The 52588-nt window shown below is 36.8% G+C and carries 39 protein-coding genes and 1 tRNA gene (1 of these 40 running past the window's edge); 20 read left to right on the forward strand and 20 right to left on the reverse strand.

Going from position 1 to position 52588, the window contains the following annotated elements:
- The 13 genes from ACM03V_RS21745 to ACM03V_RS21805 all read left to right on the forward strand — a co-directional run.
- Window positions 1-1301, forward strand: the 3' portion of a protein-coding gene (locus ACM03V_RS21745) for an HAD family hydrolase (protein ID WP_414622884.1). The gene continues 718 nt to the left of window position 1, outside the view; the window shows 1301 of its 2019 coding nt (coding positions 719-2019); its start codon lies off the left edge, out of view; the stop codon is at window positions 1299-1301.
- Window positions 1302-1395: 94 nt separating this feature from the next.
- Window positions 1396-2799 (forward strand): hypothetical protein, encoded by a 1404-nt coding sequence (locus ACM03V_RS21750; protein ID WP_414622885.1) that lies wholly within the window; start codon window positions 1396-1398, stop codon window positions 2797-2799.
- A 262-nt stretch (window positions 2800-3061) separates the two neighbouring features.
- Window positions 3062-4189 (forward strand): UDP-galactopyranose mutase, encoded by a 1128-nt coding sequence (gene glf / locus ACM03V_RS21755; protein ID WP_414622886.1) that lies wholly within the window; start codon window positions 3062-3064, stop codon window positions 4187-4189.
- Window positions 4190-4270: 81 nt separating this feature from the next.
- Window positions 4271-5281, forward strand: a complete 1011-nt coding sequence (locus tag ACM03V_RS21760; RefSeq protein ID WP_414622887.1) for a hypothetical protein — start codon at window positions 4271-4273, stop codon at window positions 5279-5281.
- A 72-nt stretch (window positions 5282-5353) separates the two neighbouring features.
- Window positions 5354-6451, forward strand: a complete 1098-nt coding sequence (locus tag ACM03V_RS21765; RefSeq protein ID WP_414622888.1) for a glycosyltransferase family 2 protein — start codon at window positions 5354-5356, stop codon at window positions 6449-6451.
- Window positions 6452-6525: 74 nt separating this feature from the next.
- Window positions 6526-7665, forward strand: coding sequence for a glycosyltransferase family 2 protein (locus tag ACM03V_RS21770; RefSeq protein WP_414622889.1), 1140 nt, complete (start codon window positions 6526-6528; stop codon window positions 7663-7665).
- Between the two features lie 15 nt (window positions 7666-7680).
- Window positions 7681-8859, forward strand: a complete 1179-nt coding sequence (locus ACM03V_RS21775) for a glycosyltransferase (protein ID WP_414622890.1) — start codon at window positions 7681-7683, stop codon at window positions 8857-8859.
- A gap of 53 nt (window positions 8860-8912) precedes the next feature.
- Window positions 8913-10022 (forward strand): glycosyltransferase family 4 protein, encoded by a 1110-nt coding sequence (locus tag ACM03V_RS21780; RefSeq protein WP_414622891.1) that lies wholly within the window; start codon window positions 8913-8915, stop codon window positions 10020-10022.
- 79 nt (window positions 10023-10101) lie between these two features.
- Complete coding sequence (locus tag ACM03V_RS21785) at window positions 10102-11349, forward strand: glycosyltransferase family 4 protein (protein ID WP_414622892.1); 1248 nt, start codon at window positions 10102-10104, stop codon at window positions 11347-11349.
- A 44-nt stretch (window positions 11350-11393) separates the two neighbouring features.
- Window positions 11394-12521 (forward strand): glycosyltransferase family 4 protein, encoded by a 1128-nt coding sequence (locus tag ACM03V_RS21790; protein ID WP_414622893.1) that lies wholly within the window; start codon window positions 11394-11396, stop codon window positions 12519-12521.
- A gap of 226 nt (window positions 12522-12747) precedes the next feature.
- Window positions 12748-14076, forward strand: a complete 1329-nt coding sequence (locus ACM03V_RS21795) for an IS4 family transposase (RefSeq protein WP_414622894.1) — start codon at window positions 12748-12750, stop codon at window positions 14074-14076.
- A gap of 174 nt (window positions 14077-14250) precedes the next feature.
- Window positions 14251-15651, forward strand: a complete 1401-nt coding sequence (locus tag ACM03V_RS21800) for a hypothetical protein (protein WP_414622895.1) — start codon at window positions 14251-14253, stop codon at window positions 15649-15651.
- Window positions 15652-16170: 519 nt separating this feature from the next.
- Window positions 16171-16731 carry a hypothetical protein gene (locus tag ACM03V_RS21805; protein WP_414622896.1) on the forward strand — a complete coding sequence of 187 codons (561 nt, stop codon included), beginning with the start codon at window positions 16171-16173 and terminating at the stop codon, window positions 16729-16731.
- A gap of 490 nt (window positions 16732-17221) precedes the next feature.
- Here the strand turns inward: ACM03V_RS21805 and ACM03V_RS21810 are convergent, their stop codons facing one another.
- The 13 genes from ACM03V_RS21810 to ACM03V_RS21870 all read right to left on the reverse strand — a co-directional run bounded on the left by ACM03V_RS21810 (window position 17222) and on the right by ACM03V_RS21870 (window position 32034).
- Window positions 17222-18352: a nucleotidyltransferase family protein gene (locus tag ACM03V_RS21810; RefSeq protein ID WP_414622897.1), complete on the reverse strand. Its 1131-nt coding sequence runs from the start codon at window positions 18350-18352 to the stop codon at window positions 17222-17224.
- Between the two features lie 137 nt (window positions 18353-18489).
- Window positions 18490-19368: a hypothetical protein gene (locus tag ACM03V_RS21815; protein ID WP_414622898.1), complete on the reverse strand. Its 879-nt coding sequence runs from the start codon at window positions 19366-19368 to the stop codon at window positions 18490-18492.
- Window positions 19369-19602: 234 nt separating this feature from the next.
- Window positions 19603-19773, reverse strand: coding sequence for a lasso peptide (locus ACM03V_RS21820; RefSeq protein ID WP_414622899.1), 171 nt, complete (start codon window positions 19771-19773; stop codon window positions 19603-19605).
- 132 nt (window positions 19774-19905) lie between these two features.
- Window positions 19906-21939: a lasso peptide isopeptide bond-forming cyclase gene (locus ACM03V_RS21825; protein WP_414622900.1), complete on the reverse strand. Its 2034-nt coding sequence runs from the start codon at window positions 21937-21939 to the stop codon at window positions 19906-19908.
- Complete coding sequence (locus tag ACM03V_RS21830) at window positions 21936-22373, reverse strand: lasso peptide biosynthesis B2 protein (protein WP_414622901.1); 438 nt, start codon at window positions 22371-22373, stop codon at window positions 21936-21938. Before ACM03V_RS21830 ends, ACM03V_RS21825 begins: the two co-directional genes overlap by 4 nt.
- Window positions 22357-22674 carry a PqqD family peptide modification chaperone gene (locus tag ACM03V_RS21835; RefSeq protein WP_414622902.1) on the reverse strand — a complete coding sequence of 106 codons (318 nt, stop codon included), beginning with the start codon at window positions 22672-22674 and terminating at the stop codon, window positions 22357-22359. Before ACM03V_RS21835 ends, ACM03V_RS21830 begins: the two co-directional genes overlap by 17 nt.
- Before the next feature lie 620 nt (window positions 22675-23294).
- Complete coding sequence (locus ACM03V_RS21840) at window positions 23295-25112, reverse strand: ABC transporter ATP-binding protein (protein WP_414622903.1); 1818 nt, start codon at window positions 25110-25112, stop codon at window positions 23295-23297.
- Window positions 25113-25206: 94 nt separating this feature from the next.
- Window positions 25207-26082 carry a hypothetical protein gene (locus tag ACM03V_RS21845; RefSeq protein ID WP_414622904.1) on the reverse strand — a complete coding sequence of 292 codons (876 nt, stop codon included), beginning with the start codon at window positions 26080-26082 and terminating at the stop codon, window positions 25207-25209.
- A 234-nt stretch (window positions 26083-26316) separates the two neighbouring features.
- Window positions 26317-26478, reverse strand: a complete 162-nt coding sequence (locus ACM03V_RS21850) for a lasso peptide (RefSeq protein ID WP_414622905.1) — start codon at window positions 26476-26478, stop codon at window positions 26317-26319.
- Between the two features lie 148 nt (window positions 26479-26626).
- Window positions 26627-28651, reverse strand: coding sequence for a lasso peptide isopeptide bond-forming cyclase (locus ACM03V_RS21855; RefSeq protein ID WP_414622906.1), 2025 nt, complete (start codon window positions 28649-28651; stop codon window positions 26627-26629).
- A 648-nt stretch (window positions 28652-29299) separates the two neighbouring features.
- On the reverse strand, window positions 29300-29602 hold the full coding sequence (locus tag ACM03V_RS21860; protein WP_414622907.1) for a PqqD family peptide modification chaperone: 303 nt from the start codon (window positions 29600-29602) through the stop codon (window positions 29300-29302).
- 752 nt (window positions 29603-30354) lie between these two features.
- Window positions 30355-30642 (reverse strand): hypothetical protein, encoded by a 288-nt coding sequence (locus tag ACM03V_RS21865; protein ID WP_414622924.1) that lies wholly within the window; start codon window positions 30640-30642, stop codon window positions 30355-30357.
- Window positions 30643-30774: 132 nt separating this feature from the next.
- Window positions 30775-32034 carry an RNA-guided endonuclease InsQ/TnpB family protein gene (locus tag ACM03V_RS21870; RefSeq protein WP_414622908.1) on the reverse strand — a complete coding sequence of 420 codons (1260 nt, stop codon included), beginning with the start codon at window positions 32032-32034 and terminating at the stop codon, window positions 30775-30777.
- A gap of 453 nt (window positions 32035-32487) precedes the next feature.
- On the opposite strand from ACM03V_RS21870, the gene ACM03V_RS21875 reads away from it, so the two are divergent.
- Together ACM03V_RS21875 and ACM03V_RS21880 are read left to right on the forward strand one after the other, a co-directional pair.
- Window positions 32488-32559, forward strand: a tRNA-Gln gene (locus ACM03V_RS21875).
- A 1211-nt stretch (window positions 32560-33770) separates the two neighbouring features.
- On the forward strand, window positions 33771-35966 hold the full coding sequence (locus ACM03V_RS21880) for a GumC family protein (RefSeq protein ID WP_414622909.1): 2196 nt from the start codon (window positions 33771-33773) through the stop codon (window positions 35964-35966).
- 78 nt (window positions 35967-36044) lie between these two features.
- Here the strand turns inward: ACM03V_RS21880 and ACM03V_RS21885 are convergent, their stop codons facing one another.
- From ACM03V_RS21885 to hepC, 7 genes are all read right to left on the reverse strand, one after another.
- The gene (locus ACM03V_RS21885; protein ID WP_414622910.1) at window positions 36045-36524 is read right to left on the reverse strand and encodes a hypothetical protein; all 480 of its coding nucleotides are present in this window, start codon (window positions 36522-36524) and stop codon (window positions 36045-36047) included.
- A gap of 330 nt (window positions 36525-36854) precedes the next feature.
- Window positions 36855-37961, reverse strand: coding sequence for a glycosyltransferase (locus ACM03V_RS21890; RefSeq protein ID WP_414622911.1), 1107 nt, complete (start codon window positions 37959-37961; stop codon window positions 36855-36857).
- A gap of 6 nt (window positions 37962-37967) precedes the next feature.
- On the reverse strand, window positions 37968-38861 hold the full coding sequence (locus tag ACM03V_RS21895; RefSeq protein ID WP_414622912.1) for a glycosyltransferase family 2 protein: 894 nt from the start codon (window positions 38859-38861) through the stop codon (window positions 37968-37970).
- Window positions 38862-38954: 93 nt separating this feature from the next.
- A complete protein-coding gene (locus tag ACM03V_RS21900; RefSeq protein WP_414622913.1) occupies window positions 38955-39773 on the reverse strand; it encodes a hypothetical protein in 819 nt (272 codons plus the stop codon).
- Between the two features lie 347 nt (window positions 39774-40120).
- Entirely contained in the window at window positions 40121-41377 is a 1257-nt protein-coding gene (locus ACM03V_RS21905) for a glycosyltransferase family 4 protein (protein ID WP_414622914.1), read from the reverse strand.
- Window positions 41378-41432: 55 nt separating this feature from the next.
- Window positions 41433-42230, reverse strand: a complete 798-nt coding sequence (locus ACM03V_RS21910) for a class I SAM-dependent methyltransferase (RefSeq protein ID WP_414622915.1) — start codon at window positions 42228-42230, stop codon at window positions 41433-41435.
- A gap of 300 nt (window positions 42231-42530) precedes the next feature.
- Complete coding sequence (hepC, locus tag ACM03V_RS21915) at window positions 42531-43340, reverse strand: heterocyst development glycosyltransferase HepC (protein ID WP_414622916.1); 810 nt, start codon at window positions 43338-43340, stop codon at window positions 42531-42533.
- Between the two features lie 1121 nt (window positions 43341-44461).
- Here hepC and ACM03V_RS21920 point away from each other — a divergent pair.
- From ACM03V_RS21920 to ACM03V_RS21940, 5 genes are all read left to right on the forward strand, one after another.
- The gene (locus ACM03V_RS21920) at window positions 44462-45373 is read left to right on the forward strand and encodes a glycosyltransferase (RefSeq protein ID WP_414622917.1); all 912 of its coding nucleotides are present in this window, start codon (window positions 44462-44464) and stop codon (window positions 45371-45373) included.
- 150 nt (window positions 45374-45523) lie between these two features.
- Complete coding sequence (gene hepA, locus ACM03V_RS21925) at window positions 45524-47368, forward strand: heterocyst formation ABC transporter subunit HepA (RefSeq protein ID WP_414622918.1); 1845 nt, start codon at window positions 45524-45526, stop codon at window positions 47366-47368.
- 115 nt (window positions 47369-47483) lie between these two features.
- Complete coding sequence (locus ACM03V_RS21930; RefSeq protein ID WP_414622919.1) at window positions 47484-48548, forward strand: polysaccharide pyruvyl transferase family protein; 1065 nt, start codon at window positions 47484-47486, stop codon at window positions 48546-48548.
- A gap of 354 nt (window positions 48549-48902) precedes the next feature.
- A complete protein-coding gene (locus ACM03V_RS21935; RefSeq protein ID WP_414622920.1) occupies window positions 48903-51119 on the forward strand; it encodes a GumC family protein in 2217 nt (738 codons plus the stop codon).
- Window positions 51120-51325: 206 nt separating this feature from the next.
- Complete coding sequence (locus tag ACM03V_RS21940) at window positions 51326-52492, forward strand: SpoIID/LytB domain-containing protein (RefSeq protein ID WP_414622921.1); 1167 nt, start codon at window positions 51326-51328, stop codon at window positions 52490-52492.
- Window positions 52493-52588 lie beyond the last annotated feature (96 nt).

Below are 52588 nucleotides of genomic sequence, written 5' to 3' on the forward strand. Positions count from 1 at the left end.
AGTCTCAAGAAACAAGTTTTGATAAAAAAGTTATTTGGAACACCACAGCAAGTGCGATCGCTCCCGTGCTATTCGGGTATGTTTATTGGTGTCTAGAAGAAGCTAAGAAAAGAGGAATTAAAAGACTTTATTTTGTTGCTAGAGATGGACAAGTTCTTCATAAAATTGCTCAAGAGATTTGTCAAAATTGGAAATACGAAATTGATTGTCGCTATTTATATGGCTCCCGGCAAGCTTGGCACGCACCTTCACTTATGGAGGTTGGAGAAGCAGAATACTTCTGGATTTTTAATGAGACAACATTTTTATCAGTACATTCAGTTTGCGAACGGGTTAATATAGCACCAGAACAAATTGAAGATATTTTAGAAAAATTTGGCTTTGTTAAATCCCAATGGAATCATAATCTGAGTTCTGACGAACGCAAGCACCTAAAACAAGCTTTTCAAGAACCACAAGTAGTAGAGTTAATTGTCGCAACTGCTACTAGTTACCGGGAAGCAGCAATTGGTTATTTTCGCCAAGAAAAAATGGGTAATGGGTTATTTGCAATTGTTGATATTGGCTGGACTGGAAGGTCGCTCGCTTCTTTAAGCAAAGTACTTAAAAGTGCGGGATTATATCCAGAATCAGGTATGCATGGATTTTACTTTGCTTTGGAAAAACGAGTTAAAGCATTTCCAAACGACAAACTACTTACTTATTTCTATGACGGCGACAACCCTGTAGGCGATCGCGATCTAATTTGCCAATACAGATGTCTATTTGAATTATTTTTCGCCGCAGATCATGGTGGTACAGTTAAATACGAACAATGTGACAATCAATATAATCCTGTTTTGCGCTATCAAAAGAATCAAGTCGCAATTGATTGGGGATTATACGTGCTTCAGAATGCCACTGTTGAGTTTTCTAAACAATTAACAACAAATTTGAGTCAGCAGGAATGTCCCGCCGAATTATTCATCGAAGCAACTAATGTTTTGATGGAAGAGTTTGTGCAAAAGCCTTCTTTTGATGAAGCAAAAGTCTTTGGTTCTTTCTTGATGGCTGAAGATCAAGGTGAAAATATACTTTATGAACTATCACCTGCTTACAATCTGATTGACTGTTTTCAGCTTATAAGTCGCGGTAAGCACCCACATCAGAATGTTTGGTTCCCAGCATCATTTAAAAGAAGCTATCCTATTTTCAGAATATTGATGAATGAAAGAATAGTCAATATGACTCATCCTTTTAGAATGATTGGGGGTTATTTGAAACGTAGCATCTTCAGAAAACGACTAAGTAAAGCTACTTAATTATTTGTACTGATATACCCACTTGTAACTCGAATAGATGAAAGGTCTATCGTAGTTGATTGCGTTAAATGCAAATCTTCATGACGAGAATTTTATGATAACTCACCTAAATCGATACGAAAAACTGATTTTACAAGACTCCCAGCTACCATCCGACTTCCGCAACCTACTTGCTAAAGTCAGTAAAGATACCCGCTTGCAATCAAAAGAAACAAGTTTTGATAAACAAGTTATCTGGGATACAACCGCTAGTGCGATCGCGCCAATTTTATTTGGTTTTGTTCACTGGTGCTTAGTAGAAGCGAAAAAAAAAGGAATTAAAAGACTTTATTTTGTTGCCAGAGATGGACAAATTCTTCATAAAATTGCTCAAGAGATTTGTCAAAATTGGAAATACGAAATTGATTGTCGCTATTTATATGGCTCCCGACAAGCTTGGCACGCTCCTGCATTAATGCAGGTTGGGGAAGCCGAATTAGGTTGGATATTAGACAGCACCACGTTTTTATCAGTGCATTCAGTTTGCGAACGGGTAAATATAACTCCAGAGCAAATTGAAGGTGTGCTAGAAAGGTTTGATTTTGCTAAATCTAACTGGAATCGCAATCTTAGTCGTAACGAGCGCGATCAACTCAAGCAGGTTTTTCAAGAACCAGAAGTAGTAGAATTGATTTTAGCCACCGCTGCTACCTATCGTGAAAAGGCAATTGGCTATTTCCGTCAAGAAAAAGTCGGTGATGATTTACCTTTTGCAATTGTTGATATTGGTTGGGTGGGACGGGGACAACGTTCTTTTAGTCACTTATTAAAAAGTGCTGGATTATATCCAGAATCCGGAGTTTATGGATTTTACTTTGCTTTAGAAAAGCAATTAAAAGCACTTTCTACTGACCATCTGTTGGCATTTTATGCTAACGATAAACCAGAACGCCAGCATATTTCTAAACACAAACATATAGTTGAGCTTTTTGTTTCCGCCGATCATGGTGGCACCATGAGATACGAACAAGTTGGCGAGCAGTATATTCCTGTTCTACGCTATCAGAAAAATCAAACTGTAATTGATTGGGGCTTATACGTCCTTCAAAATGCTGCTGTTGAGTTTGCGCGGCAGTTAACTACTAATTTTAGCGAGTCAGATTGTTCCGTTGAACTATTTCTGAGAGCCACCGATCTTTTAATAGATTCTTTTATTTTTCATCCTTCTTTTGAAGAATCGAAAGTCTTTGGTTCTTTCTTAATCGCTGACGACCAAGGAGAAAAAGTACTTTACGAATTAGCTCCTGCTTACAGTGTGATTAATTGTTTGAAACTAGTGATTTTGGGTAAACAGCCATTTAAGGGTATTTGGGTACCTGCTTCACTTGCTAGAAGTAACAGTCTTTTCCAAATTATTCTTAATCCGAATATACTCCATATTACTCATAATTTGAGAGTTTTATTCGGTAAGTTAAAAAGTAGTATTTTTCTGAAAAAAATTAGCAACCAATCTTCATAGTTTGATAGCTAATTGACACTGAAAATATAAAATGTGAAGCCCTATTGATTATTTATCAATATAATCAATCAAGATATTTTTTTTAATAGCTATCCACTACACTCCGATTTTTATCTGCGTCTATAAAAAAACAATCAGTTATTGTATAGAAAAATCAAAAAAACTGATTGCAAGTAAATATTTTTTATTCTGATTTGAACTATCTGCAACGAAAGAATATTTGCCAGAACTAAACCTATTTGTAATTAAGGAAACGTAAAATATGAAATTTGATTGGTTAATCATCGGTGCTGGATATTCTGCTTGCGTCATAGCCGAAAGAGTTGCGAATGAACTTGGACAGCGAGTACTAATTGTCGAAAAACGCAATCACATCGGTGGTAATGCTTACGACTACTACAACGAACATGGCATTCTAGTTCACAAATACGGTCCCCATATTTTCCACACCAAATCTAAAAAAGTTTGGGATTATCTTTCCCAGTTTACCGAATGGAGACCTTACTATCACCACGTACTAGGAGTTTTAGAAGGTAAAAAAGTTCCTATCCCCTTTAATTTAAATTCCCTCTACGCTCTTTTTCCGCCAAAATACGCGGAGAAGCTAGAGAACTTACTTTTAGAAAACTTTGGTTTTGGTGTCAAAGTACCCATTTTGAAACTACGTGAAAGTGCTAGCGGCGACTTAAAGTTTTTAGCCGAATATATCTATGAAAATGTTTTTCTTCGCTACACTATGAAGCAGTGGGGAGTGAAACCAGAAGAATTAGATAAGGCAGTAACAGGACGTGTTCCAGTATACATCAGCCGGGATAACCGTTATTTTCAAGACCCCTACCAAGCAATGCCCAAGCTTGGCTACACTGAAATGTTCAACAAAATGTTGAATCACCCCAATATTAAGGTGATGTTGAACACAGATTACCGCGAAATTATCAACGACGTTACGTTTAACCGGATACTTTGCACTGGTCCGATTGATACCTTCTTCGATTATATGCATGGTGAATTGCCATATCGTAGCTTGCGTTTTCAGTTTGATACTTTAGACCAAGAACATTATCAAGAAGTCGGTACGGTTAACTATCCTAACGACTACGATATCACCCGTATCACCGAACAGAAATATTTGTCAGGGCAAACCTCACCCAAAACCACCTTAGTGAGGGAATTTCCTCAAGCTTATGTACCGGGGAAAAATGACCCTTATTACCCGATCCTCAACGAGCAGAACCGCCAGCAACTCGATCTTTACCTTAAAGAAATAGAGAAACTCAACGGTTCAGTACTTTTTGCCGGACGACTTGCAGATTACAAGTATTACGACATGGATCACGCAGTGCTACGAGCGCTTGGTGTGTTTGAAAAAGATATAGCAGGCAATTCTTAAGATTCAATAATTACAAGAGATACACGCTATTGAGTGAATTAATAACCTCGTAAAATATTACATGGAGATACGGAAAAGGCAATGACAATAAGTACATCGGCGAAAAAGGCTCCTCAGAAAGATAATCACCGACTTCCGAACTTATCGAGTTTAACTGGGGAAGCTAAGAAAAAATGGATGAGGTGGTTAAACTTTAGCGGCTCTTACAAATTTATCAATAGAAGCAAAGGTAGTCAGCGTCTTCTGATTGTACTTGCTGGCTATAAAGATTTCCTTTGGCCATTGACTTTGGAAAGAATAGCCAAGTTTGTTACACCTGATATTGATGTATGTATTGTCTCATCTGGTTTGTACGTTAATGCTTTAGCAGAATTCGCCCAAACTCACAATTGGTCTTATCTTTACACAAAGACTAATAAAGTAGCGCTGGTGCAAAATTTAGCAATCGCGAACCATCCTAAAGCAAAATGGATTTATAAATTAGATGAAGATATTTTCGTTACTGAAGGATTGTTTGATTCTTTACTAGATGGATACTTGCATATCAAGCAAGAGGGGTTGTATCAACCAGGAATTTGCGCTCCCATTATTAATGTAAATGGTTATTCTTACATACCTTTTTTGAAAATAATCAGTGCTGAGGATGAATACAAAGATAAATTTGGCGAACTAAAACACGCTGCTAGTGATGTTAAAGCTCAATTTGATGGAGAAGCTGCAAAATGGTTGTGGCAAAAAAGCCTTCCATTGGATGAAATTGGGGGTCGTATAAGAGCAAAACCTTTGAGTTATTCACCAGTACCTCATCGGTTTAGTATTGGAGCGATACTTTTTGAACGGGAATTTTGGGAAAAAATAGGTGGTTTACGCACTTCCTTTTCACAAGGGGGTCTTGGTCTCGATGAGGCACATTTATGTAAAGACTGTATGGATCTGTCTAGACCCATACTTGTAATCAATAATACTTTTGTAGGTCACTTCTCATTCGGTCCTCAAGAAGCTGCTATGAAGGAATATTTGAGCGAAATATATCCTCAGCTTTGTTTAAATGCAAGTAAAACAGATGCAAAAGCAAATGTTGGCGTTGCATAAATACCCATACTTGTATTTTGCCATTTCATCAACCTGAAGACTAATTGAGCTTAAGAATATTAGGATTAGTAAATGCAACAACTACAAACCAATCAACTGCAACCAATTGAACTACCTCAGCTTCCCGAAAAACCTTTAGTTTCGGTATTGGTAGCCAATTACAATTATGCCCAATACATCAGTGAAACTCTAGATAGTGTCCTGAGCCAAACTTATCAAAATTTTGAAGTTATTGTTTGCGATGATGGCTCTAAAGATAACTCTTGTGAAATCATTGAAACTTATGTTCAGAAAGATTTTAGAATTAAGTTAATTAGCAAAGAAAATGGTGGAGTAGCTACCGCATTAAATACTACCTATCGTGAAAGCAAAGGTGAAATCATTTGTTTGCTTGATGCAGATGATGTGTGGATGGACACAAAGCTAGAAAAAGTTGTGGAGTTGTTTAAGTCCTATCCTAAAAATGGCTTTGCGATTCACAATGTAATTCAGGTTGATGGTGAGGGGAATTTACTCAAATCGACCTCCATGTTGAAGCGTTTAGCTTCCGGTTGGATGGGAGAATTTGCCTTACAAAATGGTGGATTTGTCTACAATATACCCCCAGCTTCTGCGCTAAGTATTAGACGGGAAGTTGCTGAATATATTTATCCTCTAAATGAAGCATTTGTCCGGAATGCAGATAGTCTTATTTTCCGCTTTGCTCCATTTATCACGGTAATTGGATCTTCACTCGAAGCCTTAAGTAAGTTTCGTTTACATGGATCTAATACTACAAGTCAAGCAACTTTGACACAAGAATTTTTAGAGAAAGAGCAACTTACCTTAGAACGGGTACATCAAGAACAAAAACTTTTTCTGAGCAAAGTTTATGGATCGAAAATTGCCCAAAGCCTAACAGATTTAGATCGTAGTGCCGCAGTTTGTCATGATCGCTATTTGCTTGCTCGCTTCAAAGGGTTACATAGTCAAGAACGACGAGAAATTTATCGACGACTAATTAGTAATCCAGATTTTTACAACTGGTCAGTAGCTCAACAGTGGTTATTTAAATGGGGTGAATATTTACCAAACAAAATTTTTAAAGCGTTGTTCGATCAAATTTATGGTTCAAGCCAGCTTAAGCGTTTATTCAGATGGATCGCCCAAAAAACTTATCAGTTCTCTTAGATTGTTATAAGTTTTTTCAATTTTATTCGCTCGAATCAAGTATTGATTAGTAGTTTATTTTTATGTAGGATTATATGCAACAGCAGCAAACGGATATATTGAAACCAATTCAACTTTCAGCATTACCAGCTAAACCATTAGTATCAGTATTGATTCCCAACTATAACTATGCTGAATATATTGGTCAAACCCTTGAAAGCGTTCTTTGCCAAAGCTATCCTCATTTTGAAATTATAGTCTGTGATGATGGTTCTACTGATAATTCCTGTGAAATCATCGAATCTTATATAGATAAAGATGCAAGAATTAAATTAATCCGTCAGAAAAATCAGAAAGTTGCTGTTGCTTTAAATACAGCTTATTGGAAAAGCAAAGGCGAAATTATTTGTATTTTAGATGCTGATGATATCTGGATTAAACAAAAGTTACAACGAGTTGTGGAAGGGTTTCAGTCCCAAGACCGATGTGGATTTTTTATTCACAATGTGATTGAAGTGGATAGCAAAGGAGCGTCTATCAAAGGTAGACCTATGTTTACAAAAATGGCAGCCGGGTGGATGGGAGTTTATGCTCTGGCAAATGGTGGCTATGTAGATAATATCCCACCTGCTTCCGCACTTTCTTTCAGGCGCGATGTTACTAATTTAATATTCCCACTCAATGAAGTTATGGTGCGAAATACAGATAGTCTTATCTATCGTCTCGCTCCATTAATTACTTCGATCGGCTCTACCACAGAAGTCTTGAGTCAGTTTCGTCTGCACGGTGCCAATACTTCTAGCGTGACTCTTCTGAGTGCTGAATGTATAAAGCGTGGACAGGAAAGCGCTTTCCTTGTACATCAAGAGCAGAAAAAGCTGTTGCAAAAGATATACGGCTCACAAATGGCTCACAAATTGACAGGTCAAGAACTCAATATCATCTGGTGTCACGAGTGCTATTTACTATCTCGTTTGCAATATGCGTCTATGGAAGAATGTCAACGGACACACCAGCAACTTGTTACTCATCCAGAATTTAATCATATGTTCAGTTGGCGTAAACCGCATGGATTTCTAGTTCAATGGCACTTACCAGATGCTTTGTTTTGGTTGTTATTTAACCAGATATATGGTTCAGGTCGCCTCAAACGCTTTGTCAAATCTTTGTTGTTGCCAAAATTCTCCAACTATAGGGGAGCAAGCACAAGTACAATCGCTGGCACTTTCGATTAAGCAGGAAAAAATATTGTGAATCATCCTCCATTACGTATTCTTTTTGTCAGTCACACTTATGTAGTCGGTGTAAATCAAGGAAAGCTTGACGCGATCGCCAAAACTGGCGTGGCTGAAGTTGCTTTATTGGCTCCGAGCAACTGGAAAGCAGTAGAGTGGAATCGTCAGCTTCCTTTGGAGACACCTTACGAAAATATCAAATACTATAGCGCTCCTGTGGTTTCTCCCGGTCGGGGAGGTGCTTATATTTTTGCACCTGGGAAAATCCGAGAAGTAATCAAAGATTTTCAGCCAGATCTGCTGCACGTAGAATTAGAGGTTTTCTCCCTATGTGCCTTTGAGTTTGCAATTTACAGCCGTCTAACTGGTAAGCCTTTAGTTCTTTTCGGGTGGGAAAACCAGGAGCGTCGCTTACCTTTACCGCGTCACTGGATTCGCAAATTCGTTTTAGATACCGCAAAGTTGATTATTGCTGGTAATCAAGACGGTGCGGATTTATTACGTGGCTGGGGTTATACCGGAAAAGTCGAAGTTATGCCTCAATTAGGAGTAGACACGCAGTTATTTAGTGCGGATTTGCGATCGCAACACCAGACAAATGAACTAAAAATCGGCTTTTTAGGACGGTTGGCACATCAAAAGGGTATCGACCTGATATTTGCTGCTGCACGTCAACTCCAAGAACGCGGATTAAAGTTCCGGATTATACTTTGCGGTTCTGGAAATGATCAAGAAGCTCTCAGAGAAGAAGCGCAAAAGCAACAAATTGCCGAATTCGTAACTTGGCAAGGTGCAGTTCCTCATAGTAAAGCCGCCGAAGAAATCAGTAAATTTGATGTCTTGGTTTTACCTTCACGAACTACTGAAACTTGGAAAGAGCAATTCGGTCATGTATTAATCGAAGCAATGGCAATGGGTGTACCTGTGGTGGGTTCGAGTTCTGGTGAAATTCCTAACGTAATTGGGCGATCTGATTTAGTCTTTACCGAAGAAAACGCTGTGGAACTTGCCGTAATTTTAGAAAAAATGATTTGCGAGCCACAGTGGAGAGAAGAAGCTGGAAGCTACGGGATGAATAGAGTTTATCAGTATTACACCCACGAAAAGATTGCCGAACGGCTGATTAATTTGTGGCAAGAGTTAATTGAAACACAAAGTGGAGGTTATATGGTGACAACGGAAAAGCTTACATAGATTAATGCTTTAAAATGCAAATCATGTTTTATTTCAAGAGTTAAAGATTAATAATGCGTATAGCAATTGTGCGAATGATACCTGAATTCAGTATGGATGTCTATACAAACGGCATTATTTCAGGATTTCGAGCGGTGCGTCCAGATTGGGAGATACTGGATTTAAAGCCACAACCTATTGATAGAAAAAGTCGTTCTTTGCTTCTAAGAATTAAGAAGTACTACGAACGTTTCTGGCGTTTTCCACAACAAGTAACACAGCACAAAGCCGATATTTTTCACATTATCGATCCTAGTGAAGCACATATTACCTATTGGTTAAAGAATCAAAACAAAAATGTTGTCGTTACTTGTCACGACTTAGTTAATTTTTACTATAAAGATAATCTCAAAAATTCGGTAGAGCTACCTTTTATCAGTCGTGCGATGTGGTTATATGCCATCAAAGGGATGAAAAAAGCAGATAGTATTGTTGCTGTTTCTTCTATGACAGCGAAAGACACGAATCAAATATTAGATATTGAATCAGCACGCATTTCTGTAATTCCAAATGCTGTCGATCAAATTTTTCAGCCATTACTGAAGGAACAAGCCAAATCATTTCGACAACAACGAGATATTACATCAGATTTATGCTTACTAAATGTAGGTTCTAACCATCCTAGAAAAAATATTACTAACATCTTAAAAGCAATAAATATTCTTAAGCAAAATAAATTATCTTTTCATTTTTTAAAAGTAGGTGCAGATTTTTCTGAGGAACAAAAAGCTTATATTCAGGCTCAAGGATTAGAAAGTTACATTAGTTATTTAGGTAAGCCAGATAAACAAGGTTTGCTGGAAATTTATAATGCTGCCGATATATTAATAGCGCCTTCTTTACATGAAGGATTTGGGATTACGCTTTTAGAAGCAATGGCTTGCGGTATTCCAGTTATCAGTTCCAAAGTCTCAGCAATGCCAGAAGTGGTAGGAGATGCCGGGATTCTAGTTGAACCAACGGACTCTCAAGCAATAGCAGATGCAGTATGTCGTCTGTATAATAATCCAGATTACTATGAGGAATTAGTCAAAAAAGGATTAGTAAGAGCTAAATTGTTTACTTGGGAAGAAACAGCAGAACAAATTGCCCAAATTTATGAAAAGTTGGTAATTAACAATTAGCTGCATCAAGATAGTTCTATAAAAAATTTTTTTCTGAGTTATCTAAAAATGCTCCAAATTATTAAGAGGTGCTATAAATATGAAAATTCTCATATCTGCCTACTCCTGCGAACCAGGTAAGGGTTCTGAGCGAGGTGTAGGTTGGAATGTTGCTCGCGAAGTCGCTAATCATCATGAAGTTTGGGTTTTAACTCGCTTTGAAGAAAGTGGAGAAGTTATTCAAGCTGAATTAGCGCAAAATCCAGTTCCTAATATGCACTTTATATATTTTAATATCCCGATATTAAGTGACCTTTGGCGCTGGGGGTCGAGCGGTGCGATGCAAATTCATTATTATCTATGGCAAATTCAAGCATACTTTGTTGCGCGTCGTCTGCACCGCGAAATTGGTTTTGATGCCATGCATCATGTCACATTTGTAAAATATTCAAATCCTAGCTTTTTATCACTTTTAAATGTTCCATTTGTTTGGGGACCAGTTGGTGGGGGTGAAACAGCCCCAAAAGCTTTTTGGAAAGATTTTAGTTTACGTGCTAAAGCTTATGAAATTGCCAGAAACTTAACTCGTTCTTTAGGGGAACTTGACCCATTCGTACATCTTACTGCTAGAAAAAGCGCTGTAATTGGTGCTACTACTGAAGATACAGCTGAGCGGATTTACAAAATGGGAGTGAGTAACGTACAGGTAATGCCTGCAATTGGATTAACGCAAGCAGAAATAACCGATCTTGGTAAGTACGAAATGCCTCCAGATTCCCCACTACGATTTATTAGCATTGGCAGATTACTACATTGGAAAGGCTTTCATTTGGGAGTCAAAGCCTTTGCTTTAGCAAACTTACCAAATGCCGAATACTGGATTTTAGGAGACGGTTCGGAACGCGATCGCCTACGAATACTGGCTCAAGAATTGGGAATTGCTCAACAAGTTAAATTCTGGGGTGAGATACCTCGTGAAGAGACTTTAGCAAAGTTAGGAGAATCCCATATACTGGTTCATCCCAGCTTACACGACTCTGGTGGATTAGTATGTATGGAAGCAATGGCAGCAGGTCGTCCAGTTATTTGTTTAGATTTGGGAGGACCTGCTTTACTAATAACTGAAGAAACTGGTTTTAAGGTGCGTGCAATCGATCCAGAACAAGCAGTTAGTGACTTATCTAAGATAATGGTGACTCTTGCTCATAATTCCGAATTGCGACAGCAAATGGGGAAAGCCGGACAGAAGTTAACCAAAGAAGCTTTTACTTGGGAATACAGAGGTGAACGCTTGGCTTTGATCTATGAAGATATTGTCCGAAAAGAGAAAAATTTAGTAACGCTTTAAAATAGCGATCGCTTTTGTACAATTAATTTTATAGTTGATCGGTTATGCATATTTTAATTGCCGCTTTACACAGACCAACTAAACCTACTGGAGTTTGTAGACACGCTGCAAATCTTGCTAAATGTCTTGCAGACAATGAAAAGATTAGTCAAATTACTTTGGTAATAGGAGCATGGCAAAAAGATTACTTTGAAAAAACTTTTTCTTTAACTTCAGAAAAAATTAAAATAGTCACCATTGATATTAAAAATAGCTCAATTGCGAGAAATATTTGGTTTTTATTTGGTTTGCCAAAACTTGCTAAACAAATTAATTGCGATCGCGTACATCTTTCGTTCCCACTTCCCTTTATTCGCCTGCTTTTTTCTTACCCCGTTGTAGCCACCATTCATGACTTATATCCTTATGAATATCCAGAAAATTTTGGCTATCCTAACGTTATATTTAATCAGTTATTCCTGCAACAATGCATTAATAATAGTAATGGACTTACTTGCGTTTCAAATAAAACTTTAGAATGTCTAGAATATTATTTTCCTGATCTTAAAAATAGTAAAAAAATCACCAATGTAGTTTATAACTATGTAGATTTCTCTGATGTGACTCCAAAAGTTCCCAAGAATGCTAATAATAATATTGAAGCGCCGTTCTTGCTATCTGTTGCTCAACATCGCAAAAATAAAAATCTAGATATATTAATCAAAGCATATTCTCTACTGAGCGATCAACATCAATTAAAAGATTCAACTAAACTAATTATCGTTGGTAGTTATGGACCTGAAACAGAAAATATTAAATCTTTAATTCAAACGCTTAATCTCCATCAACAGGTGATTTTGCTTTCCTCAATTGAAGATGAAGAACTATGCTGGCTATACAAAAACTGCGAACTTTTTGTTATCCCCTCATCTACTGAAGGATTTTGTTTTCCTTTGGTAGAAGCATTATCCCTCTCGTGTAAGGTAGTTTGTTCAGATATTCCCATCCTTCGAGAAGTGGGTTCTTCAACCTGTCACTACTTTGATTTAAAGCACGATCCAATCAAAAATCTTTCAGATAGCATAGCTTCTATACTTTCTCAACCACCTACCAAAACATCATTTGTGGATTCACGATTTTTCAAATCAAATATAGCCCAGCAGTATTTAGAGTTTTATAATTTAGTCAGATGATTTATAGCGTTTTTCAGTCTATTGAGGTATATATCAAAACCTCACCCCCAACCCCTCTCCTTACCAAGGCTACGGTGTACACACAAGTAGATGTAAACTATGGATAGGAAGAAAAATGGGGGGCAGCTAAGGTGGAAAACCCAATAGAAATTCATGCAAGCCGTTTTGAAGGAAGAGCATTTGGAGACCCAAGGCTGATAAAAAGGGGGCGAAATTATACGATGCAATGGGGAAGCATAATTATGTAAGTATTAGTCAAATTAGTAACAACAGAGCCGAACAAGTAGGATATTACCGTTTTTTGGAAAATAAAAATGTGAAAGTGGGGGAATTAGTACAAAGCTTGTCAGATCACTGTATGTTACAAGTGGAAGAAAAGCACATACTAGCAATAAGTGACAGCAGTGAAATAAATCTACAATCCCACGCAGGAAGACTAAAAGCAGAAGGGGTAGGAGTAGTAGGAAATAATACAGACATAGGATTTTATATTCACCCAACACTGATTTTAGATGCAGAAAATGGATTTCCGTTAGGATTAAGTACAGTGCAGTTGTGGACACGTGATAAAGACCATGCATCAAAGCATGAAAGGAACTATTATAAACAGCCAATAGAAGAAAAAGAATCCTATAAGTGGTTACGTTCGGCTTCAGAAAGCCAGCACTGTTTAAGTATGGGAGGAGTAAAAACCATAACCCATATTGGAGACAGAGAAAGCGATTTATTTGAGGAGTTCGCCACCGTTGCGAATAAATATAACCACGTACTAATAAGGTCTCGTCAAGACCGACGGTTATTAGAAAATTCAAACGGACTGTATGAAGAACTTAAAAAACAACCTTGTTCAGGAACTTACACAGTTGAGATATCAGCAGATACACGTATTGATAGGAAAGCGAGAGAAGCATTTGTAGCTGTTCGTCATACAGTAGTTAAAATTAAACGTCCAGATAAATTGAACACTCGTGATTATCCTGCAAGCATTAGTGTTTATGCAGTCGAAGCATTAGAAATTAGCCCACCCGCAGGGCAAAAGCCAATCCACTGGCGACTGCTGACAACACACCGAGTCAGTTGTTTAGAACAAGCATTACAAATAATTAAATGGTACACATGGCGTTGGAGAATTGAACAACTTTTTGCCACTTTGAAAACCGCTGGCTTAAATATAGAAGCAACCCAATTAGAGACTACCGCAGCAATTCAAAGACTTACTGTTCTAGCCTTGTCAGTGGCTTTAAGAATTTTACAGTTGATTCTTGGACGGGATAATCCCAACTTAGACGCTAAGCTCACTTTTAGTGACGAACAACAACAATGCTTGGTAAAAGTTGCACCCCAAGTAGAAGGAAAAACTAAGAAACAAAAAAACCCTTACCCAGCCTTATCCTTACCCTGGGCTGCTTGGATTATTGCTCGACTTGGTGGTTATAAGGGTTATGCTTCTCAGAAACCTCCTGGAATTACTATTTTAGCTCGTGGACTCAATCAATTTGAGTCGCTCTTTTATGGCTGGGAACTCGCTCTGGGTATACTTGTGTGTACACCGTAGCCTTACCAAGGAGAGGGGAGATAAAGCACAGCTTTATCGGGGTGAGGTAATCGCTGTACCTCAGTTGCTTAGTAAACGTTATAACTCATCTACGGTTTCTACCAGGGGTTTTAGGTAACGTATAATTAAATTCTATTCCCAACAATATGTTTATAATTATTTTAGGTCTTAGATATGTCTGTAAGCCACGACGAATTAATTAGACCAAAGCAGGGAACAATTAAAAATTCAATACTCTTCCTTGTTGGGTTTGCTACCGCTTTTTTTCCTCGTTTTTTTTCAAGCTTTGGTTTTCCTTCAGCGATTAATTTTGTTCATTTTATAGTTATCCCAGCAGTTGTGGGAATAGCAATATTGACAACTCAGGTTAAAGATCGCAAGCAGATTGCACTTATTGGGGAACTATCTTTTGGGATAGGGATGCTGCTTACGTGCATGATTGCGAGCGCACTGCTCAATCAAGCAGGTATTATAAATATTTTTATAGACTTTATATTGTTGGGAGAACCCTTTATATTTTTATTAGCTATCATAGCTATTCCTGTAGGCAGTCAAAATATAAAAAAAGTTACAAATTGGTTATTTGGATTCGCAATATTTAATTTACTATTAGCTCTTGCTCAGTCGGTTCTCCTACCTATTGGACTTTACCCTAAACCAGAAGGAGGAACTATACAAGACAATATTGTAGGAGTGTTTGGTGGAGGAGGAGGAAGTGCAGGCAATTATATCTCTTGTACTATTTCAATATATTTCGCTTTATATTCTTTTAACGGTTTCAAAACCGTTCCTCGCTGGATTAAAATCGCTGGATTATTAGCTACAGTCTATCAAACACAGGTTTCCGATTCAAAACAAGTGTTTCTTGCTCTTGTAGGAGGCTTAATATGTTTAGTTCTCGTCAAATCGAAAGATGTGAGAAAATTCCTATCCTATTTGATACCTCTCGTTTTGATAGTTGCGGTATTTTTCTGGGCTGTAAAAAATTTAAATCTTGAATTTTTGTCACCCTATAGAAACTGGCTCGATCGCGATATTTGGGGAATAGACGGGGAAGCCGCTCAAATCAAGTTCGCAGCATTTCGACTGATTCCCTCTTATTATGAAACGTTATTGAATTGGTTTTTAGGTCTAGGTCCAGGTCACTCAGCTAGTCGCTTAGGTGGATGGGTGCTGCGAGATTACGCATCGATGTTAACGCCTCTAGGTGCTACTACTCATCCTGTAACTGCCGATATTTGGCGAGCTATCTACGCTAGCTACCTTCCGCAAGAGTCTACTGTATACTTCCCACTATTTACATGGGCAGGGATCTGGGGAGATTTAGGATTCTTGGGCTTGGGAGCTTATTTATACGTTTGCTCTATTGTATGGCGCAGGATTTGTGTGAATGATTATAGCAAGTTTTTATTACTATCTACTGCGATTTTTGGATTAATTTTGACTCAAATGGAGGAACCGGGACATATGCTTACGGTAGCGTGCTTGCTGGGTTTGCAGTGGCATGAAACGCAGGCTAAGAAGCGCGATCGTTTTCTTGCTGCACAATCAGCTATGGATGCAGACCTCTTCTAATCTAACACCGACATTCCATACCCTAATTGTCACACATTAGACATCTCCTCAAACTGTCAAAGCCCGACTGTGGCTAGCTAATAATATCTAAATGCAAACATCTTTAACTGGCTGGCTAATACGATAAAATAAGGCTTTAAGATATTTATTGTAGGACTTACGCAACCGCAACGTTAGCGCAGCGTGTCCCGCAAGGGACATAAAATTAACTATTTCAGCCGTTTAGATCCCCCCAACCCCCCTTAGAAAAGGGGCTTTGCGTAAGTCCTATATTGATAGAAACAAGTCAAAAATATGTAGTTGGGTGCGTTAATTTTAGCCTGAATCTAGAAAAATAGCCACTCACTTTAACTGAACTCCACAAACAGTAAGTGAATTTTCTATAAGTATATTATTTATCTTTTTTAAATAAATCACTTGTTATATCTTTAGGTAATAATGGTAAGTTTCCAAACATGAATTGAGGAAAACTTATCTTTTCAAAAATAAAACAAAATCAAAATAATTCTAGGAGATAAAATGCTAATTAGCATTTCTGGATTATCTGGTAGTGGAAAAGATACAAGCGCTCAATATTTAAGTAAGCGAGGGTTTCAAATTTTTTCTTGGGGTACTGCTCTTAGATTACACGTAGCTCAGAGATTTCATACCCCACTTCCTACTCGTTATAGACAAGCTGTTGAATTAGTCCCAACTTATTTAGAAGCAGATAAAGAGTGGGAACAAGCATCAGGATTTTTAGAGCAACTTATAGCAACTCCTGCTTCAGATAGAGATAAAATCTATCATCAGAATTTATTTAGGTTAGAAAGAATATTATTGCAAGGTACGGATATCGTTATCAACGATACTCGATTTCTCCGAGAATTTGATATAGTCAGAAAATTTGGAGGTTTAAATATATGGTTACAAAGAGAAGAAAGATGTAGAGATACCCAAGCTCATGATAAGTATCTGAATATTGAAAATTTTAACTATGTAATTGAAAATAATCATTCTTTAGAAGAGCTTTACACGGTTTGGGATAATATTTTAGAAAAATTCAAGCAGCTGCATAGCTTTAGTAATGTATTGCATTAAAAGGGAGTATTCAGTTTCTGAAAAATATATCTTAACGGGAGCGTCTCGCTTGTTACTGCATAAACGGGTTTTCGCTTTCTGGTAGCAGCTAGCGACTAGTACCACTTGGCGTAAGTCAAGTACCCATCTTAAATCTAATCATGAGCGTCAATTTAAGTCTAAAAAATGGGTGTACTATTTAAGCCGTGCTGTACTAGGCTGTTGACTTTGATAGAATTTCCGCGTGCTTCGTTCATACAAGTTTTATGCCGGTAACAACCATAACCTTTCTCCCTCTCCCCTTCCCCTCTCCCAAGCTTGGGAGAGGGGAAGGGGAGAGGGCATTATCTTGAACACCAACACGTTTTTTGCATGATTTTAATCCCCTAAAAAAGCACAAAGTCAACACCCTAGCGACCGACCAAGATGGTCGCACTACAAATATTAAAATTCAAAAACCGGATTTTTTTGAAAAAACCCGGTTTCTTGGTGTCTTAATTTTTTACAAATATTACTTTTTAACTATCTCCTTTTTCCCTTTCACCAACCAGTAAAGAAAAGATTGGATATACAAAATCTTATGGTTTAAACGTTCTCTTACCTGAATATGATAAAAAGTTCTTCCCATAAATTTATCTGAAGTTTTAACAGTTGCAAAAAGCTGCTCATATACTTGAGGAGCAATATCTTTTACTATAGGCTCAACCTTCTTCATTTGCTGCCAAATTTCAGGTGGTAAGCTAATTCCAAATAATTCATTAACCATGTAAAGTCCCAAGAATAGCATCCGCTGACAACCCCAATCGTTAGCTTTTTGGAGTACTTCTTCCCAATTTATATCTGGATTTTTATGAATCAGCGTGGCAATATCGCACAGCCATGAAAAGCGTTCCCATACGTGTCTGGAACCATGCACGCAAAGAATTGGTAGCCAATCTTCTAAAGGTAAATTATTTATAGTTGTACCAGCAAGAGAAAAAGGTTCTAAATCTGGCCACAAATCTTTTGCAGCAATAGGAGTGATATACTTCGGTGCAATTCGCCAATGAATTTCTATGAAAATATTTTTATCTTCATGAATAAAATCATAAGTATGTTCTCTTTTAGAATTGAGATATTTAACTAATTCTGTATCAGTCATTTCTCTTTTGGGTCGATATCCTTGGGCTATCAATAGTTCCCGTACTGCAAAGATATCTTGTTGTTGCACGATAATGTCTAAATCTCCAAACCGTCGCAAAGCTACATTTTTATAGATTAAAGTAGCTAAAACTGGACCTTTATAAGGTAGCGCTACGATATCTTGTTGTTTTAATAATTTTAGAAGATTGATAAGTTCTCCTGTTAAAAACAAATTGCGCTGTGCTACAAATTGAAAACTTCTACGCCATTGACTTAGAATTGGTTCTGGTATTGCCTCTGAGCAAATACTATTTAGACGAGAATATAGTAATGATAATACTGCGTGTCTATCTGCTGTTTGGGTTAAGTATTGCCAATCAATATTTTGTTTAACTAAGGTTTTGATGCGTTCGGTGGTAGCATCATTAATATCGGGGTTAACGGAAGATAGAAGTAATTCTATTTCAGGACGAGTGTTGATTCTCTGGTTTTTGGTATCGAGTTTAGATAAAGTTTTCATAAATGAAATGGTTGGTTTGAGGAATTTATATTATATTAGGACAGCCTTTATTTTAATTAAATTACAATCAATTAAACATACCGTTGAAAAGTGAAGCCAAGCTAATTATTGTTGTTCTCTATTGAAGGACTCTAATCTTAAGCTACCTTTTGAATTAGGTTCAAATCCTCCTCAACTAAATTAATCAACTTCGGTAAATCTTCTAGAGACGGTTTACGAGTGAAGCGACAAAATCTGACATTCTTAATCAGTTCGGTACACAGATGTAAATGCTGTGCAATAAATTGTTGTTCTGTTATTGATTTCATTGCACGAGTATGACGTACTAGTTCAATAAAATTTTCTTGTGGTTTTAAACTATTAATTTGATGTTCGCTTCCCTTATGTAGGACATAAATTTGCTGCAATGGAATGGGATTTTGTTGAAACTTATAGGAAACTTTATAAGTAACTTTTGATGAATTTGTATAAACAGGAAGTAATTTTTGAGTATCCTGTCCTAAAGAAGTTGCAGCGTCGGAACAAAGTTTAAATTGAGGATAACTAGGATAAACTATTGCCTGATTTTTTTCAATTCTTATCGGTAATACATCATCTGTTAATACATCGTAGCCTTGAGTATGGAAAGCAGTTGCTAAAGTGGATTTTCCCCAACCAGAACCACCCATAAATGCTACACCTTGATTATTAATGTTGACGCAACTAGCATGAATAACTAATAATCCTCTTTGTCGTAACAATATGCATAATATAGGACCTAAAATAGCTGTCCGCATCACAGATTCATCAACATCTTTTTCTGGCTCAATAATTATTTTTTCTCCGTTGTTAATCCATAGTTTGCAAATTTCTGGCAATATTCCTACAAAAGCCTTGTTGGTTCCTTTTTGTTTTTTAATCGCATCATCAACTTGTCCGAATCTGATATTGACATCTGCTTTACCTTCAGTTTCAATCAACTCGGGAAAATCTAATTCTGATGCTATGCACAGATTATAAATGTTATAAGATTTCATTGATGATATAAATATAGTTTATTAATATAAATAAATTAATGCAGTTTTTTGAGAATATTATTCTCAAAAAACTGTATATCTCTAAGCTAGAGAGCCAGAGAGTATATATACTTTTGTATGATTGCGCTCATAAAGCAAAAGTATAATTCTCTCCGGTTAGATTTAGTGAGATTACTAGAAGGACAATTGATTAATTTATATTATCCATCTATCAATCTTACCAAATCTTTTTTACTAATCTGGAACGCCATTAACATCTCTGGAACCAAGGTCATTACCACCACCAATTTCATCACCACTAACGGTGAAGATGAAATCTTGTCTGCTCTCTGTACCACGAGCCTGTGTCATTTCAGTAACGTTACCGAATGAGGTTAATTTGGGAGCTACGTAGTTATTCTTCATGATTTAATCTCCTGATTGTGGGTATAAAATGAACGTGTTTTTTTGGCAGATAGCACCCTGTAATTGGACTTACGGTATAACTTGAAATATTAGATATTAATTTCAACTTATAACCTGCCAAGACTATTAAACTTAGGGTGTTAATTGTTTATAATGGAACCACAAAGCTAACATAACAGCCTGCCATGCTGGTGTAATATCTTCGTCCCTGACAACTTCTTCAGATATGATTCGCTGATAAGCTGATTGCAAAAAATCGGAATCGATGTACTTTTCCAAGTATTTGATTTGATTGGACATCACATCATCCAAAATTTGGCGATCGCGATTCAAAAACCCATCATCAAAGTTAGGTGATAAATCGGCTTTACCTTCACGCCACTGCACTTTTTCTGGTAAAATTCCTGATAATGCACGACGCATCACAATTCGTCCAAACCCATTAGATAATTTCTGTTCCGCAGGTAAAGCTAAGCAAAACTCAATTAATCGCTTGTCCATAAATGGATGACGAACTTCTAAGTGGAAATTTGCGGCGCATAAATCCATTCGTTCTAAAACATAAGGCGATATACCATGTGTTAAAGAAGCCCAATGTTTTTCTCTAGTATTTAAAGGTTTATGACTCGATGTATCTAATTTTTGAATTCGCTTGTCTAAACCAATATTTTTTGCAAAGTCACTTCTAACAAGGGGATTATGAGAAGTGGATTCATTTGAGATTTTTTCTGATTTAGATTGCCAAAATTGCTTGATTTGCTTTAAACAAGGCTTTATTCCATGATTTAATAGCAAATTTTTCCGGGAAATACCAAAATGTTGATGTATTAAATGCACTCCTTGGAAGAATGCTATCCAACGAAAATTCGTTGCCAACTCTTTTAAATAGGGTAGCGCATAATTCCGAAATACTGAATACGCTTTTACTCTAAAGTGTTTTGAAGATGCTTGAACTTCAGAAATACAGGTTTTCCAATCACCCTGGCGGGCTAATTCTGTAATTCTATATGTACCGTGACAAACTGTGGTATCACCATCCAATCCGTCTAAAACAATCCGCATACCTAATTCATTGGCACTACGGTTCGCTATCCAAGGGTAAAAATGACTCGCACCTAGAAAACCTTCATCTTCATATTGAAAAACATCTTCAAGACTGGATAATGGTCCAACCTTATCACCGTGGATATAGTGAGGAATAAATCCACCTTGCTCTAAAACCGCGTTTATGAAGGGACGTTCGTCGCACTCTTTGATATTATCAAATATAGTAGATATTGTATGTAGTTTGGTTTTCTTTTGATTATTTTGTTTATCTTTTTCGCTAAGTATATCTCGCGCTACACAGGTAACAGATGAGGAATCTAAACCACCACTCAACTGAGAAACAATAGGAAAAGCACTTCTTAACCGACAACGCACCGCTTCAGTGAAAATTTTACGGAATTCTTCTGCATAAGCAGCGTCAGAATCTAACTTAATCTCACGGTTTGGGTCTAGCCACCAATAGCAGCTAGTTTTAATTCCTTGCAGATTTACCACCATGCTGTGTGCCGGGGGAAGTCGCACAATACCTTGATAACTTGTAATAGCTTCATCTTCGAGCATCAAATTCAAATAATCAGCTATTCTAACCTCATTTAGCCGACGTGGAACCTCTGGTAAAAATAACAAAGCTTTAATCTCACTACCAAAAACAAAAGTATTTTTAGAAGAGTAATAGTAGAAAGGCTTCACCCCAAAATGATCGCGAGCGCAAAATAATATCTGTTTACGCTCATCCCAAATCGCAAATGCAAAGTCACCTAGTAAATGCTGTGGGCAATCTTCACCCCATTTATCGTATGCTGCCAATATCAGCTCGCTATCTACAATCTTATTAACAGGACGATTATTTATCTGTAAAGCAGCTATCAATTCATCACGATTATCTATGCGAGCATCTGCTGTAATTACTAAGTCACCCCTTTGATTTACCAAAGGCAGCTTTTCGAGCAGAGATTCAGGAGTAGTCCACAACATCCGATGTCCCAAACCAACGCACCCATCAACCCAAATATCTGCACCATCTGGCCCGCGATGTGCCAATATATCAACCATTTTTGTCAAGTTTTCGCGCTCTACAGGACGTTCGTTAAGGTAATGAATACCTACGATGCCGCTCATAATTTAATTCCTTCAAGGGATGGTAGTTGAATGTAGCGTGGTAGATCCGGTAAAAAACCGATTACAACGTATCCCTGATATTTAATCCAAGCGTGTGCTTCTAATTCTCCTAACTCGCTTTTAGCAACCCCGATGCACAATTCGGGAGAAAAACCGCTATGACTCATTAAAACTTGAGTAGTTAAAGCACGTGCCAGACACTTTGCACCACCCGGCATATACCGCGTTGCAACATTGACACCCCAAATAATTTGACCCAGAGTTGTATTCGGGAGTGGTAGTTTTATCGTACTGAGTTTATTTATTATCTTTAATAAGATGCGAAACTCTAATAACAGCAACCCTAACCTAACTGCTGCCAGTAAAAAGTAAGTAACAAATAGTAAGTAAAAATTAACTTTTCTCAGATTCCAAACTTTACGCACCAGTTTCATTTGTTACTTTAATTAGCCCTGCGGTTTTTAAACTATTCAGTAGTGAAAAAAGGTCGTCAGTACAAATATCAGTTTCAACTTCGTACTCTTCCAAAAGCACCTGCTTTATATCCTTTACAGCTTTTGGTTTCTCAATCAAATCCCAAACCCGCGCACCCACTTCATTCAAACCGTGGTAGACTCCCGTTTTCATGTTCAGAATGACTGCTTCACCACCAAGATCCGAAGAGATTTGGTCTGAAGCCGCTACTACTATTGATGATTCGGCAATCTCGCGCACGTCGGGTTCTGGATAAATCATTTTCTGTAACTCTTGAATGCTAGTTGTTTGTGTTGTTTACTTTGCTGTATTAAATATAAACCCTACTTTGGTGATAGCACCATGTTTCTTTTTACACTTCATATACTCTTTAAACTGACGTTGCTGCGTCTTTATATAATTAGATAGAGTTTAAATTTAGCTTTGTAATAGACGCTGCTCACCCTCAATCCCTCTCCTTATCAAGGGGAGGGAAGCAGTCGGCAGAGTGAGGTTTTATATTTAATTTGACCAAGTTACTTAAGGGCAGGGAATAGGCAGCAGGGAGTAGGGAAAATATTTTTTCAAATTCAATCAAGGAAGCAAAGTTTACGCAGGTTTCGTTCTAATAGTCGATTGCATTAAATTTGAGGGGTTTGCTTACACACCCGCTCCGGGTTGCAAACCCAGAGCTAACAGCGAAAGTCCTATAAATAGGACTAGAATACAATTCATCAAAACGGCTGGAAATGAACTACTAGTACTCCACCACATTAATTTTGAGGGATATTACCTTAGTCCTATTCATAGGACTTTTGCTATTAGACAGGGACTTGCAGTCCCTGGCGGATTAGATACACACCCCGCAAAACTAATGGGACAAACTACTAAGTAAGTTTTATTTACATATATTGACTTGCTTGAATTTCAAACAAATGAGCGTAAGTACCCCCTAGTTTCATCAATTCTTGATGAGTACCACCTTCGACAATTGTTCCGTTATCCATTACGTATATCCGGTCGGCCATTTTTACAGTAGATAAGCGATGGCTAATTAAAATAGCAGATTGATTTTTTATTAATTGACGAAACTTTTCAAACACCTCATACTCGGCTTTGGGGTCCATTGCGCTGGTAGGTTCATCCAAAACAATTAATTGAGAATCCCGTAAAAATGCCCGCGCTAAAGCGACTTTCTGCCACTGCCCGATACTAAGCTCTTCGCCTTTGTCAAATAATTTACCTAAAATAGTATCGTAACCTTTGGGTAATTTCGTTATCACGTCATCCGCACCAGAACGACGGGCTGCTTGAATAATGCTGTCGCTCTGCGGTGGTAAGTCGATGTTTCCCAACCAAATATTTTCTTGGGCTGTAAAGTGGTATTTGGCATAGTCTTGAAAAATCACGCTGATTTGACGGCGTAATTCTTCTGTTTTAAATTGACTTAAATCTATCCCATCAATGGTGATTCTGCCTTCGGTGGGGTCGTACAATCTACATAAAAGTTTAATTAAAGTAGTTTTACCACAACCATTTTCCCCGACTAAAGCTACTACTTCTCCCGGTTTAATCTTCAGGTTAATATTTTTCAGCGCCTTACGGGTAGTAGTAGAGTATTGAAAACCGACATTTTCAAATTCAATCCCAGTTTTCATCGGATGAGGAATCGGTTTGGGGTTGGGAGGATCGATTAATTTGGGTTTAATGTCCAGGAATTCGTAGAGATTAGCCAAAAACAAGTTATCTTCATAAAGTCCAGATAAACTGTTAAGTAATCCTTTAATATTACCTTGTCCCCGCTGTAACGCTTGATAGTACAGAACTAAATCCCCCAAACGCAGCACACCATTAATAGTTTGGTAGATAATATAAGAATAAATTGCAAAAATTAAAATACCGGCGATCGCCTCGACCGCAAAATTAGCTAAAGAGCTTCCGGTTAAAATGGTTAAACTCTCTTTATATATCTGTCGGCGAATGCGGCTATAGGCTTGAGAAAAGTGAGTACCTAAATTGAATAGGCGAATTTCTTTAGCAAACTGATCTACCGTCAGCATATAGCCTAGATAGGCTGCCTGACGTTCCATCGGTGTTTTCTTGCGCTGCCAGCGATACATTATCTGAGAATATTTCACCCGCACTAACATAGCTGGAAACGATGCAAGAAAAAGAACACCGGGTATTCCCCAGTGCAGCGACAGCAGTAAAGCAATCATTCCTATCAAAGTAATCGCATTTTGACCAACCTGTGCCAAACGATTTAAGATTTGCGGAGGTCGGTAAGGCGCTTCTTGTTGCGCTCTTTGCAATACATCGTAGTATACGGGATTCTCGTAGTACTCTAAATCGGCTGCAATTGATTTCTCCTGGATAATTCCCTGCATATAATCGGTAACACGCTGGGAATGAGCGGTAGTAACTAATTGTCCGAGGGAGTTAGCAAGATTAGTTAATAAGGTAACTGCTGCTGCGAGAATAACAATAAATATTACATTATTAAAAGCTGCGGTTTTATCGGTAGTGGTGAGACTGGCAGCTACCGTATCTATAATTAGTTTGCCCAGATAAATTGCAACTACTGGCAGGATACCTTGAATAACTAGGATTACTACGCGGGCGATCGTCCAACGAGGGCTACTTTGCCAAACCAGTCGCAAAGCAGGCAATAGACGCTGCGTACTTTGGAATTTTTCTTTTAATTTCTTGCCTGCTTGCATTGTTGGGATAGTTATTACTTATACAGAATTTTTTATCTAAGTTTACCGAATATTTTTCGATAAAGCAGCTTTTAATTGATACATTTATCAATAGCTATTGCAATGTCAAGCAAGCTAAGTCTTCTTCTACTAAATTAATTAATTTAGGTAAATCTGCTAAAGAAGGTTTGCGAGTGAAGCGGCAAAATCTGACATTCTTAATCAGTTCGCTGCATAGACGAAAATGTTCTGCAAAAAATTGTTGTTCGGTGACTGATTTCATTGCACGACTATGACGCACCAGTTCAACAAAAGTTTCTTGTGGTTGAAGGCTGGTAATTTTATGTTCGCTTCCTTTATCTAATACATAAATCTGCTGCAATGGAATCGGATTTTGTTGAAAACCTTTGTCAAGTTTATAAGTTACTTTAAAGGAATTTTTAGAAACTGGAAGTAAGTTTTGTGTATCTTGTTCTAAAGAATTTGCTGCATCGGGACAAAGTTTAAATTGTGGGTAGCTCGGAAAAACAACTGCTTGATTTTGTTCAATTTTTATCGGTAGTACATCATCTGTTAAAACGTTGTAGCCTTTTGTATGGAAAGCAGTTGCTAAGGTAGATTTTCCCCAACCGGAACCACCCATAAATGCAACACCTTTATTATTAATATTGATGCAGCTAGCATGAAGGACTAATAAACCTCTTTGTCGTAGCAATACGCATAGTACCGGACCTAAAATAGCGGTTCGTAGCAAAGACTCATCTATATCTGTTACTGGCTCAATAATAATTTCTTTTCCATGACTAATTAAAAATTTCCCAATTTCTGGTAATTTTCCTACAACAGTTTTGTTACTTTTTTCTTGTATTACAATTACATCATTAACTGTTCCAAACCTAATGTTAACATCAGGTTTATCTTCAATTTCAATTAACTCTGGAAAATCTAATTGTGATGCAATGCATAAGTTGTAAATGCTATAATATTTCATTACTTATGTGTAATTTGAATAGAAATTTAAAATACATAAATACAGTTTGTTGAGAAAAATTTCTCAACAAACTGTGTGTTTCCAAGCTAAAGAAAATAGTTGCTCTTAGTTGGTTACTAGCTAAAAGCAAAAATTTAATTTTCTCTGAATAGGTGTAGTGAAACTGCCACAAATATAAACCATGAATCTGATATTATTTTTGTGTTAATCTCACCATGCAGGTTTCTACTGGGGTTAGTCTAAGGTGATATCTCGTGAACCAAGGTCGTTGTTACCAGAGATAACTTCGCCATTTTGAAAGACGAAATCTGTTCTAGCATCTCCACCGATAACTTGTGTAATTTCGGTAACATTACCGAAAGAGCTTAGCTTGGGAGCAGTGTAAGTTTTCTTCATGATTGAATCTCCTGATTTTGGATAGAATTGATGTAGTTTTAATTGATCTAATTATGGTAGGTAGCACCCCGATACTGGGCTTACGGTATAAGTTGGAATAAATACTGCAATATTTATTGCAACTCGTAACCTGCCAAGTCTATTGGACTTACGGTGTTACTTTTTTACTGTCGAACCACAAAGCTAAAATAACAGCCTGCCATGCCGGTGTAATATCTTCGTTCCTGACTTCGTTCTCCGTTCTCATTCGTTGATAAGCAGCTTGTAAAAAATCTGAATCAATATACTTTTCTAAATGCTCGATCTGATTGGACATCACCTCCGAGAGCAAAGCGCGATCGCGATTCAAAAATCCATCATCAAAGTTAGGTGATAGATCGGCTTTACCTGCACGCCACTGCACTTTTTCTGGTAGAATTCCCTCCAATGCACGACGCATCACCATCCGTCCAAATCCGTTACATAATTTTTGTTCGGCAGGTAATGCCAAGCAAAACTCAATTAAACGCTTGTCCATAAACGGATGGCGAACTTCTAAGGCAAAATTTGCTGCACATAGATCCATTCGTTCTAAGATATGAGGCAATACACCTTGAGTAAGAGACAACCAATGTTCTTCTCTAGTAGTCAGAGGTTTTTTAGTATTTACATCTAATTTTTTAATTCGCTCATCTAAACCAATCTTTTGTGCAAAGTTACTTTTAACAAGGGGATTATGAGAAACAGAAGTATCTGATATTTTCTCTTGTTTGCCCCGCCAAAGTTGCTTTATCTGCTTTAAAAAAGGTTTAATTCCATGATTTACAATTAAAATCTTTCGAGAAGCACCAAAATGTTTATGTACTAGCTGCACTCCTTGTAAGAATGCAATCCAACGGAAGTTAGTTGCAAACTCTTTTAGATATGGCAGTGCATAATTCCGAAATGCTGCATATGGTTTGACTCCAAAGTGTGGTGAAAATGCCTTCACTTCATGTATACAGCTTTTCCAGTCACCTTGACGCGCTAATTCTGTAATTCTCGATGTACCGTGACAAACTGTGGTATCTCCATCTAAACCGTCCAAAACTACCCGCATTCCTAATTCATTTGCAGTGCGGTTTGCTATCCAAGGGTAAAAATGACTTGGACCTAAAAAGCCTTCATCTTCATATTTAAAAACCTCTTTTAGACTGGATAATGGTCCAACTTCATCGCCGTGGATGTAGTGAGAAATTAATCCACCTTGTTCTAAAACCGCATTTATGTAGGGACGCTCATCACACTGATTAATTTTATCAAAAATAGTAGATATTGTATGTAAGTTAGTTTGATTTCTATCTTTCGGACTAAGTATATCTCGCGCTACACAGGTTACAGATGAAGAATCTAAACCGCCACTCAACTGGGAAGCAATAGGAAAAGCACTCCGTAAGCGACAACGCACCGCTTCCGTAAAGATTTTACGAAACTCTTCTGCATAGGCAGCATCGGACTCTAACTTAATCTCGCGTTTAGGGTCGAGCGACCAATAACATCTGGTTTTAATTCCTTGTAGATTCACCACTATACTGTGTGCTGGGGGAAGTCGCAGAATATCCTGATAACTTGTAATAACTTTATCTTCTAGCATCAAGCTCAAGTAATCGGCGATTCTAACTTCATTTAACCGACATGGAATCTCTGCCAAACACAACAAAGCTTTTATCTCGCTACCAAAAGCAAATAGCTTACCGGGTTGATGATAATAGTAAAAGGGCTTAATCCCCATATGGTCACGAGCGCAAAACAGAGTCTGCTTTTGCTTATCCCAAATGGCAAAGACAAAATCACCTAGCAAATGTTCCGCACAATTTTCACCCCATTTCTCATAAGCTGCCAGAATCAAATCGCTATCTGTAATTTTCTCAGAGGAACGATTATTTAACTGTAATGCAGCAATCAACTCTTCGCGATTATCTATGCGAGAATCAGAAGTAATGACTATATTATTAGCACGATTTACTAGAGGCAGTTTCTCTATCAAAGACTCAGGGGTAGTCCATAACATTCGGTGTCCCAAACCCACAGAACCATCTACCCACATATCTGCACCATCAGGTCCCCGATGCGCCAATATATCAATCATTCGCGCTATATTTTGCTGTTCTACCGGGCGTTCGTCTAGGTAGTAAACACCTGTAATACCGCTCATAATCCGATTCCTTCGAGAGATGATAGTGAGATAAGTTGTTTAAGGTTTACTTGCGAAACTAATTACAACTTTTTTCTGGTATTCAATCCCAGCATGAGCCAAAAAGTTTTACTGGCTTGGGATTAAATAATACTTGTAAGTTTGGAAAAAAAGTAAAACGACTCATCAACACCTAAGTAGTAAGCGCGATCGCGTGAAACACTTTGCTTTTTAAGGTGTGTGGCAAGTAGCTATTAATATAGCCTAAATAATTTTACTGACAGAAATTTTGTTTAATTCACATCTTGCACCAATGTCCTTAAGCCCATATGCCCGCCTTGTAAGCCGGAGGCTTTCTCGCAGAGAAATCAATTTCAGGGCTGCATATACAAAGTACGTTTAAACGCACTAAAAGCCATGACCAGTCTGATTTATCAGACTTTGTTTGTGAGCCTGGGAATTTATTCCAAGGCAGTTGTTGAGACTGGTACAAGAAGTTAGGTTTAATATATGTGGCTCAAATACAGTTTGAGTAAACTAACTTTTTTTTCATAAAACTCGAAACGGTAGAAACCACAATTCTAATCAAACCTGATAACTGAAAGTAAAATACGGAAGTCGATCGCAAGCAACTATTACACCCTACAATTTTAAAAATTACGCAGTCATTTAATTCTTTATTTCAATTAACCCTGCACCCTGTAAATCGTTAAGCAGCGCTAACAAATCGTTGGTACAAACTGAAGATTCAATTTCGTACTCTTGTAAAAGCATCTGTTGAATATCTTTTACAACTTGCGGTTGCTCAATCAAATTCCATACAAAGGCACCTACTTCATTCAAACCGTGGTAAATTCCGGTGTTCATATTCAAAATCACCGCTTCACCACCAAGATCGGAAGAAATTTGATTTTTTACAGATATTACTATTGAATTTTCCGAAATCGCGGAATCTGTTGTTGAAGTTATCATCGCAGGAAACTTCCTTTTTCTAATTTGTAGATTTTTCCTCTGCCACCTGTATCAAACTTCTGCAAATATAAGTGATATCACTCAAGAATACAAGTAGCTCAAAAGACAGTTTATTGGTTTAGATGTCCCGATATTTTTTGATGCATAAATAACTATCAGTAGATGCTTGTACTCATTCTTAAGCTATCGGGTATTAGCTGAAGTATGAATAGGTAAAAATTACATTGGACATCTCCGGAAATGAAAAAAACCTCTCTCCAAACCTCTCTCCTGCAAGGAGAGAGGCTTTAAAATCCCACTTCCCTCGTAGGGAAGGGGGGCAGGGGGGTTACGTAAATCTGTAAATTTAAAACCATATAAATGTTTTCCGGAGATGTCTATTGGAACATTAACAGATTCGATCCAATTTATTTACCCTGATATAATTATTTCAATAAAGATAATGCACAGTGCAAGACTGTAATTATAGGTTGTGTAGCGGTAGATGCTTGCTGCAAGCAGCTTTATATAGCTTTGTAGCTAATTAAATTCAATCTTAGAAGATATACGTAAGTATTGCTAACGAATCGCGAATAATTTATGAAGTTTACATATATATAAAGTTAATGTAAATTGAAATTAGGTAATTGTACATAAACTTTCCCATTGTTAATAGATAGCAATAAAATGAGGTTACTTGGTACAGAATTACTTGGTACAGAAATTTTTCTGAATAAAAAGTATTTTATTATACATCTAAATCGGCGTTTTTGTTACTCATTAGTTACGTTTTTGATTAAAGCCATCCACATATCCGGTGGATTCGAGTAGTAATCAATTTGCTCTACTTGATATCGACAAAATTCACTACCAATTTGTAAAAATATATAGTCATCAGGTTTGACACCTTTACCTCGCGCTGTCATGTAACCTGTTGTCAAGTTTTCTGCAATTTCAAATACGTAGTCGGTTCCAGGTACGCACTCAGTAAAATCGTGGGTTTTATGTTTGTGCAGCTTGAATTTGTCTAAGATAAAATCTCTTAAAGACAAAAAAAACACGTTAAGGTTGATGCCCGACCTGCTAAATGACATAAGATAATTGAGAAAAATAAATTTGCTGTTCCTTGCACAAACTATGCTTGTGAGTTTCTTATGACATGGAAATTAGTCAAAGCAACCGCTCTGTTAAACCTACCCAAAACTACCCAAGTCTAGACATAGCTGAACATAGTTAGTTTTAGTGTTAACTTCCTGTTTCATCATGGCTTCAATCTGACGATTGAAGGGTTTGTCCACTCCACAAGCAATCCCGGTAGAGCTTACCGTTTGATCCGAACGAATCGGAATATAAATTCCTTCAAACCATCGTTCTATATTTTTACTTGCATTTAAATCTCTATCTTCTCTATGACCGCATTCAGGACATACGTAAACACGCTCTTTTAATGGCATCTTGTGACGATGTTTACCACAATTAGAACATATTTGAGAACTGGGAAAAATTCTCGAGACTTCGATTAATTGACTAGAAAATTTCTCAGTTTTATATTCTAATTGGCGTTTAAACTCATACATCCCACAGTCAGCAACTGCACCTGCTAGTCTGTGATTTTTAAGAAATGCCTTAACACTTAAATCTTCTATCTTTATAATGCTGTGGTTCTTAGCAAGATAAGTAGTTAATTTATGAATAGCATCTTTACGAATATTTGCTATTCGAGCGTGCAATAAGCGCAGTTTAGTTAATGCTTTTTTGCGATTATTGGAACTAAATTTTTTCTTGCTTACAGAGCGCTGTAGGCGTTTTAAACGCTTACTCATACGACGATAAGCTTTGGGATTCTTAAAAACTTTACCGTTTGAACAAACAGCTAGTTCTTTAATTCCAATATCAACACCAATAGACGGTCTATCAGCTTCAATACTCGGTTTTTCAACTTCATACTTAATCGCGATAAACCATTTATCAGCAGTCCGAGAAATCACACAATTATGTGTTGCCCTAACTGGTAATGCTTCAGTTAATCTCACCCAACCAATTGATGGTAATTTAACACGTTTACCATCATTTTGTATCATTGGTTTAGCCTTAGAACCAGATTCTAGGTAAAAACTATCGTGCTTTCCTTTTTTTTTGAATCTTGGCTGTTTTGTTAACTTTTTAAAAAACCTATCCCAAGCTGTACGCAAATCTTTTAGTGCTTGTTGTGGAACGTTTTTATTAGTTTGGTAGTACCAAGGTAAGACTGATTTAACTTCGGCTACTAACTTTTTATGTAAATCGATAGAACTTGGTAATTTGAGCAACTTATCAGTTTCGCTCCGGCGTAATATATCTTTAAAGATGGCATTTGCCCAGTTGTAAGCATGACGTGCTACACCGGATGCTTTTTTAAAAGCACTAATCTGCTTGTTGTTTGGTATTAACTCAACTTTGATACTTAAAAGCATTTAAAGCCCGAGGTGCCGTAACATCATACATCGATTAGTTTACTGATATTTAGGTTCGAACACAATCCTATATAAACAAAAATTTACCGTAACTATGGCGCTAGTTAAATTACATTTCTGGACAAAATGACTACATATGTCCACTTATGGGTATAAATTAGATAACAGTTGCTAGCCCCAATATAATAACAAGATTAATTGGTATTCAATAAATAAAGCTTGTAGTCGGCGTATAATTTCTATTCTCGTCGTATTTCGCGAGTGAGCGATCGTTTTTTAGGTACGAATGGCACATAAATTGATGTTCCCATTCCTTGCATGGAAGGCGATTCAGCCAGATGCTGCCTATCTCCCGTGTTTGTTGAAAAGTATAGGATGCTTTGATTGGAAAATCAACATGAAACTACTTGACACTGCCCGAACAAGAAGTTATAGTTACTAGAGTAAAGTCAATGGGGTGTCGCCAAGTGGTAAGGCAGCGGGTTTTGGTCTCGCCATTCCTAGGTTCGAATCCTAGCACCCCAGTTTATTTAGATTCAAATTATATTTTTTGTTTTGTAAGTGATCGCCTTTCTAATATTAGAGAGGTTTTTTGTTTTTTATTTATTTTTTGCGGTTTGATTGTTTTTAAAGATCGTAAGCTGATAGTCTTGTCCGATTAATTATGGGGGGTAATGCATTTGTAGTGGGTTACTCTAGGGTATTGACTTTGATAGGATTTTCGCGCTTTTTGTTCATACAGCTTTTATGCCGGTAACAATCGCAATACTTATCCCTCACCCCGCCCTGACGGGCACCCCTCTCCCAAGCTTGGGAGAGGGGAGGGGGAGAGGGCATTATCTTGAACACCAACGCATTTTTTGCATAAATTTTTATCTTTTAAAAAGCTATAGAGCTTTGACTTAGGTACTGTTTTTGTAGACAGTTAACACCCTAGCGTTACTCCCTTCCCGCTTAAGCGCGATTACTTATAAAAATTCCTTTTCCTCTTCCTCTCCCCACGCCACTTTGCTCAACGGAGGAAACCTCCGCACGCAAGTAGCTCCTCTTTATGCAATCTTTGTAATATATGTAAAGCGCTATATTGCGACATACATTTATTTTAAGCAATAATTGTCACTAAGTATTAAGATGATTGTTGCTGGCACTTGACTGTATATATTGCATAAATCAATTGCCAAATCCTTTCCACAGTAAAATTCGATAATTTAATGCTGGAAGAAAATAAGAATCAGTAAAATTATTGACAATAAGTTTTTTCCGGAAAAAACAAGGTCAGTTGAGTAATAATACACTGAGTGAATTATAAGAATAAATTATCTTACTTACTGTTAGATGTGGTTTAAACCTTGGTTGAGCTTGGGATGCAAGTACTGAATTGAAAACTGAATTTGCCGATTTTGTAGAAATAGGAGTGAAAATTTAATTAAAATTTATTACACTTGTAAATGAATCAACAAGCATCAACTAAGTAATGCTACTGGACGCATAGTGCATCGCGAGCCGTAAACTAGTATCTTCAATACTTCCGCGCAGGCTGGTATATCTGTTAGATAGGTGGTTAACAAGACGAGACTGAAAGCTTGTAGACAGTCTGGAGATTTGTTAACTTCTTGAGAAATATGGGGTGCATCGCTGTTGTGAAGGCATTTAGATCGACGAAAGAGCGATGGTGTCTTTAAGAAATCAAAGCGACAAATTATGTCTATATTAAGTACTTTTAATTTACTATGACTATGCTGAAGTCAGAAAAAAATCCTTACCTCTTTTCTCAAGCAGGTACCCCCTTAACTGATGCTGAAGAAGGTGGATTGAATTTAGGGCAAGTGGGAGCGGCTCTACGACGGCGTGCATTATTGATTGTTGGTTGCACGGGGGTAGTGGCAACCGCTGCGGTGCTGAAGGCAGAAACAGATCCTCCGATATATCAAGGTCAGTTCGAGATTTTGACTGAACCCTTGACTGGGGAAAGTAAAGCTGTATCAAACGTACCTCAAGCTTTGAGTTCTGGAGGAGTTGCAGCTCCTGAATCGGAAAAAGATGTTGCAACGACTATTCGAGTTTTACAAAGCCCGCGAGTACTAAATTCAGTTGTAAAAAAGCTTCAGACGGAGTATCCAAAACTGGAATACGAATCTTTCATTAAGGGTTTAGTTATTGCCTCCAAACAAAAAAATATTTTAACAGTAGGATATGTAGCCGCAGACAAGCAGCTAGTTAGCGATGTCTTAAATGAAGTTGCTCAAGCTTATTTAGAATACAGTTTAAAAGATCGTCAGGAAGACATCGATCAGGCGATCGCGTTTGTTCAAGGACGAATCACTAAGGGGGGTTTGAGACAACGGGTTGAAGACTTGCAGAATAAATTGCGAACGCTGCGAAGCGTAAATAACCTGATTGAACCCGCACAGAAAGGGGGTGAAGTGTCCGGTCAAATTGCGACTTTGACGCAACAGCAATTAAGCAACCGGGTAGAGTACGAACAAATGATGGCTCAGTATAAGGAGTTACAAAAAGAGTTAGCGCAGCAGCCAGCAGAGAGGGCTGGTAATTCTATTCTGAGTGAAAATCCTCGCTATCAGAAAATCTTAGACGAAATTCAGCAAGCTGATATTCAGATTAAAACGGAGTCTGCTAGATTTACAGATATCAATCCAACAATACAGACTTTACGGGACAGAAAAAGGAATTTACTCCCGATGCTGAATGCAGAGGAACAGCGAGTCCAGAATGAGTTTCAAAGTCGCATCCAAACGTTATATGCTCGCGATTTATCTTTGGCTGACAAAGTAGATAAGCTCAATGCAGAACTGAGAAATTTGGCAACAGTTACCCGCGATTACGACAATATTCAGCGGGACTTACAGATTGCTACCGAAGGGTTGAACCAGTTTTTGACCAAGCAGCAAGCTTTAGAAATTGAAAAAGCTCAGAAACAGCAACCTTGGAAGCTATTAGATCCTCAACTTACAAAAGTTGAAGATCCTGAAGCTATGTCACAAAGTGCTAGAAAAAACTTAGCTTTGGGTGGAGCTTTAGGTTTGCTCTTAGGTGTAGGTGCTGCTTTAGTTGTAGACAAGTTGAGCAATATTTTCTACACTTCTAAAGATTTGAAAGAAACTACCAGATTACCGTTACTAGGGGTAGTTCCTTTTAGCAAAGAACTTGCAGTTATCAGCAAGCAAGATGGAGCAGCTAGTGGAATTCATCAAACTGCTCGTGCATCCTTTTTTGAGGTTTTTCGCTCTCTTTACACCAATATTCTGCTTTTGGGTTCGGATACCCCGATTCGTTCGCTTGTGGTTAGTTCGGCAACACCAGAAGATGGTAAAACTACTGTTGCGATACAGCTAGCTTTGGCAGCAGCTGCGATGGGACAAAGTGTATTATTAGTGGATGCAAATCTCCGCTGTCCTACTATACACAAGCGTGTAGGGTTAATGAATATTCAGGGTTTAACGGATATTATTTCTTCTGAATTGGAGTGGAGCAATGTAATTGAACGCTCTCCTCTGGAAGATAACCTGTATGTAATGGCTGCTGGTCCAGTTCCACCTGACTCTACCAGATTATTAGCTTCTGTGAAAATGCAGGATTTAATGAGCGAACTGCATAGTAGCTTCGACTTAGTAATTTATGACTCCACCCCAATAGTTGGTTTTGCTGATGCGAACTTGTTAGCTGCTAATACCAATGGTGTTATGTTGGTAGCAGGTTTAGGTAAACTGAAACGCACTGCATTCGCTCAAGCATTAGAAGAAATTCAAGTTAGCGGTACTCCTATTTTAGGTTTGGTAGCAAATAAATCGAAAGAATCAACTTCAATTTCTCAAAGTAATTATCAACAGTATTACAAGGTAAGTAAAGAAAGAGTTGATATAGATGATGCAACCGAGGCTGGAAAATCTTCGGTAAATAAAGTTAAGGTATGAGGTTAGGAGTTAGGAGTTAGGAGTTAGGAGTTGGGAAGAAAAATTCCTGACTCCTAAATTTTTTAAAATTAAACCAAGCTAATTATCTGGAGACTTCAAAGCTTGATCGAGTACTTGACGAGCTTGTTCTGCTTTTTCTCGCGCATCTTTATAGCGTAAATTAGCTTGAGCAAAGTTTTTCAGAGCTTTAAAACCTTCTTTGAGGCTGGAAATTTCTTCCTCGCTGACGGATTGATCTGAAAAAAGGATATCAACTAATTTACGAACTTCTAAAGCTTCGGCGCGTGTGTCTTGAACTTTCAGCTTTAGAGTTGCAAGATTACTCAAAAGTTGAACCGCTTCTATAATCGTATCTTCACCGCTAGCAGTATCCATTGACGGTTCTTTCACTTCAATCAATTGTTGAGGACTAAATCCTTCTTCGAGTTCGGAAGGTAAATCACCTGCTTCCATAATTTCCATCAGCTTATCCATTGCTTTTTCACGAGCTTTATCGGAATCTTTGCCGGGAACTGTAAGGATGATTTCTGGACTTTGAACGAGAGTATAACGAACCATACTGATAGCTGAAATATTGCGCTAAACCAAACCGAACTATTAATTTTAACTTAAAAGTGCAACAAAGAAAAATCACTTGTCGAGCGATTACCGTATTAGACATCGCAGGAATTGAAAATACCCCTCTCCAAACCTCTCCCCCACGCTTGAGAGAGGCTTAAAAACCCCCATTCCCTCGTAGGGAAGGGGGGTAGGGGGGCTCGCGGTTTGCGTGTAATTTGAAACCATAGAAATGTTTTCCGGAGATGTCTATTGTAGAGCTTTGCTTAACGCCGATCGCATTGCAATTATAGCGGTTTTGATGGTGCATGGATACGATGCTAATTCCCATTAACGCGATAATTCATCGATGGTTAATTTTCCGCTGGCTAAATTTGTAATAATATTTACCCAATCATCAAAGCGATCGTTAATAAATATATTTTTTGATGTTTCTACTCCTTCAGCACCTATACTAGTTGAAATCACCGGCAAACCTGCTTGAAGCATTTCTAATGTCTTTAGTTTAATTCCCGCACCTTGAAGTAAAGGTACGATGCCTATTTGAGCTTTTTCAAAAAACTGGGTAGGGTTTTCGATAAATCCAGTTACTATAATATTCTCGCTGGCAAATTTTCTGATTTTTGCAGAAGGGTTGGAACCGACAATATAAAGTTTGTATTCGGAATCTATTTTTAGCAAGTTTACAAAGCATTCTTGAATAAAATTTATAGCTGCTTGCTCGTTTTCCGATCGATTCATCGCAGCCCAAAATAATAAGCTTTTTTGATCAACTTTCTCTATATTTCGTTTTATTTTGTATATAAAATCACTCAGTTGGGGAGGTTTGATAATAATTTTATTTTCTGGTATGGCAAATAAAGAAGTAAGAATATTGCGGTCTTTTGTTGATAAAACCCATAATTGATCTACATTAGAATAAATCTTTTTTTCAAACTTGAATAATCTAGCGACTTCAATACCTAATATTAGATTATTTTCAGATTGTCTTAAAAAAGATTGAGAAACAACATCATGTATGCTGATTACGGTATGAGTATTCTTAGAGTTAATTAACGGTTTAATAAAATCAAGATAAACCGCAGCGTGAGAATATTCAAAATGAATCGCATCATAAGTATTTTTTGCTAACAATGCCTGCAATTTATGAGCTACAGCTTTTTGATAACGGGTAGAAAATTTAAAAGGAATAGATAAGTTAGTTAAACAGCTAATAATTTTATCTGACTTATTAAGGGAATAGGTAAAAAGGTTATTTTTATATTTCCCTATCAAATCTGTAGCAGCATTTATTTCTGCTTTGTTCGCTATCACAACAACATCAACAGTTGTATTATCAAGATGATATTTATTCAAATTACTTAAAGCTATCTTTTGCCCTGCTTGAGGATATAAATTGGTAGGAGCATGAGCAGAAATAAATAATATTTTTGACATAAGGTTCTACCATCTCCCATATTCAGATGCGGATTTGTTTGTAACCTGTTTAATAATACTTTTTATTTTGCGTGCGGTAGGTGGTTTGAAAAAATACCTCGCTGGTAATGCAAATACTTCGTTTATAATCCATGCTATATAGGCTTTTCTCCGTTGTTTATGAGATACTTGTGGAAAATTATCGGATGCCTTACTACTTATTTGCCAACATTCTTCAATCAATTTTGCTCTATCCCAAGGTAAGGGTGACGAACTCATTCCATTGAGGGAATAAGCTGCTAAGGGAGTTTCGATAGAATGAAATTTAAACCCGTGATTAAATAAACGTAAAATCATGTCGTAGTCGGCGGCGATTTTATATTTTAAGTCATACAAACCCGCTGCGATGTAAGCCGATTTTTTAATAAAGCAAGATGGATGATTTAAAGTAAAGCGAATCGATAGTTTTTCCAGTTCTCCCGGTATAAAGGTAGCTATATATTCACCTTTATAGTAGTTCTCGATAGGCGAATATAATATATTTATATCTGTATGCTTATCAAATTCTTCTTCTACTATTTTGATTGCATTTTCAAGGTACCAATCATCAGAATTAATAATACCGATAATCTCTCCCGTAGCAAGATTAATTCCTTTGTTCATTGCATCGTAGGCACCGGAATCTGGTTCGGATATGAATTTATATTTAAGTTTAAGTTCAAGTTCAAGTTCAAGTTCAAATTTATCTATATTTTGTGCATATTGTTGAATTATTGCACGGGTATTGTCTGTAGAACCTCCATCAACTACGATATACTCCAAAGGATATATTCTTTGTTGATTAATCACGCTTAAAATTGTTTTTTCAATTGTTTTTTCGGAATTAAAGCTTGGTGTGATAACTGATATTTTAGGTTGCATCCTTTTTGATAAACTTATTAGATTTTAGATTGAATACTAGAAGCTAGGAATTGGGAGTTATAAGTTGATTGGTAACTGCTTACTTTTAACTGGTTACTGTTCAACTGACATGGCTAAAATACTAACGAAAAGTAAAGGAGCAAGTCCTTGAAGTCCGCTATGTAAGAATAAACAAAAGAATAAATAGGGAAAGATAAACTTATAATTTTGTGGAGTATAGTACCCACCGACTATTTTTACAATAGCGCAGAAATAAAGAATTCCTAATGGAATGCCGATGTAGGCAATTACTTCTAAAAATGAATTATGAATTAAGGAACCAACGCTTTTAAATGCTTCATCGTATTGACCTGCATAACCTTTTAATGCTAAAGTCCAATCATTATAATAAGATGTAATTAAAAAGTGGTTAGCTTCAAATCTGGCTAAATTTGACGTATCGTTAAAAGAAAATAAACGGTTTGCACTTGTATCGTATGCGTAACCTATTTCAACAAACTTTAAAAAATATTCTCCTATTAAAAATCCAAAAATATTTGATAATAGAAAGAAAACAGTAAAATTTATTTGACTGGCTATTCCGATAAATTTCTTCTCGCAGAAAATAATTAGTAAATAAATTAGCAGGCTGAGAAAATAATTCCTGCTTAAGAAAAATACTGTAGAAACTAAAGCTAAAATAATACCTGGTTTAAATTTAGCTTTACAGGAAAGGAAAAAGAATAATAACATAAATAAACCAGATACATTCGGATCTCCATTACTTAAAGAAACTCTGGCGCTGCCATCAAACTCTACTCTTCTATATACTACCATTTGATAAATTAAAGTTATGGTTGCTAGCCAGCATAATCCGATTAAATAGCTGCGTTTGATGCGTATTTGCGGACAACCACTGAAACCTATAACCATTAGGCAGATTGGTAAACTATATCGAAATAAATGATATGTTGAAAAATTGATAAAGGTAACAATCAAAATTGAGCATACGAGTAAAATGTCTATAATTAATAATTTAGTTTTATAGAAAAAAAGCTGCACTAATAAAACCATCGCCAGTAAAGGCAAAAATATTTTAGCGTGGGGAAGTTCTAAATTGTAAGGAAATAGATATAGAATTAATACTGTATAAAAGATTAATGTATAAAAAAAATAATTGGTTTGTCGCTGTTGAATGTTTGCGTTAATATTCACTTGATGCTCCCACAAAATATATAAGAAGTTGGGAATTGGGAATTGGTAATTAGGAAAAATTAATACTACAATTTTTGATTAATTATTTCATTAAAAAGTTGAGAGTAACGTCTTGCTTGTAATTCTAGGTTAAATTCTTGCTCTATTTTTTCACGAGCGCGATCGCGAATTTTTTGCGGGTAATTATTCGACAATATCCAAGCAATACCTTTAGCTAAACTTTCTACTTCAAAAGCTTGAGCTAAGTAACCGTTGGCTTGATGTTCAATCATATCGGGCATTCCTCCAATATTGAAAGCAACGCATGGAGTACCGCAAGCTAAAGCTTCGATTACGGTGTTAGGCAAATTATCTTGAATTGAAGCAGCAACGAAAACATCTGCTGCGGCATAAATTAGCGCCAAGGATATATCATCATGAAGATTACCCATATAATGACATTTGAAATCGGTGTTATCCCCTTCGCTAGGTTGTAAGGAACCAAAAACAACTAACTCTACCTTATTTTTGTAGCCCATTCGGCTTAAAATTTGTAGGGCTTTTTCAAATAAATGCATTCCTTTTCTTTTGTAACTACTTTTAGCAGCACCGCATAAAATTAACTGTTTATCTATAGGAAGATTCAGCCATTTTCTAGCGGTATTTTTGTCAATCGGTTTATATTTTTGAATGTCAATACCGTTAGGAATAACTTTTATAGGATAATTTTTGAATAGAGAACTTTGTCGCGCCTTTTTGGCTAACCAATGACTGGGAGTGACAATTGTTAAATCGAGATTTTGCCATGCTTTAGCTTTACGCTTCCATACCCAGCGCGATAAATCTTGCTCTTTTTGGGAATCAAGTTGAAAGCAACTTCCGCAAGTTTTAGTGTAGCGATCGCACTCCAAACTATAATGACAACCTCCCGTAAATGCCCACATATCGTGTAAAGTCCAAACTAGTGGTTGTTTAAATTTAGCAATGCTTTCAATTTTTAGATAGCCGCAAGCCCAGTGGATATTAATTATATCTGGAATTATATCTGGAGACAGATGCTTGATTTTAGAATCAATTAAATCTGGAAACCACTGTGGAGAAAAAGTCCCATAATCATGTTTTGGATAAAATTTTAATGGTAAATTATCCAAAGTAGGTCGCATTTGATTGAGCAGCTTTTCTAATTTATTCGTATTTGCAATAACGGTAGAATCGCTACTAGTTTTATATTCAACTAACATTCGCGAATTTATATTTATATCCTTCAATCCATGATGCAAGCGAAATGCTGCACGAGCTGCTCCACCACTAATATCAAAAGTACTCAGGATTAAAGAATTCATTATCAGTGAACAATTATCAGTTATCAATTAATTTATAACTCCTAACTTCTAATTCCTAACTCTTTACTTCCTCAACTTTTCTCGAACAAAAAGCATAACTATCAAATATTCCATAGTTTCTATCTAGATAGTTAGAGAAATCTACTGTGGTTTCAAAACCAATTTTTTCTAAGATTGCAAAAATATCGATTCCAAAAGTTCTATATGCGAGGATTTTTCCGCGAATTTTGTCTCCGTGATACTCTGGGGGTAATAAATGAATATCTTCAACTCCCGAGGTGTCAACACGAACTAAAGTTGGTTTATCAAAAAAGCAGGGAATCGTAAAAATATGATATCCACCTGTTTTTAATACGCGATATACTTCTTGAAAAGCTTTTTCATAATCTCTGATATGTTCAAATACATCTTCTGTAATTACTACGTCGAACTTTTCTTTATCAAAAGTTAATTTTTCTAAATTTTGACAAAATACTTGTTCGCGAATTTCTGTTCCTATTTCAACGTTAGGTATATAGCTCGAACAGTAATATGATGTGGCTGAATGCAAAACTCGATCGAAAGCATCGTTTACATCAGCGTTGTAAATGTTTAATTTATCTAGATTATCTAAATGCTTATTTGATGAAACTTCTGCAAGACTAGAAATATTAGGAATTACTTTATCAATCAATAATTTTGCTACGTGTCTTTTTCGCGATGAACTTTTGCAAAAAGGACAGTACATATTATTCCGAACTGTTTTTGCATCAATGCAGATGAAAATAGTAGATTTACCACATATGTTGCATTTACCAACTTGATGATATCCTAAGTTTTTAATTGCAAGTGTAGCTGCTCTACTTACTTCCATGATTCACCTTGATAATTTTGGATTTTGCGGAAAATTGAGCCAGTCCCCTCCGTTGTAGGAACTGGCGTTGAGGGTGTAAATGTTCTTCCCCCTCAAACTTTTACTAAGAGGATGTTTGAAAAGTATTATACTTTACTTCCAGCACCTCGAAAACCTAACCCCCCTGCCCCCCTTCCCTATGAGGGAATGAGGGTTTGGGTTCAAAGCCTCTCTCCTTCTAGGAGAGAGGTTTGGAGAGAGGTTCCGAGTATAGTTATTGACGCATTCTTACATCCTCTAAGTAAAGTATTTAATTAGACTTTACAAATATCTTTTACCATTGTTCCCCATTCCCTGTTCCCTTCTTGATTGTTTTCCACCTTTAATGCTCGCTGCAATACCAGGTGAAACATCAAGGAATTGTTGTTCTGATAAACTAATTTTTCTCATTTGGGCTAAACTCCAAGGAAACCTTCCTACCAAGCTCATATCACCTTTGAGAACATTAAACAACTGGGGTAATTTGCTCAAACCATTCAAATTAAGTTCTCTTAGATTTGCACCAAATTGGTAGATGCAAAATAATTTACCTCGTTTACCAATGCACCATTGTGTTTTTAATATCGGTTGGTGAAAATAAATTTTAATTAATAAGGCTAAAGCAATAAATACCGGAGCAAGTATAACAATTAATATTAATGCTCCGAAAATATCTAAGCACCGCTTTATAACCCAATTGAGCCTATTGAAATTATTAGAGGTTTTATTAGGGTTTTTGTAACACTTCTCTTTCTTCGATAAACGTAAAAACGCTGTTTTTTTTAATCTTTTACATTGATTAGCCCAAATTTCAAGCTTTTCTAATTCAATGCGTGAATCAATTTGTACTATTGTCGCAGGAGAAAATTGCAGCCAGTCAGCTAAAAATGCTTCGCTTCTATTAGAAAGTAAATGCATATGCTGCCGTTTACAAGTTAGGTTAACTAAAAGTTTTTCATCTTTCAACTTGATTTTATAACCCAAATCATCATTACAAGAATTGTTATCCGTAAAAGTTTTTTCTTTTATTGGCTTTTCTAAGTCAACATATGATGCAAAATTTACTGACGTTGGTTTTTGCTCAATAACCATAGCTAAGAATAAGTAATTACTGAGGATCAATAATCGGTAGTACTAAAGTATTTCGGAAGTTTCTAATTAATCTTTAGCTGCAAAATAAATTTGGTTTATAAATCAAATTGTTTTTAATGAATATTTATTACGCTCGCATCTTTAATATTAGAAAGGTGTCTAAATAACTAATCGCAATAACGCTTCTGCCAGCAAAATTTTTAAAGAGCTTTCTTTTGACATTGTAGGTATTTAGACTAATATTCTATCCTAGATTTATCAAATATTAGTCTAATGATAAGTTTATTTACCTAATCAAGTCAACTCATTTGTCAGTAAAATCTCGGTTTCATTAAAAAAAAGATTAGTTTTTTTATGAATAATCATCTAAATACTAGAAAATTTGCTTACACAAGTAAGTTTAAACTTATACTCTTGACAATGAATATTTTTGTTGTCGCTCAGCAGCAATCTTAAAGAAGCAGCTACACCCGAACTACCGAGTTAGCTTTAAATACAGCAATTATTAGCTATTGATTTGGAGCGATCGCCTTTTCAAAAGTTGGTACTTACCTTTTGCTTGATTTGCTTTCATAGACAAGTGTTGATAGTAAAATTAATCCCTTAACAGAATAAACCCAGAACAAGCAAAGGATACGGTATAAATTTTAATTTATGGTATTTAAAAGTTAAATTTGAAATATTTATCTATAGTTCGTGACAATCTTTTTATCGCATTAGTTGACATTGCTATTTGATCTATAATAAATCTCATATAGTCGGCGGTAAAAAAACACTATTATAATTCAAATTTTGATATTGATACTGTACTGTTGACTAATCTATGCATCCCATTGTGGTAATAACTATTGCAAAAGTTTTAGAGATAAATCTACAACTTTTGGTGGATGCAATATATACACAGTTTGAATTTTAATTTAATCCTAAACGATTTTATCTTCCAAAAAAGTAAAAGTCGAAAAATATCCATGCGGAGGTTAAAATTTTGACTCTAGTTGCAATTCATAATTAGATAATTTTGCATAGGAATTATTGATTTATGTAGTCCAAAAAAGCATAGTCATATTACGATATGTTGTTACTAGCTGCATTTTCTTGATGCGGATACGGGTGTATTTACCATGATGGTGAAAAGTGATATAGCTTTTGTAATAGTTTCTTATAATTCAACCAGAACTTTAAGAGGCGCAATTGAATCGTGCATTGAAGTAGTTGAGGCTTTTTATCCTCGAAAAGGTAGAGTGATTGTGTACGATAATGCCTCGAAGGATAACTGTCCGCAAATTTTGGATGATTTTGCTCGGAGATATCCAAATATATTTATAGGTAAAAAAGGAGAAACCAATCTGGGTTTTGGGGTTGCTAATAATAGGGCTGTTGCAGATGCACCTAGTAAGACTTATGTTTTAGTAAATCCGGATGTAACATTTAAACCAAAAATAATTCCTCGCTTAGAGGCGACTTTAAATTCTCGATCGGATATCGCAATTGTTTGTCCGAAGTTACTTTATCTTGACAAATCGGTTCAACCTTCAATTCGCAGATTTCCTACGTTTAACTTTTTGCTATGCAAATATTTATTAGGGGAAAAATTGCAGAATATCTTGTGCCCCTTTGATTATTATTATGCTGGTATGCCTCCTCCTAGAAAAACCATAGAAATTAATTGGGCGATTGGGGCTTTCATGATGGTATCTGGAAAGTATGTAGAGCGCTATGGTTTATTTGACGAACGGTTTTTCTTGTATTTTGAAGATGTCAGTTTGTGTGTAGATGCATGGCAAAATGGTTATAGAGTTTTATATCAACCGGAAGTATCTGCACTGCATTTATATCAACGTTCGAGTACTCATTCAAAGTTTAACCATTTAACGCTGATACATATGATTTCTGCTTTGAAATTTTTTGCTAAGTATAAACCTTATCGAAAATCTTGGCAGTTGATTAACTTAATATTTAAAGTGAATTCTAAATTACAAAATGGTTGGCGTTTTTTTGTATTGTCTAAATTTGATAAGTTACAGCGTTCATAAAATTTGGCAGAAGTAACTAGGTAAAATGTTAAAGAATCATGTATAATATTTACTCTTCTCTATTAACTAATTTCTGTCTGCCGAATTTTATGCCTGTAATTATATGAAGTTTCTACAGCAGGCTATTTAATCATCAAAAATTAGATATATATGCAAATTAAGCTACCAATTGTTATTCGTAAATTTGTTATAACTACTAGTTTTTGGCAAAAAAACTATCTGATTGTACGCGCATTTCAACCCTTTTATCGCACTGCAATTATAGCCGTATTTTTTACAATAATGGCAGCGGTATTAGAAGCAGTAGGTATCGGTTTGATAGCGTCTTTGCTGCAAGGATTAACTAATCCAGATCGGGCACCGTTGCAAACTGGCATTGAATGGTTTGATATTCGATTTTTGGGAACCAAAGCTGTTGCTCAAGAACGTATTTGGCGTATATCTGGTTTAATCTTATTTACTGTTTGGGTGAGGGCAGTTTTTAGCTATTTTGGGCGTTACTGCGCTAAATTCTGCGAAATTGGATTGGTAGATACTCTCCGCAAACGAATATTTAAACAGTTTCAAAGCTTTAGTCTTTCATATTATACTCAAAAACGTTCGGGAGAATTAATTAATACTTTTTCTGCTGAAGTTAGCCATCTAAGCTTTGCTTTTAACGAACTGATTAATTTTGTAACTAAAAGCTGCGTAATTTTAGCTTACACTTGCGCGATGTTTGTTATTTCTTGGCAGCTAACTTTAGTTACAGTACTTCTTTTTAGTTTACTGGCAGCAGCCGCATCAAATTGGATTCGTAGAGTCCGTCAAGCCAGCTTTGAAATGACATCTGCTGGTGGAGAATTAGCAGCAAAAACTACAGAATTTATCGGTGGTATTCGCACGGTGCAAGCATTTTGGACTCAAGAATTTGAAAGCAAACGTTTTTATGAAGTAGCGCAAAAGTTTGCCAGCGCTTGGTTGAAGGCTAGTACTATTAGCGGGCTTTTGCAACCTTTGATTGAAGCCTTAGCTACGACAATTTTAGTCGCAATGATTTTAGTTGCGGTTTCTACATTAATATCGAGTGGAATTCTGAATGTAGTTTCTTTGTTGGCTTTTTTGTTTGCCTTATTTCGCTTGCTACCGATTATCGCTCATATGAATAGCTCTTGGGGTTTGATTGCGATGAATTCTGGAGCTTTAGGAGCCGTTGAAGAACTTTTAAGAACTGATAATAAAGCTTATTTAACTGATGGTACAAAAAATTTTCCCGGTTTAAAGCAAGCTATCGAACTTGTAAATGTTGATTTTGCTTACGACAATAATCAATTAGTATTGCACGATATTAATTTAACCATCGAACGCGGTCAAACGGTAGCTTTGGTTGGTGCTAGCGGTTCCGGTAAAACAACTTTAGCGGATTTATTGGTACGTTTTTATGACCCTACTTTTGGAAAAATATTAATCGATGGAGTTGACTTACGCGAATACAGCCTTGGTTCGTTGCGGAACAATATAGCGGTGGTAAGTCAAGATACTTTTATTTTTAATACCTCAGTGCGAGAAAATATTGCTTACGGGTTAGAAAATATAGATGATGAAGCTATTTTTAAAGCAGCTAAAGGTGCAAATGCTTCGGAATTTATTTTAGAATTACCCCAAGGTTTCGATACAAAACTTGGAGATAGGGGAGTACGTTTATCTGGGGGACAAAGACAGAGAATCGCCATTGCTAGAGCTTTATTACGCAATCCACAAATTTTAATTTTAGACGAAGCAACCAGCGCCCTTGATTCAGTTAGCGAGCGTTTGGTACAGCAGTCTTTAGAAAAATTGGCTCATGGAAGAACTGCGATCGCGATCGCTCATCGACTTTCTACTATTTTCAAAGCTGACAAAGTTATAGTTCTCGAACATGGGCGAATTGTAGAACAAGGAGGCTATCAGGAATTATTAAATCGCAAAGGTAAACTCTGGAAATATCATCAAACACAGCATCAGTTTAATGGGTAATGGGGAGTAGGAAGAGATGGGGAAACAAGGGGACAAGGGGACAAGGGGAAAGATTTTCAATTTAAAATCTAAAATTATATAACTCCTAACTCCCAATTACCAATTCCTAAAAACTATGAAAATTGCAATTTGGGGTTCGTATAATTATGGTAACTATGGCGATGATATTATGGCAGTTCAATTCGCCAAGTATCTTAAAAGTCTAAACGTTGAGCCTGTTGTTTATAGATTAGATGAACAGTTAGCACAACGCTATCAACTTCAAACTACGGATTCTTTGAATGAACTTCTTAGTGATGCAAAATTTTGCATTATTGGTGGTGGTGGATTTCTTGTGGAAAATTTTTCTGCACCTTTTGAAGAAGATTTTCGCTGCTTACATCAAGTCAGCATTGAAAAAAATTGTCCCGTATATCCTCTAACTATCGGTGGAGAAGGGTTGGGAAAAAATGCTTCGCTTTCATACTGGAGACGAGAATTTTTTCAAGGAGATATGTGTCAATCTTGTACCGTCAGACTGGAATCGGATCAAGCTCTAATTGAGCAGTTCGGAAAAGAAGCTTTTTACTATGCCGATGTATTGCTGTCAGTAGCTGAATTTTGGCAAATTAAAAGCCAAAGCAAGCAAAACAATACTCACCATAAGACTATCAATGTTGGGATAAATATTCCTAATACTTTACAGTGCAAATGGCTGGCTTTTCAACTTGGTATTATCGCATCTATCAGAAGAGATATTGTTTTCCATTTTATAAAAACATATTTACCATCATCATCTATAAATAGTGAGTTGCGACCTAAACAACTATCTAGTAATATCAAATATTATGTGTATACAGACCCCCAGTCAACACTCGAATTTCTTGCTTCACTTGACTTAGTTGTCTCATACAAACTGCATCTGGGATTAACAGCACTTGCATTGGGCGTACCATTCTACAGCTTGGGGGGTTCTGGTAAAGCAAAAGTTTTTTTAAATAGTATAGGGGCGGATTTTGCGGTTTGGAATCCTGGAGATAAGCGATTTAAAATTGCTGCGTTTTTGTCCAATCCTCAAAATATTCTGCAAGCGCGAAATAAATTTGATTTTACTATAATAAACAAATTAAGTTTGAACAGTTGGGGCCACTTAGATTTCTTAAACAAGCTCGTAAATAATATTAGTTCTTCTTTGAGATAATTATATTCAAGTTTATCGATCTATAGAGCTTTGTTACCCAGTACCGAGCTAATAAAATTATACTTAAAAATCGGATTCATAGAAACATTTGATACAAAGTTTTAATTGTTTATAGGCTTTATTTTTAAAAATATCTGTGGGGAATAGGGAATAGAAAGCATCCTAGAAGTTTTTTCTCAAAAATAAAAATAGTTTCACGGTTTGGGGAAATAATTATAAATTTGAGGGCTTATATGTGATAAATTATTCATCTAAAACGCATTTAAACTGTTCTTTCTAAGAGCAAATCGGGATGTATAGAAATATTTTGATTTGTGCTGAATTAAAAAAAATTAATGTTTCGATTTGAGAGGTATGACTGTGGTGGTTGACACTGGTCTAGAGAATGGGCAAATGGTAATTGCCTCCCCACAAGAAGCTGTTAATATTAGACAGCTATCTACCATAATATATCGCCGACGCGGGCTAATTTTGGGTGTCGCAAGTATAGTAATGTCGGTTACTACTCTTTTATCTGTAGTTATCAAACCGATGCGTGAAAGCTCGATGCAAATGTTAGTCAGTTCCAATCTTTATCAAAGTGCAAAAACTTATAATAATCAAGATAGTTTAAATAATGATTTTACTGATTCCAATATTGAAGTGGTAGATTATACTGCTCAGCTACAGTTGATGCGGAGCAAAAAATTAATTGCTAAAGCAGTTGAAATATTGCGTCCGAGATACTCAAAGATTACAGTCGAAGATATTAAAGGTAAGAAAGGTGAAAAAGGGCCGTTAACAGTTACTCAGTTACAAACAGGAACGGGAACTTGGAAAGCACCTTCGGAAGTATTTGAAGTATCTTTTAAAGACAAAAATCCAGTCAAAGCGCAAAAGGTACTCGAAGCGTTACAAATAGTTTATCAAGATTTTAATAAACAACAGCAAAAAGACCGTTTATCTAAAGGGTTAGCTTTCGTCAACGAAAGACTTCCCAAAATAAAACAGCAGGTAATAGAATCAGAAACAAAGTTAGAGAGATTTCGCAAAAAAAACAATATAGTCGATCCCCAAGTACAAAGTACAATTCTTTTAGAATTGATCGCCGCAGTTAAAAAAGAGCTTGATACTACCACCGCTCAACTGCAAGATGTACAAGCTCGTTACAGCAATTTAGAGCAGAAAATAGCTACTTCTCCTAAAAATGCTTTGGCATCTTCGCGTTTGAGTCAGTCAACTCGTTATCAATCACTTCTCAATGAAATTCAGAAGACAGAATTGGCTTTAGCAGAGGAAAGACAGCGGTTTACCGATAATTCTCCCACCGTACAAAAACTGATACAGCAGCGTCAAAGTCAACTGGCTTTGTTGCGACTCGAAGGCGGAAGAAGTTTGGGAGATAAAGCAGATGCCAACAATACAGCACAGCCACTATTAACAAAAGGGCAGCTTGCAGGAGTCGATTTAAAGCTAGTCGAAGATTTAATTAAATTGCAGACAGAAGCTTTGGGTTTGCGGGCAAATCAACAAAGTTTGATCGAATCTGAAAGACAACTGCGTTCCAATTTGAATGAATATCCGGCTTTAATTGCAGAATATAACCGTTTGTTACCAGAAGTAGAAACCAATCGTAAAACTCTCGCACAGTTAATGGAAGTGCGTCAGAATTTAGCGCTTAAAATTGCTCAAGGGGGATTTGATTGGCAAATACTTGAAGAACCCGAATTAGGAAGTAAAACTGGTCGCTCTAGATTGTTATTTTTGTTAATAGGTGCAGTTACTGGCCCAATTTTGGGTATCGCCGCCGCTTTAGTTTTGGAACTATTTAACGACACAATTTATACTCCCGAAGAACTAACCAAGTTTACGAATCTACGTTTGCTTGGTAAAATTCCCAAACTCCTACCACCTCGCCAAAGGAAAAAACTCTTAGGCTTGCCAGTTTCGTTCGGGCGATCGCGACAAAACCCATACTCATCTTTTTCGGAAGCCATTGCTTATTTACCTTCCCACGAAACGCTGGATATGGCTTACCAAAATATTCAGATATTAAAGTATCCCCTACACTGTCAATCATTGATGGTAACTTCAGCTTCTAATGGGGAAGGGAAATCAACTTCAACATTGGGATTAGCGGTAAGTGCAGCTAGAATGCATACTCGAGTTTTAGTTATTGATGCCAACCTGCGAAATCCTTGCTTGCACTCAATTTTAGAACTTTCTAACGATTGGGGATTATCTTTACTATTATTAGAAGAAACAAATAGTAAAGTCAGCGATTACGTACAGCCCGTTCATCCTGCTATAGACGTTTTAACCGCAGGACCAGTACCAGATGATACGGTGAAGCTACTTACTTCAGGACGGATGAAAGAACTTTTGGAAATATTTACGTGCAACTACGATTTAGTACTGATAGATGCTTCTTCGATTTTAAATACCGTAGACGCGAGGATTTTGGCTTCCCTATGTAACGGTATCATCATGGTAGGGCGCATGGGTAAAATAACGCAAAGCGAATTAATTCAAGCTACGGAAATTTTACATAGTTTGAATTTAGTAGGAATTATAGCTAATGAGGCAGGTTAATCTACGGTGCCTTACTAGATTTTCTTTATCGTTCCCTATTCCCTATAAGCAAACTTTATATGCTATCAATTCGAGCTATCTCGAATAATAAAAAAACTATATAATTATGACTAGCTTATCTAAAAACCCGGTTTCCGGGAAACTACTGTCTAAACGTCCGTCAAAGATATAGAAATCGAACAAGATTAATTATAAGTATAAGTAGCATGAAATTCCGATTTAACAATCCTTCAATGTTATCCCAGATAAAAGTGCGCCATTGGTGGCTCGGAGTACTGTTGTGGATGTTTTTGATTGTCCCAGCACAAGCATCAGTAATTATGCGCGTGGCAATTGAACGGGATGTGAAGCAAGTCAAAGTTGGCAGCTCCACAGCTGCGGTTATCAAAGATGGTACCGGAAATTCTTTAGGAGAATTACCAGCCAGAGAAGCTTACTACGCTCAAGCTGTTCCCGGTGGAGTTGCTTTAAATAAATGGAAATCTCCTTTATTCTGGATTGAACCTAAAGGTAAAGGATTTGTTTATATCGGCGATAAGTGGTATCGGGGTAGAACCTTAGTTATCCCTACGGAAAAAGGGCTAACCGCCGTTAACTGGGTTGATTTAGAAGAATATCTCTACAGCGTTTTAGGTGGCGAAATGGATGCAAGATGGCACCCTGAAGCCCTGAAAGCTCAAGCCATAGCTGCTCGTAGTTATGCCCTTTACAGAAGACAGAAAGAGCAATCTAATCCTTTATATGATGTCGGAGATACCCCCGATAAATGGCAGATTTATTCAGGCGTTGCTAGGGAACATCCTAGAATTTACGCGGCAGTAGATGATACCGCAGGGCAAGTATTAACCCATAACAATCAAATTATTGAATCAGTATTTCATGCTTGTTCTGGCGGACATACTGAAAACGTAGAAGATGTATGGGGTAATAATTTACCTTACCTGCGTGGAGTTCCAGACTTCGACATGAATACCCCCAATCTTGCCAAAATTGCCCCTAAATGCCAATGGCAGAAAAGTTTTTCATCTGCACAGATAGGTGAAAAATTCCCCGAAATCGGCAATATTAAAGAAATTAAAACCGTAGAGCTTTCACCTTACAACAGCGTTACAAAATTGGAAATTATCGGTGAAAAAGGTACCAAAGAGTTAAAAGGTGAACAAGTACGTACCTCACTCAAACTCAACAGTACCCGCTTTGTCGTTAATAAAGCTGAAAATGGTTCATTCGTATTACAAGGACGTGGTTGGGGACATGGCTTAGGAATGAGTCAATACGGCGCATGGTATTTAGCTTCTCAAGGCTACAACCACCTACAAATTTTGAATCATTATTACAACAATGTAGCTTTAGCGCCGATTGAAGTGAAATAGGAAATAGGGAGTTAGGAGTTAGGAAATAGGGAGTAGGGAGTTAGGAAATAGGGAGTAGGGAGTAGGGAGTAGGGAGTAGGGAGTAGGGAGTAGGGA

This window comes from Calothrix sp. CCY 0018, from assembly GCF_963920925.1.
Taxonomy (GTDB): domain Bacteria; phylum Cyanobacteriota; class Cyanobacteriia; order Cyanobacteriales; family Nostocaceae; genus Rivularia.

Excerpts from the sequence above, each read along its gene's own strand:
- ACM03V_RS21750 (WP_414622885.1), top strand. The coding sequence starts at position 1,396 with ATGATAACTCACCTAAATCGATACGAAAAACTGATTTTACAAGACTCC.
- glf (WP_414622886.1), top strand. The coding sequence starts at position 3,062 with ATGAAATTTGATTGGTTAATCATCGGTGCTGGATATTCTGCTTGCGTC.
- ACM03V_RS21760 (WP_414622887.1), top strand. The coding sequence starts at position 4,271 with ATGACAATAAGTACATCGGCGAAAAAGGCTCCTCAGAAAGATAATCAC.
- ACM03V_RS21765 (WP_414622888.1), top strand. The coding sequence starts at position 5,354 with ATGCAACAACTACAAACCAATCAACTGCAACCAATTGAACTACCTCAG.
- ACM03V_RS21770 (WP_414622889.1), top strand. The coding sequence starts at position 6,526 with ATGCAACAGCAGCAAACGGATATATTGAAACCAATTCAACTTTCAGCA.
- ACM03V_RS21780 (WP_414622891.1), top strand. The coding sequence starts at position 8,913 with ATGCGTATAGCAATTGTGCGAATGATACCTGAATTCAGTATGGATGTC.
- ACM03V_RS21785 (WP_414622892.1), top strand. The coding sequence starts at position 10,102 with ATGAAAATTCTCATATCTGCCTACTCCTGCGAACCAGGTAAGGGTTCT.
- ACM03V_RS21790 (WP_414622893.1), top strand. The coding sequence starts at position 11,394 with ATGCATATTTTAATTGCCGCTTTACACAGACCAACTAAACCTACTGGA.
- ACM03V_RS21795 (WP_414622894.1), top strand. The coding sequence starts at position 12,748 with ATGGGGAAGCATAATTATGTAAGTATTAGTCAAATTAGTAACAACAGA.
- ACM03V_RS21800 (WP_414622895.1), top strand. The coding sequence starts at position 14,251 with ATGTCTGTAAGCCACGACGAATTAATTAGACCAAAGCAGGGAACAATT.
- ACM03V_RS21805 (WP_414622896.1), top strand. The coding sequence starts at position 16,171 with ATGCTAATTAGCATTTCTGGATTATCTGGTAGTGGAAAAGATACAAGC.
- ACM03V_RS21810 (WP_414622897.1), bottom strand. The coding sequence starts at position 18,352 with ATGAAAACTTTATCTAAACTCGATACCAAAAACCAGAGAATCAACACT.
- ACM03V_RS21815 (WP_414622898.1), bottom strand. The coding sequence starts at position 19,368 with ATGAAATCTTATAACATTTATAATCTGTGCATAGCATCAGAATTAGAT.
- ACM03V_RS21820 (WP_414622899.1), bottom strand. The coding sequence starts at position 19,773 with ATGAAGAATAACTACGTAGCTCCCAAATTAACCTCATTCGGTAACGTT.
- ACM03V_RS21825 (WP_414622900.1), bottom strand. The coding sequence starts at position 21,939 with ATGAGCGGCATCGTAGGTATTCATTACCTTAACGAACGTCCTGTAGAG.
- ACM03V_RS21830 (WP_414622901.1), bottom strand. The coding sequence starts at position 22,373 with ATGAAACTGGTGCGTAAAGTTTGGAATCTGAGAAAAGTTAATTTTTAC.
- ACM03V_RS21835 (WP_414622902.1), bottom strand. The coding sequence starts at position 22,674 with ATGATTTATCCAGAACCCGACGTGCGCGAGATTGCCGAATCATCAATA.
- ACM03V_RS21840 (WP_414622903.1), bottom strand. The coding sequence starts at position 25,112 with ATGCAAGCAGGCAAGAAATTAAAAGAAAAATTCCAAAGTACGCAGCGT.
- ACM03V_RS21845 (WP_414622904.1), bottom strand. The coding sequence starts at position 26,082 with ATGAAATATTATAGCATTTACAACTTATGCATTGCATCACAATTAGAT.
- ACM03V_RS21850 (WP_414622905.1), bottom strand. The coding sequence starts at position 26,478 with ATGAAGAAAACTTACACTGCTCCCAAGCTAAGCTCTTTCGGTAATGTT.
- ACM03V_RS21855 (WP_414622906.1), bottom strand. The coding sequence starts at position 28,651 with ATGAGCGGTATTACAGGTGTTTACTACCTAGACGAACGCCCGGTAGAA.
- ACM03V_RS21860 (WP_414622907.1), bottom strand. The coding sequence starts at position 29,602 with ATGATAACTTCAACAACAGATTCCGCGATTTCGGAAAATTCAATAGTA.
- ACM03V_RS21870 (WP_414622908.1), bottom strand. The coding sequence starts at position 32,034 with ATGCTTTTAAGTATCAAAGTTGAGTTAATACCAAACAACAAGCAGATT.
- ACM03V_RS21880 (WP_414622909.1), top strand. The coding sequence starts at position 33,771 with ATGCTGAAGTCAGAAAAAAATCCTTACCTCTTTTCTCAAGCAGGTACC.
- ACM03V_RS21885 (WP_414622910.1), bottom strand. The coding sequence starts at position 36,524 with ATGGTTCGTTATACTCTCGTTCAAAGTCCAGAAATCATCCTTACAGTT.
- ACM03V_RS21890 (WP_414622911.1), bottom strand. The coding sequence starts at position 37,961 with ATGTCAAAAATATTATTTATTTCTGCTCATGCTCCTACCAATTTATAT.
- ACM03V_RS21895 (WP_414622912.1), bottom strand. The coding sequence starts at position 38,861 with ATGCAACCTAAAATATCAGTTATCACACCAAGCTTTAATTCCGAAAAA.
- ACM03V_RS21900 (WP_414622913.1), bottom strand. The coding sequence starts at position 39,773 with ATGGTTATAGGTTTCAGTGGTTGTCCGCAAATACGCATCAAACGCAGC.
- ACM03V_RS21905 (WP_414622914.1), bottom strand. The coding sequence starts at position 41,377 with ATGAATTCTTTAATCCTGAGTACTTTTGATATTAGTGGTGGAGCAGCT.
- ACM03V_RS21910 (WP_414622915.1), bottom strand. The coding sequence starts at position 42,230 with ATGGAAGTAAGTAGAGCAGCTACACTTGCAATTAAAAACTTAGGATAT.
- hepC (WP_414622916.1), bottom strand. The coding sequence starts at position 43,340 with ATGGTTATTGAGCAAAAACCAACGTCAGTAAATTTTGCATCATATGTT.
- ACM03V_RS21920 (WP_414622917.1), top strand. The coding sequence starts at position 44,462 with ATGATGGTGAAAAGTGATATAGCTTTTGTAATAGTTTCTTATAATTCA.
- hepA (WP_414622918.1), top strand. The coding sequence starts at position 45,524 with ATGCAAATTAAGCTACCAATTGTTATTCGTAAATTTGTTATAACTACT.
- ACM03V_RS21930 (WP_414622919.1), top strand. The coding sequence starts at position 47,484 with ATGAAAATTGCAATTTGGGGTTCGTATAATTATGGTAACTATGGCGAT.
- ACM03V_RS21935 (WP_414622920.1), top strand. The coding sequence starts at position 48,903 with ATGACTGTGGTGGTTGACACTGGTCTAGAGAATGGGCAAATGGTAATT.
- ACM03V_RS21940 (WP_414622921.1), top strand. The coding sequence starts at position 51,326 with ATGAAATTCCGATTTAACAATCCTTCAATGTTATCCCAGATAAAAGTG.